Below are 57,671 nucleotides of genomic sequence, written 5' to 3'. Positions count from 1 at the left end.
CCGATGCCTGCAGCGCTGGCGTAAAGTTACCTGAAGGTATCGAGTGTTGTGGTTATGCTGGTGAGAAAGGTTTATATAAGCCTGAGATAAATGCCAGTGCACTGCGCAACATCAAAAAGCTGATCCCTGTTGATATCAAAGAGGGCTACTACGCCAACCGTATGTGCGAAGTCGGTCTGTCACATCACAGTGGCATCTCTTATCGTCATTTGGCATATTTGTTAGAAGAGTGCAGCCGTTAATAACAGCGACTCAAGATGATTTAGGTTTTAGATAACCCCACCCAAGCAAACTCCGCGATATGACTGGTTTCATATCGCGGTTTTTTATTATAAGGGCTCGCCTCCTATTTTCCGTTGCGCACAGGGCATCAATGACACTGTATCTCGCATCAATTAACAAGATAAATAGGTAATTTTAACAAGTAAAAAACTGGTGTTAATGAGTAACATGCGCCATAGTAGAGCAGTATTGCGAGAGAAAAGGATGTACAGCGAAGCTGAATAGCTTCCTCGTAAGTCTATCAATGATGGCGTCAACGGCTATCAATAAATCAACCGAGGCAGATAGAGGATATATCGCCAGATGGGAAAACTGCTACTTGTCATAGCGACGATGATGCTTTCAGGCCTTGCTCAGGCAAACAGTATCTATAAATGCATCAAAGACGATAAAATCGTGTTTAGCCAGACCGCTTGCCCGAAAGACTTTCGCCAGCATGAGATAAAATATCAGCTCGGGATCACCACTGAAACCGACAGTGACAAGCGTAAAGCGCCTGACGATCCGCTACAAGCCCTGCTTAACAAACGCACCATATCTAAAGAGAAGCTACTGCAACTAATTGGCAGTGAGATTTACCGTCTTAATCAAGAAAATAGCTACTATGATATCCTGCGCGCCAGTGAGCAACAAAAGCTCGATCGCAAACGCTATTGGCAAAAACAAGATGAGAATGATCCTGAGTTTGTGAAACAAGTGACTGAGATGAATCAATACTTTGATGAGCTTCAGCAGCTAAACCAGCACTCAATCGATCTGCTTAAGCAACACCAAAGTAAGATTGAAGCGGAGTCGGCAGATGAGTCCGAAACCTACAAGACGAAAAACCCGTAACTCGGTCTAGGCCAACCCCATGCGTAAACTCACCTACATCACCCTCTTTATTATCGGCCTGTTGCTCGGCACACTGCTGAGCTACCTAGTACTGCAAAAGATCATCGCCAGTCGCGGTGGGATGGATATGTCTGGGTTTGTGAACAATGCCAGCCAATTATTACAGCAAAAGGAAGTTATCGATCCGCTAATTTGCGCCAAACTGGCCATGGATATGGGTTATAAGATTGATAATATGAAGCTTAATTTTAATCTTAATCAGCAGCTCACACCGTTTGATAGTGGCGACCAAAGTGCCTTCTATCTGCTGGTTTACTTAAAGGGCTACGCTTTTGGCCTCAGCCATCACTACATAGACAAAAAAGAGCAATATCAAACAATCGAGTGTGATACACGCTTTCCGTGGCTTAAAAAACGCCCCCATAGCCAACAAGCCTCAATCAAATGATCGCGTGGCCGCTGCTGGTAAAACATCCCCATGATGACCACCTTTTGCTATTAGCCAACCTACAGCTGTGGCTGGCAGAGCTGGAAATTAATCCAAGTGACGAGATGATGATTATCGATAGCCAAGGGCTAAGCTACCACTGGCGCGCAACGGCAGATGGTGGCGAGTTTATGCTAGCGAATGAGCCCGTGTCATTAGCGCAGTTGCTGGACTGGGTACGTACCCACGCTAGCCTCAATGGTCACTGTTGCACCGCCAAAATGGGCGCCAACACCATAGAGCAGGTATTTGAAATGATGCGCTACTTAGAAGAAAACTAGTCCCTATTACCTTAGGCCATAGGGACTATTGATATAGGGACTAAAGTAATTAACTTCTTAACCCTATTCCACGGCTAATCAAATAATACGCTATCGCCCATAACGCGCTGCAAAAGCCTAGCATAATGGCAAACGACAAAGCGATGCTGATATCGGCATAACCTAAGAAGCCATAACGGAACACGTTAATCATATAAACCACAGGATTGAGCTGCGACACGCCTTGCCAAAACTCAGGCAATAAACTCAGCGAATAAAAAACCCCACCAAGATAGGTCAGCGGCGTCAACACGAAGGTCGGCACGATACTGATATCATCGTAGCTCTTAGCAAATACCGCATTAATCAATCCGCCAAGGGCAAACAAAATAGCGGTCAATAGCACAGTGATGGCCACTAATCCCGCATGATGCAAGCTAATATCGACAAAGAACATTGCCACTAAGGTAACGATAGTGCCGACACATAAACCGCGCGCCACACCGCCGCCCACATAGCCAGCTATCATCACATAGTGAGGCACAGGCGCAACAATCAACTCTTCGAGATTACGCTGAAATTTAGCGCTAAAAAAGGATGATGCCACATTAGAATAGGATGCAGTGATCACCGACATCATAATCAGGCCTGGCGCGATAAATTCCATGTAGGAAACTCCGCCCATTTCACCAATCCGTTTACCGACCAAGTTACCAAAAATCAGAAAATAGAGCGTCATCGAAATCGCTGGCGGCACTAGAGTCTGTACCCAGATGCGGGTAAAACGGGTGATCTCTTTTATCAAGATGCTCTTAAACGCTGTAAAGTAAACATGCTTCATATTGACACTGGCATTGCTCATCGTTGCGCTCCCTTACCTTGTTCCACCAACTCCACAAATAACTCCTCTAAACGGTTTGCCTTGTTGCGCATCGATAACACCTCAATCCCCTGTTTACTGAGTTGGGCAAACACACTATTAATACTCTGGCTTTTAGCCACATCCACTTCTAAGGTGTGAGCATCACTCAGGCGGCACTGAATATCGCTGAGCACTGGCACGGCGTCGAGATCACCACGTAGATCCAAAATAAAGGTTTCCATATTGAGTCGGCTCAATAAAGATTTCATGCTAGTACACTCCACCAACACCCCTTTGTCGATGATGCCGATATTGCGGCACAACATCTCAGCCTCTTCCAGATAGTGGGTGGTTAAGATAATCGTCACCCCTTGCTTGTTGAGCTCAGTCAAAAAGGTCCACATTGAACGCCTCAGTTCAATATCGACGCCAGCGGTTGGCTCATCGAGAATCAATAACTTTGGCTCATGCATCAAGGCTCGGGCGATCATCAAACGGCGTTTCATGCCACCAGATAGCGCACGAGCAGGGCTATCTCGCTTCTCCCACAGATCTAGCTGACTCAAGTACTTCTGCGCACGCTCAAGGGCCACATCACGGGATACGCCAAAATAGCCGGCCTGATTCACCACAATCTGTTGAACGGTTTCAAACTGATTAAAATTAAACTCTTGCGGCACTAGGCCAATAGACATTTTTGCCAGCTCTAAATGGGTATCGATGTCATGTTCAAATACTTTAACCCTGCCGGCACTCTTTTGTACCAAGGAGCAGATGACACCAATCGTGGTCGACTTTCCCGCGCCATTAGGTCCCAGTAACGCAAAGAAGTCCCCCGCCTCAACGTTAAGACTAATTCCTTTTACAGCCTCGACACCGCCTTTATACGTTTTCTTTAGTTGGTCAATTTCGAGCGCATAATTACTGTTCGCCATGCAATACATCCACTTTAATATCAAAAACAAACAAAAACTCCCGCACATGGCAGGAGTTTATAATCTTAACGGCATTCGCCATTAATCCAAGGGCACCACTTTGGCAATATAAGGCAAGTTACGATACTGCTCTGCGTAGTCGATCCCATAACCTACGATAAATTCATCAGGAATGGTGAAACCGATAAAATCAACCGGTACATCCACTTCACGACGCTCAGGCTTATCAAGCAGTGTACATAACGCTAGGCTCTTGGGTTCACGCAGTAGCAACATGTCGCGCACCTTATTTAAGGTATTTCCCGAATCGATAAGATCTTCAACGATTAACACATCGCGACCTTCGATATCAGACTGGACATCTTTTAGGATTTTCACATCCCGAGAGCTACTCATAGCATTGCCATAGCTAGATACCGACATAAAATCGATCTCTACATGGCCCTTAATACGACGACACAAATCGGCCATAAAGACCACTGAGCCTTTGAGTAAGCCAACCATTAACAGGCGCTCGCTATTGGCATAATGGGCGTTGATCTTCTCTGCAAGAATGTCTAGTTGTTGCTCAATCTCTTCAGCCGAGATCATCACTTCGATGGTGTGTTTCATACTATTCTCAAAATTGTCTTAATTGTCGCTATTGCTGGCACTGTGCTTATCATAGCCCCAACGCTTGGTTAACGCGTGGTCGACGCCCAGATGATCTAAAATCCGCGCGACCATGAAGTCTACCAGATCTTCAACCGATTTGGGATCATGATAAAACCCCGGTGCCGCAGGCATAATGGTCGCCCCCAGCTTAGACAGTGACAACATATGCTCTAAGTGTATGCTGCTAAAGGGTGTTTCTCGTGGTACCAGAATTAATTGGCCACGCTCTTTTATCACCACATCGGCAGCGCGCTCCAGTAAACTGTTACTCATCCCTGTGGCAACGGCCGCCAAGGTACCTGTACTGCATGGACAAATCACCATCTGCTTAGGCGCAGCAGAACCCGATGCTGGCGGTGAGAACCACTCCTCTTTACCCAGCACATATAACTCACCGCTGATATCACTGCCTTGCTGTGCAAACAGCTCCAGTAACTGCGCTTTCGCCTTGTCGCCATTAGCGCTCAGTTGTAGGCCATGCTCAGTGGCCAACACCACCCGCGCGGCGCTAGAGATCATCAAGAACACTTGATAATCGGCCACCAGCAAACACTCAAGTAGCTTCAGCCCGTAAGGTGCCCCAGAGGCCCCGGTCCACGCCAAGCTAATAGCCTTGGCCTTTCTTGGATAATTCATATAAATCTCTTTAATTAAAGCTAGAAAGTGGAAACGCCTTCAAGCCTTTGTAAAAGCTTGCCATGGATACCGCCAAAGCCACCGTTGCTCATGACAATAACAGTGTCACCTGGTTTAACTTCAGCAGCCACAGCGTCGACCACATCATCTATCTGGTATAGCACAGATATCGGCAGGCTAACCTTCGCCATCGCTGCCTCTACATCCCAGTCGATATTATCGGCTTGATATAAAAACGCTGCATCGGCTAGAGACATCGAAGCCGCTAAAGTCTCTTTATGTACGCCGCGTTTCATGGTGTTTGAACGTGGCTCAAGCACCACTAAAATACGCCCCTCGCCCACTTTAGCGCGGCAACCTTGCAAAGTAGTGGCAATCGCTGTTGGATGATGAGCAAAATCGTCATACACCTCGACGCCATTGACCGAACCAATCAACTCCATTCGACGCTTGGGCGGCGCAAACTTCACTAATGCCTCAATCGCTGCCTGAGGTTTCACCCCTACATGACGCGCCGCAGCAATCGCCATGGTGGCATTTTCCACATTGTGCTGGCCAATCAACTGCCAGTCTAAGATACCTTGTGATTCACCATCAAAAAACAACTCAAACCTGTGGCCATCGTTGCTCAGTACCTGGGTATACCAGCCCGCTTCAGCTTGATGAGTACTATAGGTTTCCTGCTCACTCCAACAGCCCATGCTTATGACATCTCGCACCGCTTGACTGCCTACAGGCCAAACAATCTTGCCTTGGCCCGGTACTGTGCGTATTACGTGGTTAAACTGACGCTGAATAGCTTTTAGGTCATCAAAGATATCGGCGTGATCAAACTCAAGATTGTTTATCACTAAGGTGCGTGGCTGGTAATGGACAAACTTAGAGCGCTTATCGAAAAATGCGCTGTCATATTCGTCGGCTTCTACCACAAAGAACGGCGAGCCTCCGAGCCGCGCCGACACTCCAAAGTTCTGCGGCACGCCACCAATCAAGAAGCCCGGCTCATAGCCGCAATCTTGTAGAATCCACGCTAACATACTCGAAGTCGACGTTTTCCCGTGAGTCCCCGATACCGCTAACACCCAGCGTTCTGGCAAAATATGTTCCGCCAAAAACTGCGGCCCTGAGGTATATTTAAGCCCACGGTTTAATACCGCCTCGACACAAGGGTTGCCGCGACTCATCGCATTGCCTATCACCACCAGATCAGGGGCATCATCTTCGTTCTGACCAAGCTGACTGGGGTCGAAGCCTTGAATAAGTTCAATACCTTGCTCTTCGAGCTGCGTGCTCATGGGCGGGTAGACATTGGCATCGCTGCCGGTAACCTTGTGACCATTGGCTCTGGCAAGCAGTGCAAGGCCACCCATAAAGGTGCCGCAGATGCCAAGAATATGTACATGCATGGGGTTGGCTCTAGATGAGGAATAATCTGTTGGTATTCTATCGATTTGAAATGCCATTGTCAGTTAACAATGGTTTAAATAACTATTTCGTGGCTATCGCCAGTTTGCTGCTGTATGACATAAGAGAATTTTCCACACTTGGTTTAAACAACCCTAGGTCACTCCTGGCAAACTACTCACTTGGTGTCATTTACCTTGGTCTATTTCTTACCTATAGTAATTAAGGTCCATCTAATCCAAGGCACTTTTTAGCCTGTTAACAATGAAACCAATCTCGTAAGGTAGGCAATTGTATTGATTTGTATTCTTATGTGGAGGCTGAGTGAAAATACTGTTTACCCTAACGCTTTTGTTTTTCATTAGCCTTTGCCCTTTTGCCACATCCGTCGCTGCTACTGTCGAGATGGCATTTGGTGAAAAGATAGCGCCATTTTGTTTTCCAGAAACTGATTCTGGCATTGAAGTTGATATCATCCGGGAGGCCTTAGCGTTTAAAGGACATGCGTTAGTGCCACTCTATTTCCCGTTCGCACGTATTCCGGTGGAGTTTAAGAATAAAACGGTCGATGCCGCGATGACAGATCTGGGGGAGGACTTGACGCCATTTGGCGGATTTTATGGTGATCCTGCAGTGATCTATCACAACGTATTTATCTCTTTGAAAGCGCGTGATATTCAGATCAATAAACCGGAAGACCTCAACGGCTTGAGCGTGATCTCATTTGTGGGCGCCGTGAAACGTTATCCCGAATGGTTAACCCCAGTGAAGCAGTCGGGGCGCTACTTTGAACAGAACAACCAGTTACTGCAGGTGCTGACCTTAAATAAAGGTCGCTATGATCTGGTGTTAAGTGACCGAAGTATTTTCAAATATTTCAGCCAATTACTGCAATCACGCAAAAATTTTGTCACTCAACCCATTCAAGAACATAAATTTACAGACGTTGATCCACTCGACTACCGCCCCATCTTCAATGATGCGGCCATCAGGGATGACTTCAATCAAGGCCTTGCTCTCCTCATCAGCTCTGGCCGCTATCAAGCCATCTATGACAAATACCTCAATAGCAACTCATCCACGGTAACACTCCCCTAACAAACCCGACATTATGTGTGATCCAATGCGCAGTTTTTTAAACTCGAACATGCTAAAAGAGGAAGTTACCTTTGACTAATTTTTAAACAGAAGATCTATAATTTATACCTGTAATAATAGCCAACTAAGGCGCAGTCATTGCACAAGGATATCGCTATGCTGAAAAAAGTGAGCCGCCTAGATTACTTTACACTACAAGTGTTTATCGGCTTGGTTGAGCTAAAAAATGGCAGCGCCGTAGCTGAGCGATTGCACACCACCCAATCTAAAGTCAGTCGTAGCCTAACCTGCCTACGTGAAGTATTAGAAGATGAGCTGTTTGTGCGTCAGCAATATGGCTTCGAACCCAATCAAATCGCCATTAAGATCACCCCTATGGTGCAAACCATTTTGCAGCAGTACGACAAAATAGTCGCCACCACCATAGACAAAGGCGTACAACCTTTTCAGTTAAGTGTGGCAACCTTTGAGCAGTGGTCACTAATGGTGATGAACTACGTACATACTAGCTGTCATTGTTTAGAAGGCGGCGTTAGTATCAATATTCAACCTTGGTCAGACAATATTAGTCAGCGCTTGTGTCAGGGGAAAATCGATTGCTGTGTCTCCACTGAACCTATTAATCATTCTATGGTTAATAACTACAAACTCGGCGACATTATTCACTTCTTTATTGTGGCCAAAAACGGGCACCCCATTTTGAATTCCAATCAACCTTTAATCGATCTGTTTGACTATCACGTTGCCCTAGTCAATGCTAATCTACATGATCAACCCCACCCGATAGAGCGCTATGCAAGAGAACATGAGCTCGATATCTGCATCGCACTTAAAAGTCCAAGCCTACGCATGTTAATTGACCATGTGAGTCATGGCGATGATGTTGCGCTACTCTCTTCGGCAATGTCTATGTATTACTTTGAAAGCCGTGACGATGTGTCATTTATCGACGTGTCATCACTATGGCGTGACACCAACGAACTTGTTTGCGACAGCTACTATTTAAATTGCCATAAGGGAATTAAAGATCAACTAGCCAACTGCTTAAAGACACTGCTCACAGAGAAACTCGATGAGATGCAGGCCCATTATGATGAAGCGGCGCGGCATCGTAATTTAACCCACCATCAGATAACTATGTGTAAGGACGCTAGTACACCCGAGCCTTCTTCACTAAAATGCTGCAATCCCTCACAATAGGCCTTCGCCATTCTCGGCATCCATAAGGGCGCTGTTAACTTAGTGCACATATTGGTTGATTATCCCTGTGACCAGCTCTTTGAGCCATTCAATATGTGGACTCGGATGATGCTTGGCGCTAATCAAATACAACTTCGGATATGGCTGTGCTTGGTACAGCAGCTCAGTGTCGATAGCAGACAGGCAGCACACGTGTAAACCGGGTAAAAGATGGCTCTGTTCATAAACCTTATTGTAGGGCAGTAGGCTCAGTGTCTGATTGTCTGACAAATAACGATAGAGATCATGAAAGCCCAGCGCGGTTTGGATGTTATCGCTAGGTGCCTGATGGCAAAAGATCTTTTGCTGCCGGCAAAAAGCCTGGAAAGGGTCTGGAGCGCTCTTATTTAGTAGGCTAAAAGCGCTTAAATAGGGGTAAGTAGCGATATTGGTTAAGCTGATCTCCTGCTGCAGGATAGGATGGTTTAGTCCGCACAACAGATAGAGATGTTCTAGCGTCTTAAGCGGTATCACTTCAAAACGCGGATCAGCTTGCAATGGGACTGCGTCAGACTCACAGAGAATCGCCACATCAATAAGGCCGTTTGCTGTATCTTGTAAAAGATCATCTGAGCCACTGCGGAGCTCGTAACTAATGGGCAGATGTGCCTCATTAATGGCCGCACTTAATTGCTGCGGCAAATGCGGGATCAACAGATCGCTGACGTAGATCACCATCGCCGATTCTAACGCCAATGGATTCAGCTGGTTTAATTGATACAGGTGTTCAGCGCACTGTACTAACTCCTTAACGATGGGGTAAAGCTGGCGGGTGAATTCATTAGGCTCAAGACCATGCTTTTTTCGAATAAACAGCGGATTATTAAAAATGGCCCGCGCATGCTGTAGGCAGCGACTCACCTTAGGAGCTGGAATATTCATGTCGCTAGCAACTGATGAAGCAGAATGTTTTTCATACAAATTAACCAATATATTAGCACTAAGCATATCCAAACTATCTAGAGTTATATTTTTCATTGTAAAATACCTCTACCGACATCAAATATACCATTTTGAATTATAGTTAACCCAGCCATAATTACCATATTATTATTTATTAAATGTATAGATATAAAAATCAGATCTCGATCATACTTTTAAATTTCAACATTTTACAACAAAGCGGTAAGAAACTAATTTAAAAAAAGTTTAAAATTAAAAACAAACAAATACCAGATATACACAAATCATAAACTGGATATCCAAATATCGATTTTCTACAATTCGAAATAGTTAAAATCAATTATCAGATCTGCCACTAAATTTTAATAAACTGATTTCGATAATTGTTGTAAATATTCCGCATAAAGTAATAATTAAATGGAGAGTTTATAAACAGAAGTACTTTTGGAGGTTTATCATGAACGCCACCGCTACAGTTATTTTAAGTTATGCATTTATGTATTTTGTTTTATTCATAATTGTTCCTCTCGTCATCGTGACCTTCGTAATGACGTGCATCAAGTTCTTCAGATCAAGCGAGGTTCAGATGGTCGATGCTGCTGTTAGTATCAAACCTCACCTGCTCGACAAAGAATCTATGCATTTTCTAAAAAGCTTAAAATCTATCGCGAGCAATCGCTACGATGTGCTGTACGGAGCGTCTTTGGTTAATGTGGTTGATATTGATGACTCAGTAAAAAACCATGAAGAGGTTCAAGATTTTATGGAGCATTGCCACCTAGACTATGTGGTCGTTGACAACGAGTCTTCTGCGGTCAAATTAGTGGTTAGCAACCCTGATACGAGCTCACCAGAACAGATGAAATTTGTCGAAAAATGTTTAGATTACATAGGTGTGCAATTCATTAAGCTAGATAAAGATAAGCATTGCGATGAAGCCTTGTTACGAACTGCACTCGCCGCCTAATGGCTAAACGCATTCGAACAACCCCAATCCAAGCACACTTTATCCAAGTGTTCACAGCCCAACCGAGCGTCAAATAGACAACTTGGCGCTCTCATTAAACACCGAAATCATGTTCACCTTAAGGTGTAAGGAGTCGGTATGTGTCAGATTAGCCGCAGCCTCTCAATTGTGCTTACTACCCTTATCACGGCATCAATCTTCTGCACCTTGCCGACCATCACCTTGGCCGCCCAGACCGTGAACGATACCCGTACGTGCCTTAAATGCCATAAGCGCAATGGCCAACTGCATGGGGTACACGCAAGTACTGCCTTAGCCATTGAGTGCCAAGATTGCCATGGTGACAAAGGCAGTCATCCGAAAAAAGGCTCAAGTATTAATCGCTTTGGCGCTAACAGTCCAATGTCTGTGACTCAGCAAGTGGCGGTCTGCCTAAGCTGCCATGATCCTCAAACGCTGGCCAACACCGAGTGGACACATAATGTGCATGCGACACGCGTAAGCTGCACCCTATGTCACCAGCTACATCCAGAATACGACCCAATGTTGTCATTAGACAGCAAACAGCATAGCCAGTTATGTGTCACCTGCCATCAGGTCAAACACTAGGAGGCTTGTGATGGAAACATCAAAACGACAATTTCTTAAAGGCTGCGGTGCGTTGATCGCAGGGATCTCTGTTTATACGGTGACTAAATCTCCCTTGGCTGAAAATGCCAATACAGATGCGTCACAAACAGAGGTTAAATATGCCATGGTACATGACGAAAATGCCTGTATCGGCTGTAACGCCTGCGTTGAAGCATGCCGTGAAACCAATCATGTGCCTGACGGTGTGACGCGAGTCAAAATTGAGCGCACAGGTCCATTTGGGAACTACCCTAACCAGAGCTATCGGTTTAATCGTGTGTCTTGCCAGCACTGTGAAGCCGCGCCATGCGTACGTGTTTGTCCAACAGGTGCGGCCTATATAGACAAAGACACTGGTATCGTTGCCGTCAATAGCGACCGCTGCGTAGGCTGCCAATACTGTATTGCTGCCTGCCCTTATCAGGTGCGGTTTATTAACCCCGAGACGCGCACTGCCGATAAGTGCGATTTTTGTCAGCAAACCCAGTTATCGAAAGGCTTGCAACCTGCTTGCGTCCTGGCGTGTCCAACTCAAGCGCTGACCTTTGGCAATTTAAAAGATCCTGACTCAGCGTTAGTTAAGTTACTTAAAACCAAGCCAACGTATCGCGCCAAAGTGGATCTTGGTACCCGGCCAAAGTTGTTCCATATTCAAACCATCGATGGGGAGGTAATGCTATGAGTGCTTTTCATTTTGAAGGCCTGGTATGGCATTGGCCGATCGCTATCTATCTGTTCTTGGCAGGGTTATCTGCCGGTGCGGTATTTTTTGCCATCATGCTTAAACATTTTAAGTTAGCCAGTGAAGCCTATCACTCCCCGTTTGTGCAGGCGGCGGCAATCATCGCGCCACTAGCAGTATTTGGCGGCCTAGGGATCTTGGTTATCGATCTGACCAAGCCATTGGACTTCTGGAAGATACTGGTGTTTTACAACACCACTTCAGTGATGTCGATGGGCGTATTGGTGCTAATGGCCTATCAAGTGGCACTGTTTGCTTGGATTGGCTGCATCTTCCATCAAGGCTTAACGCGTCTGCTAGACGGTCGTTTTGGCGCAATAGGTCGTTTAAGCACACGCTTTATCCAGATGCTAGTCAGACAGGAGGCGGCCATCACAGGTATCTTAGTGATCCTCTCTATCTCATTAGGCGCATACACAGGTTTTCTGTTATCAGCACTGATCGGTTTCCCACTGCTTAACAACCCAGTACTGCCGCTGTTATTTTTAATCTCCGGACTCTCCTCCGGTGCGGCAGCAACCTTGCTGGGTGGCGTGCTACTTCGAGGTAACCCTAATGGGATTGAAGTGCGCTTTATCCACGGTATTGAGATCCCTATGATCTTGGTGGAGATAGGCCTACTTTTCACCTTCTTTGCAGGGCTAATTTTATCAGGTGGCCAAAGCCAAGTCGCCGCACTCAATGCGCTGGGCTATGGGTTTTGGGGCTGGATATTTTGGGGCGGCGTTATCGGTATCGGCTTAACCTTGCCATTAGCCTTTAATTTGTGGATGAAAGTCTCCGCCGATCGCAAGTTTACCTACGTAGCGGTAACTGCCAGCTTTAGCCTTATTGGCGTATTCCTATTACGTAACTTTATCCTTTATACCGGGCAGATGACTGGCGTGTGATACTTACCATTCAACCACAGTGACCTCATCCAAGAGGTTACTGTGGCGGAGGCATTATTTACCAGAGATTAAATGCAGCGGCGCGTTATCGCTGAGGTAAGCCTCATCAACCTGCTGCAACTTATTGAAGGTGATAATGCCACGGATCCCATCGATATACGCTTGACCGCGCTCTGAATATTTGTCCAAGGTTCCCGCCAGCTCTAAACCAGTGATCGGTTTATTTTCAGCTCTGAGTTGCGCGCGCAACGTACGCAGCTTTTGGTAAGCATTATTGGTATTGAGATTACGTAAATAGCCTTCGACCGAAGCCAGCGGCGTATCAAAACGTGCTAAACCGTAATTGCCCAGCTCCTTACGCTGCTGTTTCGGGATCATGCCATTACCGCTAAAGTCCCATTGGCCAAAAAAGGCATTACCTTCAACCGTAAAGCGCGATGTAGCCCAACCACTCTCTTCCGCTGCCTGCGCAAGCACCAGTGATGGTGGCATAATATCCACCCCTTCAAGTAAGGTTTGCCGCTGTGCCTCACTCAGTGGTTTGTCATTGTCATTTGCGCTAAGCACTCGATATTTAACCGCCAAAGCACGTAGTTGGGTATCATCAATGGGTGCCGTTTCTATTATCTGACGTTCGAGTAAAATATTTTCATTAGCCACCAAAATTAAAGGTGCCATCAGGCGGAAAAACACCATTTTTTTTAACTGTACAGGTAACTGGCTAGAGGTCTGCTGCCAGCGCTCGCCCACCGACTCAAAGGTTAACCTAGGCACTTCTCGATTACCCGCTTGCCAACTTTCTGTGTTGTAGTTAAGTTGATCAAACAGCGCGCTGAGATCATCGAGTGAATTAATCACCACATCTTTTGCAGGCTTAGTTGGACGCTGCAATGATACCGCTTTAAAACTGGCCTGCGTTTGATTGGAATCAGGCTGAGTGGCGAGCTCATTGGCACTGATTGCGAAAAGAGGCATCTTGTCATCAGTTGGTGCAACATTTTGCCTCTCACCCTCGGTGTCACCAACTCGATAAGTACTCGCCAGAATAACGATACTTATGATGACAGCAGCAAGCATTAACAAACGAATCATCGTAGATAACCTCTTTTATGTGGCCTATTCTGGAACAGATTAACTTTCCACATAGCCTAGTCCTAAAGATAGATGTTGATATCACTTTAATCGATCATGGTGAAAGAGTCTTCGACATCGTGTCTTCAACCATCAAACTCTGTGATTAACCGTAGCGAAGAAGTGATAGCTGTGCCTCCCTTGTTATCTGGGTAAAATAAAAAGTAGCAGGAACACGAAATAATTAGCCAGCACAATAATAAACTTTTTCTAATACAAGTGATTAATGTAAATAACGATGACCATCAAGGTAACCACAAGGATAACGCGAAGTTAATTTATTTTACATTCATGGCTAAATTCATAATTTAGATGTGATAAAGCGCTCACTATTGATGCGAATGTTATTTTAGCGTTGAATAAAAATTGTGTATTTCATACAGTGGACTTTCGCCTTAAAAACAAATGTATCGATTTGTATCATACATATTAAACGTGAAATTCATTTAGATGAGTGTATGTTAAAAAAAAGTTCTGCCACGCTATCAAGCTTCATTTTATTTGTTGGTATCATACTACTGACACATATGAGTGCCTGCTTTTTAGTAAACAGCTCTGAAATAGGCCATCAATTTTCCCATGGTTCAACGCCTTCACAACAAACCACTGCCGCGAAAAAAAAAGAAACTGTAACACATTCATTGTACTGGGATTACATTGAACAATACGGTAAACAGCACCTAAATGTTATTCCCGCTGAAGTGGAAGATATCAACTTCAGTTCATTAACGTTAACTTCAACTCTATTTTTTCTATTATTCCTTTGTGCGGGCTTACCTTCATATAAATCGCAAAAGTATAAAACCCCGAAAAACATACTAGATTTCACATCACTTCTAATAAGTTGGATTAAACCTATCAAAGGCACTCCGTCTTAATTTATCTACCCCAGATTATTAACCGCGTTTGCCGTTAATAACTTTCAAACACGACTAAGCCAACCGAATATACCATTACTCAGGTCTATTGGTCAGTTTCTAAAAACTTATCTAAATTAGGTTATTTACATGACTTATAAAAACTCAAGCTGTCTGAGTGTCTACGGCTGCGTTGATAATAGTACACGCCGAAAAGTGATATCTACAGGCTTATTATTTGCGGCGTTGTTATCAAACTCAGCTGCGGCCGATAATGAAAATGTTGCTGCAGCAATCGACAACAATACCTCACATTGGTCTGGTTATATCAGTGCATCTGCGGCCAGTAATACCTTTGAACAGTCGGCCCCTAGCTCCTATCAAGCTCTGAGCGGCAATGGCCGTATTGCCTATCGTGATACTTGGGGGAGCCTTCGCCTGTCATCTGGAGGGGAGGTAGAAACACATCATAATGAATCTTACTTCTACGATACTTTTTTAGAATACCGCACGCCAACCGGCCAACTGGGGAGCGACTGGAGCTACATCGGCAGTGCTGGGGTATACCTCCCCACCAGCCACACCAGTCAAGAGAACAAACTTAGGGCCGCGCCGAGATTGGCCGGCTACCTGTTTTATCGTCCTAGTGAGGATTGGAACTTCTATGTTTCGCCACGCGTAAAGTACAACGCCTACCAATATGAATCAGGCCGTCATGGCGAGCATTTCGTAGAATATCGTATCGATCTTCTCGCCGATATGACCTGGCAGTTTATCGATAACTGGTACCTCGATATCAATGGCTCTTATGCCATGGCTAAAGCCTTTAACACCAACCGCTACGACAACCGCTTTACCCTTAGCGAAGAGATAGGCTGGGCGTTTGCTTCCAGTTGGGTTGCAGCAATTGGACACAATAACAGCGGCTATCTCTATGACCCTGATCGCGGTGCCTCTCATGGTTTTGAAGTCTATGACGAGCGCAGTTCGGTGTTTTATCTATCAATCACAAAATACTTATAAATTTAAGCAAAGAGGAGGTTTTTATGTATAAGAGCAGTGTCGCTATCGCCATTTTAAGCGCGATAGGATTAAGTGCCTGTGGCACAGACGAGCCGTATCAAGAAGTCAAAAAAGATGAGCGAATGATCGCCGTACAAGACTTTAAAGATGCCACCACCAATGTTGACGCGGGCACAGATAAGCTCACCTCAGCCTCCACCCTGTCAGAGCTAGCAACCCAGCAACCCGAACGCCTGTTTCTGTACACTCGTAGCCTAGGTGAAGCGCCGCGCTACTCAGCGCCTATTCATGGTTTTTCTCAAGGCGAGGAGAAGCTGGTTACACTTAGAATGACAGAAAATGGCATTCAGCTTAGACAGATAGACCGTGATAACATTGGTCTAGGCCATGACTCTCGTTACGACAACGAGTACAACAAGGCCCCCGTGCTCACCATTCCTGGTAACTACATTGACTTCCAATGCCAAGAGGACAATTGGGGCGACTGTACCAACAAAGAAGAGGAAGTAAACGATCGCAACATTACTTGGGATAAAAAGAAGTTCTTTATTCCTAAGTTTGAAGCGGCACAGATAGCCGAAGAAAACTATACCGATCTCGTGACCTTTAAACAGTGCACCACAGAAACCGAGTCTGCACACTTGGTACAAGATGGTGACTGGAAAGGCTACCAAATGGACTTAGCCAATGGCGTGCTTAACTTTGAGATTGAACACACCTATCAAGCTAACCCCGCCTGTTTCGGTAAGTTTTTCAAAGGTAACTTTGACAACCTCTCTTTCACCACCACCGAATATATCTCTGTTGTGGCACTCGACAAGTTGGCAAGCAGTGACTTTGAAGCCGTCCCCTATAGCGAAGATGAAAATGGCACTTTTGGCTTTTTCAGAACCCAACATCAATACCGAGATGGCAACCATGCTGCGGGCAAAGATGGATACGTACGTCAGTACCTCAACCATTTTAACCCTAAGAAGGAGTCAATCACCTATTACCTAAGCAACAACTTCTATGAGCCCAAGAATAAGCCATTCTTAACCGCGGCCACACAAAGTATCACCGCGATCAATGTTCAAAATAAAGTGTTCAAAACTGGCTTACCTGAGCTTAAGCTGGCACAAGCTGGCACGCACCGCCATGGTGATCTGCGTTACAGCAACATCACCCTGTTCGACGAACCGCTCGACAATGGCCTTGCCGGCTATGGCCCCTCTGCGGCCAACCCGTTCACCGGTGAGATAGTCAGTGGCCGTGTAGACCAATACAGTGCAAACCTTGAGCAAGGCTCAACACGTTACTATCGCCGCGTGCAGCTCGACTACAACCGTGGCATGTTAGATGCTCATTCAGTCAAAGCCCTCACTGGCGTTGATTACACGCCCTCTGAGGAAGCGGTTAATCGTGCCAATGCAGTGGCGGCCAACAAGTTGATTGCTGCACAAAATGGTGACAGTGACGATGCTATGGTTAATCAGCCAAGAAACCAAGCCTTGGCACAAACCGTCATCCCAGATCTGTCGACTACCGATGTCGATAATGCCCCTTTTGAGGAGTTAGTCGCGCAGCAGAGCAAAACCGAAGCATTTTGGGCTGAGCATAACCTAATGAGTGTCGATAAAGCCTTTGGTTTAACGGGCGGGGCATTACGCGAGTTACCTCGTGGTATTAAAGGCTACGAGATTGATTGGAAAGACAGTAATTTCTGGGTCGACGGCGTGGTGGGCGGTAAGCTTAAAGATATCGAAAGCATGCCAACAGGCTTCCAAACTAACCTAGTGACCAAACTTGCCGCACAAGCCTTTGCTGGCACCCTTACCCATGAGCTAGGTCATACATTAGGGCTAAGACACAACTTTGCGGGTAGCCGCGATCAGGCAAACTTCTTTAACGAACAAGAGATCACTAAGTTCAGCGAGGCCTTAACCGAAGCAGGCTACCCTAACCTATCGGTTAAAGCAGACTTCTCTAGCCAAATGGATTATAACGCCGACAGGTTTGCGACCACTTTCCAAAAGTATGATCTCGCCGCACTGCGTTTTGGTTACGGCCGTCAGGTTGAAACTCAAGATGGCAGCTTAGTGTCATTAAGCGCCGAAGACGCTAAACGTCGCCAAGAGCTTAGCGAAGGCAATATCACGGGTGACACCCAATATGGCGCCTTGCATAATATCGCCGCAGAAAACGATCTTCGTTACTTTGCATTCTGTACCGACGGCCATGTCACGCTTAACAGCAACTGTAACCGCTTCGATGCAGGCACCAATAACGATGATATCGTGCAATATTATATCGACAGCTACCATGACAGCTATGACACCATGAACGTGCGTCATAACCGTCAGACGTTATTCGAAGATAATATCCTGCCTTATACCATCAATCGTCTCCGTGGTTTCCACGACATCCGTCAATTTGTCGAAGATACCGCCACCGTTGAAGAGCTATTCTCATTCAGCCAAAATGAGTTAGCCGAGTTCTGCCCAGGCCATGAAAACTATTGGTTCTGCGCCTCACAGCGCGCAGTAGATAAGGCATCTGACACCTTCCTCACCGCAGCAGGTCTCAACGATGTCTACTTGCATGTCACCTACAGAATGAACAGCGATGACAGCCGTGCTTTAACTAAAGTTCACTCGTTAGAAGATATCCTCACACGGATTTATCGTCTCAATGCGGGCAAGCTAGATGAAGGTTTCGAGTTGGGTAAAATCATCACCGATTACCATCAAGACAGCGATAAACTCAAAGAGCTATTGCTGAAAGCCGATATTGTCGAAGCCTATCAAGATCTGGTCTATGCCGACGTCAGCGTTAACAATGGCCATCTGCTAAACGGTATTAAAGCTCCGGCGTCTAGCCCTAACCATCCATACGTCAATGAGCGCGATGTATTAGGTATGTGGCCAGATAAGCTGTTAGCGATGCGTCAGCTACTCACGCGTAAATCACCACGCAGCACAACGGGTCGCACTTACTATGCTCTGGCTGATGCGCCTGAGGTCAAAAAGCAGTTGCAAGGGATGTTATGTCAAATGACCATGGGGAATACAGTCAGTAAAATCAATGGCTACCTCACAAACCCTGTATTGAAGGATGAATGTCAGGCGGTCGATCCTAAGTACTATGTTAACGATGTAGACTACGCCGACCAACAGATCGAAGCGCTGCCAAGCTACGCGACATCCCTAGGACGTTACTTTGGCTTCCCTCAAGCCAGCTACGACATGAAAGGCAAGAGTAACCTGCTACAGATGATGCTAAAACAGGTGGTACTGGCCTCAGTGGATAGCGATTATCGCGGCGAAGAAAAAGCCAGAGTATGGCGTGAATATGTCGGGATCCACCTCTCAAGCGACGCCATTGATACGCAGCAAACCATCGCGCTACGCGGTAAAAACTACGCCGCAACAACTGAGAACGTCTTGGCCAACATGCTTATTGATCAGATCAAGGCACTAAACGCCTTGAAAGCGAGCTCGCCAGCGTTGATGGCACATGTCATGAACCGCGACGGTGAAACGTTCCAGCAATTGGTTGTCGATCCGATTATTGAGCGCGATGAGCGAGTATTAACTTACCTGCCCGTACTCTAGTTTCTCCCCTCTCTCTCACCTAGAAAGAAGCCGTTAATCGGCTTCTTTTTTTATACCCAATCACTGACAGTATCAATATACAAATTAAGCGGCAAAACCGACTCCCTGCAGTGACTAAAAATATATACACGCTTTTTGTTGATGATATTATCGCTATTTATTATCTGTAAAACACCATTGTTGCCAGTACGCCACGCATATCACCCTCTAACGGCTTGATACGCTTTTTCATTAGTGGTTAACTAAACCTTACCTAAAAAGCGCAAACAACAGGGATAGTGCTGTCGATGAATGACCCCATACAAGTTCCCCCTCCCATAGCTGGACTTGGCAGGTAATAAATCATGCCAACAGACCCAAGCGTTACCATCGCGCAATTACAAGCAGAACTTGCAGCGCTTAAACGCGAAAATGCTAAGCTGGAATTACTCAATGCCCGCGCCGAAGAGAAGCTGTTTGCCGCACTAGATGGCAATGGCTTATGCCTATGGGAGCAGCATATCCCCAGCGGTAACTTAACGATTTTTAACATGAAATGGGGTGAACTGTTAGGCTTTAGTCGTGAGGAGCTAGCCGCCCATGTGGACAGCTGGAAACAGAACCTGCACCCAGAAGACAAAGCTTGGGTGATTAAGGCGTTTGAAGACCATGTCGCTGGCCACAGTGACTACTATCAAGCTGTGCACCGAATGATCCATAAAGACGGCTCAGTCACTTGGGTATCAGACCGAGGCCGAATCGTCGAGCGCGACGCCAATGGCCAACCATTACGCATGATGGGAACTCATATCGATATCACCCAAGAAAAACGCTACGAGCTTGAGTTGTCACAACTGGCAATGACTGACCCGCTGACGAACTTAATGAACCGTCAAGCAATCAGCCAAGCCTTTGAAACGCACCAAGCCAGTAAGCACAACGGCGCGCTGTTTTTTATTGATCTCGATGGGTTTAAACAACTTAACGACCGCTACGGTCATAAGGTTGGCGATCTGTTACTCATTCACGTGGCCAACACCTTAAAACACTGTGCTGGCACAGATGCCGACATCGCCCGTTTAGGGGGCGATGAATTTGTCATTTTGCATCCTAGTCGCGACCAGGCACAGATTGAAGCAATTGCACAATCACTGCTTAGCACCTATCAAGACTCAATTGCCATTGATGGCAATAGGTTAAAGATAGGACTGAGTATCGGAATCTACTGCTTTGATGCTGCCCATAACTTCACCACCTGCTGTGAGCGGGCCGATATCGCCATGTATCAAGTTAAACGCAGCGGTAAACATGGCTACTGTTTTTGGCGGCCACAACAACTCTCTCAATGCAGCTAACTCAATCGCGCGAGTGCCAAAGCCACCAAACACAATCATATCCACAACCCAGCGCGGCTCACCCGTACTCTCCTTGTGTCGGTTCTGCCATCTTAACTCTGCACTGACGATTCACCGTGACAATCCACCGCAACAAGACTGCACTATCTCAATGCAAGCCGCTTCATTTTGGTGAACATTAGCACTATTTCCGTTCCCAAAACATCAAGCGTTAAAATTAAAATTGTTATTTTTCAGAAAGATAGAAACGCAGAAAATGTGGCATGAAACTTACATACCTACAAGTAAGTAATAACACTGTTAAGCATTGTGATTAAAGGAGTTCACCATGAAAAACTTAAGCCAACTCGGTTATCGGCTCTCTCAGCAATGGCGATTCTTCATGCAGCTCGGCATCAGCCAGTGGGATGTCGAATAGCACTGCAATACAGGGTTAGCTGAGCATTATTTTTGCCAGCCAGTATGAATCGAAATCGGGATGAGTCCATCATTAAGGAGTAGAAGATGAGTAGAGTGACTAAAAGCATGACCCCAAAATTAGCGCAGCGCATTGTTGAAGAGGTTAAGCGCAACGACGCGCTGCTCTCGGAAGTCGCGAAGAAGTTTGGCGTATCGACCAAAACCGTCTACCAACTGGTTAGGCAGAGCGAGCAGCAAGGCAGCCGAGCCAGTACACTTCGTACCGAAATTGACAAGTTAACGATGCAGCTCAACTACCTCATGCGTGAACTAAAGCTGATCCAAGACTAGCGCCGCTACCAATCAATAACAGGCGAGCAGAAGGATCTCACTCGTCAAAAAATAAGTGGTCGCAGGAAGCAGTGATTGGTGGCGAGAGGGCAACATCAATAATAGCCTAAGCCGAATGGCAGTCATCATTCACATCAACCATTTAAAAGTGGGGATCTGTCAGGTGGTCCCCACAGCACTCCCCAAAGGTGCTTTGCCGAGTGTTGTGCAGGATGCAGAACACTCGGCCTTTCTTTTCCCACTAGTGCTCTAAATCAAGCATCGATTCCAATGCCCATACGGGCTGCAAGCGCTACCGCAGCACTCACATAAAAAATATTGCCACAATTAACCCCTTTTAAAATATGGCCCGTTTATACCTGTAACCATAGCGACACTTTACCGACAAAATTTTGGAGCTCTTCATGAAAAAAACCATTCTCGCCGCACTCTTAGCTAGCAGTTTTTTCGCAACCACCTTGCCATTCGCTAGCCAAAATGTTCAGGCCACCGAACTCAGCTTTGCCCATATCGAAACCATCGGCACTAGCCAAGTGGTGATCAGCGCAGATATGGCTGAACTGATTGTTGAGGTTAACACCCAAGCGGATACGCCAGCCAATGCCAAGTCCGCATCAGATCAGGCAGTCGCAGGTTTTATTGCACGACTAAAGCAGGCGGGGATAAACCGAGATAACATTCAAAGTGCCAACTTGTCACTGCATCCTCGCCATCAATACGATCCTGAAACCCGAACCAATAATGAGGTGGGGTACAACGCCAGTCGCAAGGTGGTTGTAACACTTGACGATCTCAACATCCTTAACGAAGTGCTTGATACGGCATTGGAACAGGGAATTAATCGCATCATAGATATCTCATACAAATCCAGCAAAGAAGCAGAGTTGATTGAACAAGCAAGAGCCTTGGCCATTAAGGACGCCCAACAAAAAGCCAAATCACTAGCCAAAGGCTTTGGAGAGAAAATCGATGGTGTATGGGAAATACGCTATTTTGACCAGCACAATGTGCAGCCTGTGATGTACAAGCGCAACGCCGCAGCGCAAGGAGATGTAGGTGAGAGCTATCAGCAGGCACAAACCACAATAAGCGACCGCGTTGAAGTGGTATTCCGTTTGAAGTAGCGAATCCACTGCAGAGCAATCACTGTGATATCATGACTAACACTTATGGTATCACTATGAAGCAGAGCTCATTGCCAAGTCAAACTCTTGTTAAACTCCTACTAATCCTTGGTCTACTGCAGAGCTTGCTCGCCTGCAGTCAAGCTCCGACTCAACAACCATTGAGCACACAGCGTTTAGTTGCCGAGTCCATTATTGATGGCCAACTCGCAAGCGATGCCACGTTAGCCGTAACACTTGGCCGTAGTCGCACCCTCTCATTGTGGGCCTTGCCAAGTCATCAATTACTTCACCAGTGGGATGAACAAGACTTTGAAGACCCCGTTTACCTCACTGCGCTGTCAGGTGATCATAGATGGCTGCTGACCGCAGGCAAACGGCAGTTAACGCTAATTAACGTTAGTAGCGGTGAACAAATACTGTCGTGGCGCGCTCAGGGCTTTGATGCCAGCGCAACCATCTCACGCATAGCGTTAAATCACACAGGCAACGCCATCTTGATTGGCATGAATGAAGGCTCTGTTATCGTCGTCAATCGCAGCAGCCAGAAACTCTCCATGTTTAAACTGCACAACGCCGAAGTGAACCACATTGAATTTACCACTCAGTCGGATAAGGCATTGTCGGCAGGTAACGATGGTCACGCAGTGCTTTGGCAGACCTTAGATGGGCAAGTCATTCGAGACTTTTCCTTGCCACAGCGGATCACCAGTATCAGTTTCGATGCGGCAAACCACCGTCTATTTATTGCCGATGCACTGGATAATAATCAAGTTATCGACCCCCAAACGCAACAGCAGGTATCCCGCCTTAATTACCTAGAACGTTATCGCTATTTTCGCCAAGCACTGTTTGTTGACCAAGGCCAAGGGTTAATAACCGCCACCTCAAAGCAAGCGGTTACGCGTTGGGATGTCAACACTGGTGAGGCCTTGAAGCACTGGAATATCACTGCGTATAACTTAGGCTCAACAGTGATGGCGATGACTCAGGTCTCTTCAGATGAACTAATCACACTCAGCTCAGATGGGACAGTAGAACATTGGGCGCTTTGAGGGCACAAATACAATAGCGAGTAAAAAGCGGGCTCATAGCCCGCTAGTCTTTCAGTTTAACTGTCGATATTAAGCTTAAGCTTTTTCGCTAGTGGCTCAATCGCAGCACCTTGCAATACCACCGAAAACAGCACAATAAAGAACACCATATGCACCAGTTCAATGGCTCCATCAACGCCTGCAGCAGCGGGGATCAGTGAGAACACAATCGGCGTTGCGCCCTTTAAGCCAATGGATGAGATAAATAGACGCTTTTTCCAGCTTGCCTGCGTAAACGGTAGATAACATAGCTGCACCGCCAGCGGCCTAGCCACCAACATCAATAATGCCGCTGGCACAATCGACAGAGCAAAAACGGAAAATAGCGTCTGAGGAAAGATCTGCAGACCTAAAATAATAAACATCAGCGACTGCGCTAACCAAGACAAACTATTGAAGAAATGTTTGGTGACCTCGCCACCGCGTTTCATACCATTCCCCATAATCACGCCAGCAACATAGGACGCAATAAGGATATTGCCGCCAGCCAGTTCGGCGCCGTAAGCCGCAATAATGGCGCAAGCCAAAACAAACACAGGGATCAGGCCATACTCTTCTAAATGGATAGAATTGAGCGCCCACACAGCTATTTTGGCCACAACAAATGCCACAGCAATGCCGAGTACAATTTGTAGAATTAAGGTTTGTCCAATATCCCAGGTTGATATCGCTTGCTCAGGGGCAAGGGCAATCCCCGTTAAAATCATCACCATCACCAAGGCAACAGGGTCATTAGTCGCCGACTCAAACTCTAATACTGTATCGGTTTTCTCTTTGAGCTTTAGCTTCTTAGACTCTAAAATCGAAAACACCGCTGCAGCATCGGTCGATGACACCACCGCGGCAAAAAGTAAGCAGATGATTAGGCTCCAGTCTGTCAGTGGGTACAAGAGTAAGCCTAAAATCACTGTGGTAAAAAAAACCCCAAAAGTGGCGAGTACCCCCCCCTCTTTATAGGCCAGCTTAATACTCTCAGTTGATGTATTAATCCCCCCGACAAAAACAATCATGTTCAGCGCAATGACCCCAACAGTCGAGGTGATAGTGAGGTTGTCATACACAAAATCAAATTCGCCATTGCCTAAGCTCAGGCCGACTCCCATAAAGATAAGCAGGGATGGAAGCCCTAATGTCTTAGAAGGGTGATGAAGCAAGATCCCCACCGCAATAAGCACTGCAACACCGAGTAAAATAATTTCGTATGACATAGAGCTCCCTTGTGAACATTTATGAGCGACGTTAAATAACGGCACAGCCTTTGCTGTGATGATTATAGCAGAAACAAGCTAACGCTTAATCAAGATAAACTCATGATTAAATTACTTTATCTTTCCAATAAAAAAGCTCAACAGATGTTGAGCTTTACCAAAAAAATATCAATCAAACACTAACGTTTTCTCAGGTATGGCAACAGCAGTAACACGACCCCCACCAGCAAAAACGGAACACTTAACATCTGTCCTGCGCTCATGGTCCAATCTTGGGCGTAGGCAGCTTGCTTAACTTTCACCATCTCAATGGCAAACCGTGAGCTAAACACCAACACCAGGAACAACCCAAATATCGCACCGTATTTCTGCTTCATCTGAGTCGTTTTATAAACCAACCACAACAGGATAAAGATCAGCAGGTACGCAATGGCCTCGTACAACTGCGCAGGATGGCGTGGCAACATGTCGACGCGCTCAAAAACAATCGCCCAAGGTTTGTCGCTCGGTAGACCGAGGATCTCTGAATTGGCAAAATTTGCCATACGCACAAAAAAGCCAAATATGGCTGTCGCAATAGCGAGTCTATCGAGCAAAAATAGGAAAGGTAATTTCACCTTACGCTGATAGTAATAGAGCGCTAAAATCGCGCCGAGTCCGCCACCATGACTAGCGAGCCCCCCTTCCCATATGGCCAATATTTTCATTGGGTGAGAGAAGTAATAACTGGGGTCGTAAAACAGCACGTGCGCCAGACGCGCGCCTACAATAATCCCGACGACACAATAGATAAGTAGATTATCTAACGACTCAACATCTAAGCCCTCTTTGACATAGATACGCTTCATCACCTGAAAACCGCTGGCAATCGCCACCGCAAACAGTACCCCGTACCAATGCACGGTTAACCCCATGAATGAGATCATCACAGGATCAATATTCCAAACTATATGGTTCAAACGCTTTGCTCCAAACTGCACTGGCCAAGTGACCAACTAATAAAACAACGACTGCTGACAGGCAGTTTTACGCGCTTCGTCGATGTTATTCAAGGCCAGACGATGCATTTATGGCACAGAAGAGAATAAAAAAGGGCCTAACAGCTAAAACTGTTAGACCCTTGTTTTAGTTAGCATGTCACTTTGCTACTGCAGCAAATAACTGATTGAACTTCCCTAGTCCTTCCTGAATGATGTCGTCGCTAATGGTCAGCGCAGGTAGGAAGCGGATCACGTTGCCATAGAAACCGCAGGCTAACAAAACTAATCCATGCTTAGCCGCATTAGCGATAATCGCTTGGGTTAGCGCCGTATTGGGCTGCTCGCAATCGCCATCAATCACTAACTCTATGGCAATCATTGCGCCCTGATTACGCACCTCACCAATGAGCTGTGGGTAGCGCTGCTGCAATGCACTTAAATGTTCATTAAAGATCGCACCAATCTGTGCTGCACGCTCAACTAAGTTTTCCTCTTCCATCACCTCGAGTACCGCTAATGCGGCAACACAGCCCACAGGAGATCCACCATAAGTCCCACCTAATCCACCTGGGAGCGGCGCATCCATGATTTCACTCTTACCCACCACAGCTGCAATTGGGAAGCCACCAGCAATGCCTTTGGCCATAGTGATCAAATCGGGTTCAACTCCTGCATGTTCAAAACTAAACATTTTACCTGTACGGCCAAACCCAGTTTGGATCTCATCGGCAATCAGCACGATACCATGCTCATCACAGATACGACGTAGCGCCTGTAAAAACTCAGCAGGAGCAGCGTAAAAACCTCCTTCGCCTTGCACTGGCTCTACAATAATCGCTGCGACATCACACGGGGCGATATCGACTTTAAACAGATTTTCAACCGCTTTTAAGGCATCTTTTACACTTACATCATGCAGGGCCATTGGATAAGGTGCGTGGAAAATATCTCCCGCAAACGGGCCAAACTGATGCTTATACGGGCTTATTTTTCCCGTCAGTGCCATCGTTAGATTTGTGCGACCATGGAAGCCACCGTTAAACGCGATCACCCCACGACGTCCAGTATGCGCGCGAGCAATCTTGACACAGTTCTCTACCGCTTCGGCACCTGTGGTGACAAAAATTGCCTTTTTGTCACTATCACCCGGAGCCACTTGAGTCAGCTTTTCTGCCAGCTCAACGGCCGATTCATAAGGGTTAACCATGACACAGGTATGGCTAAAGTTATCCAGTTGCGCCTTGACCGCGGCGACAATTTTGGGATGGCTATGACCTGTGTTACACACGGCAATCCCGGTACCAAAATCGATAAAACGGTTTCCTTCAACGTCCCATAGCTCAGCATTTTTCGCCCGCTCAACATAAACGGGATAGGCGTTGCCTTGGCCCCTTGCTATGGCGTTCACTTTACGAGCCTGTAAATTCGCGTTGTTCATCTACTTATCCTTTACTCAACTAAAGTCGGTGTTATTTATCTAACCCACCAAGACACAAATACTTAATCTCTAAGTAGTCATCTAGCCCATACTTAGAACCTTCGCGGCCATTACCCGACTGCTTCACCCCGCCAAAAGGTGCCGCCGCATTAGAGATGATCCCCTCATTGACCCCGACCATGCCAAACTCAAGCCCCTCTCCGACGCGGAAGATACGACCAATATCACGGGCATAGAAATAGGCTGCCAGCCCATATTCAGTATCATTGGCCATGGCAATCACCTCATCTTCACTGTCAAACGTGATGATAGGTGTGACTGGTCCAAAAATCTCATTGCGCGCCAGAGGCATCTCATTCGTCACGCCAGTCACAATCACCGGAGCAAGGAAACTTTCACCCAACGCACTGCGCTGGCCGCCACTGATGATTGTTCCACCGCTAGAGACTGTGTCATCAACCAACTTAAGTACATTGTCGACAGCAGTTTTAGAGATCATTGGACCAACGGTCACCCCATCGCCTAGACCATCACCCACATTCAGGTTTGCTACCGCAGCAGCAAACTTTTGAGTAAATGCCTCTGCCACATTACGCTGTACAAAGATACGGTTGGTGCACACACAAGTTTGGCCCGCATTGCGATACTTAGAGATAAGCGCGCCCTGAACCGCCGCATCGATATCTGCATCGTCAAACACAATAAACGGCGCATTACCACCGAGCTCCATGGAGACCTTTTTCACGCTCGTCGCACACTGAGCCAATAAAATCTTGCCCACCGCTGTTGAGCCCGTAAAAGTAAACTTGGCTACATCTGGATGTTGAGTCAGCACCTTACCCATACCAACTGCATCTTCACCCACCACAATGTTAAATACCCCAGCCGGAATGCCCGCGCGCTCGGCAAGTTCTGCCATCGCCAAGGCTGAAAGTGGCGTGAGAGGGGATGGCCTCGCAACAAAGGTACAACCAGCGGCAAGGGCCGCCGCCGCTTTACGGGCAATCATCGCGTTAGGGAAGTTCCAAGGCGTAATTGACGCCACTACGCCCACAGGTTGTTTAATCACCAAAATACGCTTGTCATTGGCTGGGGCTGGGATGGTGTCACCGTAAACACGCTTGCCCTCTTCGGCAAACCAATCGATAAAGGCTGCACCATAGGCAATTTCGCCCTTAGCCTCAGCAAGCGGCTTACCTTGCTCTAAAGTGAGTAGTCGGCCTAAGTCGTCTTGGTGTTCCATCATCAAATTGAACCATTTACGCATCAAGGCAGCGCGCTCATTGGCCGATTTTTTTGACCAAGCAGGGAGCGCTTTTTTGGCCGCGACTACCGCAGCTTGAGTCTCCTCTATTCCCGCATCGGCAACTTCTGCCACCACTTGTTGATTGGCCGGGTTGATGACGGCAAATCGGTTATCGCTTTGAAACCAGTTACCATCAATGTATGAGGCGAGTTTAATTAACTGGCTGTCTTTTATTCCCTGCATAAATACTCCAATCGAAAGGGTTGACGTTAACGGGCATATTTCTCTATTGAATAGCAAAACTATCTCAGGTTAAATACAAAATAATCAACAATAAGTTTTATAGCGGTAAAACTAATGAGTAAACAGTCCATTATTCCTAAAGCCGTAACCGAATATGACCTGCGATTATTACGCATATTTCGCACCGTTGTTGAAAACGGTGGCTTCGCGGCAGCTGAAAATGAGCTAGGTGTGACACGCTCTACCATCAGTGTGCATATGTCCAACCTTGAGAGCCGCATGAAACTGAAGTTATGCAGTCGAGGACGTGGCGGTTTTGCCCTCACCGAAGCAGGACAAGCCGTGTATCATGCCTGTATCGAACTGTTCGACTCACTCAATGATTTCTCTATGTTTGTTAACAACCTAGGTGAAGAGTTAATTGGAGAACTGGTGATACTTTGTGCCGATCAACTTGACCACACCATGCAGCAAAAGCTCGCGCAAGTGATCACTTACATTCATCAACGCCAACCGCAATTGCACCTGATTTTAGATGGCGAAGCACTGCACCATATTGAGAAGTCGCTACTACAAGATAAAGCCCACGTTGGCCTATTGCCTAGCTACCAACAAGTCGAAGGTCTGAGCTATCAAACCATCTTCAGTGAGCCGATTTATCTCTGTTGCAGCCACCTGCATCCCTATTTTTTACTAGAAGATAAGGAGATCAGTGCTGAGATGCTGGCTAAGACCCCCTCTATTCATCCGGGCGTGGATATCGACCCCGACGGCCGAGAACAACTTAAGCGCCTAAATCTATCCGCAAAGGCATATCAGTTTGATACACGTAAAACCTTAATCTTATCGGGGTGCTACTTAGGTTATCTGCCGCTCAGCTATATCCAGCAAGAGCTTGAAGCTAAAGAGATGAAAATTATTCATGGCGAGGAAGCCAGCTACCAATTTAATCTCTCTATGGTGGTAAAGCAGTCCGCTCGCGAAAGTGCGAAAGTGGAGCTACTCATGGCAGCATTTAATGAGGTATTCTCGCTGTCGCAGGAATAGCCTTGGCGCAAGATGAGAAAATAACAACACGAAAAACACGGAGCGCCGATGGAGCCCAATAGCATTAATCAAACCTACGGGTTAATTAATGCTATTGATGAAAAGTCACAAGCCCTCTAGCATTTCCACTTTAAAATCACGCTCATCGACGTTAAGACCACGAACTTGAATTTGCTGCTTAATGGCTAAAAAGTCGCTGTCGACCTGATTCAACGTTAGAGTGTTGTCATCCAAGAGATAGACGAATTTCAGACTTGCATAGTAAAAGCTTAGGGTGATCAGGGCATCGACATCATCTTTTTCGGCCTGCTGTTTAATCGATTTTAGTTTGCGGTAAATCCGGTTTTGCAATGCTTTAAGCCGAGAAACATAAAACACCTCTTTAAAATAAATATGCTCTCGTTGCGAGTATAAGGTGCCAGCACAAATAATGACCGCAACAAGGACACCTAAAACATTAAGGTGCAGATTACCGGTCGACTCGCCACTGGCCACCTGTGTCTGGCCAAAAAACTGAATCAGTAATTGCCCCAGTAACACAGATAGTATGGCAAGGCTGGCAACAAAAACCGTGATCACACGGTTGAGGTGTTTACGGTAGACGGTTTTATCAATATCAATCAGTTGCATTAGGGTTCTTGGTTGATTGCAATTTCTACCACAAGGTTAACATGGGGCGCTCTCTATTGGCAGACTCACCAGGTGTTCGCCACAAAAGATTTGATCTCCTCAATCGATCTTGGCAAGTTAAGTGATGCCAATCAGTAGCCGTTTAGGTGACCTAACACGCAATTTAACGTCACGGATACATATAGAAGTAAAAACATCTAGACGTCTAAATTGACAGACGTCTTCCAATCTCATATCCTCTCACCTATTGAGATAACCAATGCTGCCCATTGATGGCGGCAGGTTCCAGCTAGGAGGGCATGGGAACCTAAGGTTCGTATCTCGTTATATTGAGATGCTCCGCTATAGAGCCGTTTATGAGAAAAGAGAGACCAAATTGACTACTTCTACACATGCCCAAACCTCAACCGCAAAGCCCAGCGCATCGTTTATTGCACTCTTACCACTGTTTTTATTCCTAGCCTTGTTTATTGGTGCGGGGGTTTATTTCCAAAGCCAAGGGGTAGACTTTGCGTTTTACCAGCTGCCGAGTGTGATTGCGATTCTGCCAGCCATTATTTTCGCGCTGATCATCTCTAAGCAGAAGCTTAATCAAAGCATTGAAACCTTTATTGCTGGTATTGGCCACGCCAATATTATTGCTATGTGCCTCATTTATTTACTGGCAGGCGCCTTCGCTGCAGTCGCCAAAGCCACTGGCGGCGTAGATGCAACAGTTGCCCTTGGCCTATCACTTGTTCCATCAAGCCTACTGTTACCGGGCTTCTTTGTCATAGCGGCATTCATAGCAACCGCCATGGGAACCTCAATGGGCACCATCGCTGCCGTTGCACCGATTGCGCTTGGTGTTGCAAATGAAGCACAAATCGACCTTGCTATTATGGCTGGTGCGGTGATCTCTGGTGCACTGTTTGGTGATAACCTCTCTATCATCTCCGACACCACGATAGCTTCAACCCGCACCCAAGGTTGTGAGATGAAAGATAAGTTCAAAGAAAACCTTATCTTCGCGATTCCCGCCTCCATCATCACCTTAGTTATTTTCACCTTGGTAGGCCAAGGTCAAGCTGATGTAGCCGCACAAGATATTGACTTTGTTAAAGTTATACCTTATCTCACCATCTTAATCTTAGCGGTATCAGGCCTTAACGTATTCGTGGTGTTAACCATAGGTATTTTACTGGCTGGGATCACTGGCTTGCTCACTATGGATTATGGTGTAATTCAATTTGGTCAAGATATCTATGCTGGCTTTAGTAACATGCAAGAGATCTTCATTCTCTCCATGTTAGTCGGTGGATTAGCGGCATTAATGCAACAACAAGGCGGCTTAGCCTTTGTCAGCAAACAGATTGAAAAATTGATTGTTCGTTTTTCAAAAGCCAAAGGCGAGGCATCAACCCGCGCATCAGAATTGGGGATGGCAGGTATTGTTGCCGCCACTAACACCTGCGTCGCTAACAACACGGTATCGATTGTCGTAACGGGCGATATCGCAAAAGAGCTGGCACAGAAACACAATGTAACGCCTAAGCGTGCCGCGAGTATTTTAGACATTTTCTCTTGCATTGTGCAGGGGTTAATTCCCTATGGTGCCCAAGCACTGTTGATTGCTTCAACCTTTAGCATTAGCCCATTAGAAGCGGTCACACACGCATGGTATTGCATGGTATTGGCTGTGGTAGCCATTGCAATTGTCGTACTGCGTAAGCGTCATTAATGGCAGCCCGGCAGAAATAATATGTTACATTTGGATAAAAACTAGCTACCACAAAGCCGCCATTTTCACTTAAACTGTAGCCATAGGGAAATGACCAAAAGGCGCTAAATGAGGCGCTCACAACCTATGTTGTGAATTACACCTCATAAGAGATCGTGCCAACCATCAAAGGAGTGCAGCTAACTGTGCTCCTTTTTTATGTTGATAAAAATAAGAAAATGGCAACCTATGACCCCACAACAACATATCAATTATGATCTACACCGCATGGTGGTTTTCACTATTTTGGCCGGCGCATTAGCCTCTGCGTTAGGCATCTCAATTTCACTCTTCGCCAAGTTTCAAGAGATAGGATTAGCGACCTTTAGTCAGCGCCCCGACTTTCTGGGCAACTATGTTAACTCGCCACTCGCCTACATCTTTAATATGGGCCTAATTATGGCTGGAAGCTGTATTCTGCTCGCCATGTATGGACTGATGCAGCTTAAATTGGGCCTTTTTGGTAACTACATCTCAATAGCGGGTATTTGGGTTGGGGTGTCAATCATCCTTATCGGTATCTACCCTATCAATTATCTGTTTGAGCACAGGCTCTATTCGACCAGTTTTTTAGTGGGCACTATCGCGCTCTACTTTTTGACCATGTGCGCACGCGTCAACCATAAAGTGGCCTTTCCCACCCCCTTGTTTATTGTCAGCGCGCTGGGGTTCATTTGCGCTTGCACATTGGCCACTCTGCTCAATTGGAGCACCTTAGATTTTGACCCATGCCAACATCCAGCCGATATGCCCTGCATGGTTGCGATTGTAATGTGGTGCCAAACCAACTTAGTGATGGTCTGGTGTATCATGCTGGCGCTCACGGTGAACAAGCTTGCAAGGCAAAGTTATAAAGATTCGCGGTCAAAAAGCCTGTCTGTGACCTATTGATTGATCATAGTATGCGCCTAGCCCAATATATCGCTCTCACAGGGCACTGCTCTCGACGCGCCGCCACACGGTTAATTCGTGACGGCCGCGTGACAATTGCTGGGCGTATCGCTAACCATATTGACCAGATAAACCTTTCTTTGACAACACAAGAGCTTCAGCCGTGCGCCGCGCTGAACATCATGGTGGATGGCTTGCCGCTTGGACCAATTGAAACTAAGCAGTATTGGATGCTACACAAAAAAGTGGGTACCGATTGCCGCCTGTTGGCACATGATCCGACGAGTCTTATCCACCTATTGCCTAAACAACCTCGACTCTATCCTGTTGGCCGCTTAGATAAAGACTCACGAGGATTACTGCTGCTCACCAATGACGGGGCGCTAACCCAAAGCCTAATGCACCCTGACTTTCACCACCGAAAATACTATCAGGTACAGGTGGCACGCGCCTTTGACGATACCTTTTTACAGCAAATGGCTGCGGGCGTTAGCTATAAGGATGTCACCACACTGCCCTGTAAGATTACGCGCCTAAGCACTGACCGGTTTGAAATTGTGTTAACCCAAGGGCTTAATCGGCAGATACGGCGCATGAGTCAAGCACTTGGGTTTAAAGTTATCGATCTCAAACGCATTGCTATCGAATCCTTGCAACTGGGCAACCTTACAGAGGGAGAGTTACGCCCCCTAACGTATGCGGAAGAGTCATCGCTCAAAGGTTTGATCAAGCATCAAACATAGGGTAAACATCTGTATTCTCTTGAGTAGCGGCAGGCTTCATTATATTTTAGCCGTATTTTTGAAGGTATACCGTCATGGCAATCTATCACCCGTGATGAGCGAATGTGCAGAGACTGCTTCGGGACGCTTTGCCATCCTTGGCCGCTTAACGAAAACAGCTGACCTACATGGATGATCTACATGGGTGATCTACATGGATATAGGGAATGCTACAAAATGTCGGGAACATTTTTGGCCATGTTTTCGATACCCTCAGCTGCATCTACACTAGGTTATTAACTCTCTTCGATTTGACTTCATTTGGGACTAATAACGCATTAAAAGCTAACCTAGTTTTGCCCCAAAGTGGGTTGGCCTTGGAGTGAAGGTTTGGCATTTTTTCATTTAGCTTAAGTAGCGTTTGGCCGCATCTTATTTGTTAAGGGTATTTGAAGGTCGTACCTTCATAGCAATCAATCACCTGCGGTGACCTTATGTGCAAACACTTCTGCGACACGCCGCTAGCACATCCTTGTGGGCTCTACGCCAGCATCCCTGCTGGCAAAGGCCGCAGCCGCGTTTACACTTGGTTTCTAACGTTTCTTCGATTAAGCTGCATTTGGTGTGAGTGGCGAGTAAAAAGTTAACGTGCTTTTGCCCAAAGAGGGTTGGCCTTGGAATGAAGGTCTGGCATTTTTTCATTTAGCTTAAGTAGCGTTTGGCTGCATCTTATTTGTTAAGTGTGTTTGAAGGTCATACCTTCGTTGTTACTTAACGCCTGTCCGGCGAGGAATGTGCAAGCGCTCTTTTGGCACGGTGAGTGAAGCATCGCTTCATGCTAACGAACGAGAGGCAGGGGTGCCGAACTGGCTTTTAGATAGGGATATTGTTGTGAGCACATCCTTTTGGGCTCTGCGAAATCATCTGACTTACATGGAAGTAGGGAATGCCGAAAAATGTCGGGAACATTTTTGGCCATGATTTCGAAGGCCAAAACCGCGCTTACACTGGGTTATTAACTCTCTTCGATTTAACCGTATTTGGTGTGACTTGAGAATTAAAATCTAAGAAGCTTTTGCCCCAAAGTGGATTGGCCTTGGAATGAACGTCTGGCATTTCTATAGTTTGTTTGATTAACATTTGACGATATGTTCATTTATTAAATACGTTGAAGGTCGCTCCTTTATCGCCATCTAACGCCTGTCCGGCGAGGGATGTGCAGATACTTCTGCTCCACGCCGGACAGGCGATTAGTTAAAGTGAAGATACAAATTTCAAAGACACTCTACCAACACTAATTCAGCCAAATGTTAAACCACAAAAAGGCCAGCCCCTTCATTCCAAGGCCAGCTTATTTTTGTCCAGAAACGATTTAACTTGTGATTACCGTAGCAGCAAGGTCAAATCGAAGAGATAGAAAACTCGGTGCGAACACAGTTGTGACCTTCTGAGGCATGGCCGTTCTCTGACATCCATGTCATCGCGGCATTTGTGAATCCATTCACGTAGATGTCACGGTAGAGCTCACATAGAAGTGCTCGAACAACGTCCATGTCTAAAAGCCAGTTCGGCGTCCATGCCTCTCGTTTGTAAGCACTAAGCTAACTACAACCAATTTAAAGGCATGAAAAAAGGGCTTAGATTTTCATCTAAGCCCTTTCAATAACGGGTGCCTGTTACTTGGTAAAAGTAACTAAAGCGCCTCCACTAATCGTTAAAATTAGTGAACAATTTCCATCTCTTCTAGCAAGTTATCTGCATTATCTAGGTACTTCATCACCCAAAGCATATAACGGCTATCAACTTGGATAGAGCGGTTGGTGTCAGTATCGTAACCCCAATCACCAATAATACTCTCATACACACCGTCAAACAGTAGACCCACTAATTCGGCACGGCCGTTTAGTGTTGGGGAGCCTGAGTTACCACCGGTAGTGTCTAAAGTTGATAGGAAGTTAACTGGCACTGAGTCGATAGACTTCATATAGAAGTCGCCATACTGCTTCTGCTTAATCAGTTCTAGCTGCTTAGCTGGAGCATCGAATGGATCGGCGCCAGTATCTTTAGCCAAAATCCCCTCAAGACGAGTGAATGGCACAGCGTGTAAGCCATCTTGTGGTGAGTAACCTTTCACATGACCCACGGTCACACGTAAGCTTGAGTTAGCGTCGGCATAGACAGGCTTACCTAGCTCTTTGTTGTAAGCAATAATGGCATCCATATATTGAGGACGGACCTTCATTAACTTACCCGCTAGCTCTTTCTCTTTCTTCTCTTGGGCCATATCGGTGTCATACATGGCTACCGCAAACTTAATAAACGGATCGTTAGAGGCTTTAAAGTCGCTCACTGATTTGTCCATCCAAGCGAGACGGAACTCTTTATTACCAAGTTCTGTTTTAGCGTACATTTTGTCTAGCGTTTTACTCAGCTTAGCTGCATCAAACTTTTTACCCAGACCAAATGCTTTATCGAGTGCTGGAATACGCTCACTGGCCGGTAACGCCGCATAACGCGTCAACAAATCAAGCACAACCGCTTTGTCTACGCTTGGCGCATAACGTCTGTCGATACGCTCCATGCCTGACTTAAAGCGTGTCATGTCACGTGTTTGGTAGCCAGGCTCACGTGCCATATCATCAAGCTGCTTTTCATTGGCTAAGCGATACAATTTACGCGCTGTTGGCAGCATGGTGGTGTAGCCTAAGTAACCTAAGATGATGTCACGCTCTTGGTTGTCTTGGCTCTCTTTGATCAGCTTATCAAGCTCAGCCATGGTCTCGCCATATTTAGCCTGACGCTTGCTATCTTTGTTGATCCAAGCCGTTAGCTCTGCTTCACGTCCTTTACGGTCGTCAAGCATGGTCGACTTGCCATAAAACTCAATCATCGAGGTGAAGTTTTTGGCGTAGTTAGCCAAGCCAGCAATGAGGCTCTCGTACTTAATACGCTCATCACTGCCCTCAGGGGCGGTTTCTTTAATGATCTCAATAAAGCGTTCGCGCAGCATTTTTCCTTCTGGGTACGCCCACTCAAACTGGTTTTCGACTTCATTGGCGGTGCGGTAACGGTTAGTGCGACCTGGATAACCCGCCACCATAACAAAATCACCATCACTCACGCCTTTAGCCGAGACTTTAAGAAAGCTCTTTGGCTCGTAAGGCACATTGTCTTGGCTGAAGTCAGCAGGCTTGCCCGCTTTTGATACATAGCCACGGTAGAAGGAGAAATCACCAGTGTGGCGTGGCCACATCCAGTTATCGATATCGCCGCCATACTTACCCACGCTTGCTGCTGGGTTATACACCAAGCGTACATCGCGGATCTCAAGTTGTTTAACTAAGTAATATTCTAAGCCACCATGGAAGCTATATACCTGACAGCGATAGCCATCCTCAGCTTCACACTCTGCAACCAAGGCTTTCTCTTTGGCTTCGATGCCTTGATAAAACGCGTTGCCAACCTTATCGGCCAACCCTTGCTTAACCTTGTCAGTTACGTTGGTGACGGCTTCGGTAACATAGATGCGTGAACCCGGCGTAGCTGGCAACTCTTCTGCATAAGTTTTAGCTAAAAAGCCATCTTGCAGTAAATTTTTCTCTGGTGTTGAGTTGTACTGAATTGAGCCGTAAGCACAGTGATGGTTAGTCACAGCAAGCCCTTTGGGTGACACAAATGATGCAGTACAGCCACCTAGGCTGATAACGGCATTCATTGGGAATTCGGTTAATTTTGAGATAGATTTTACATCAATCTCCAACCCTTTGGCTTTCAGCTCATCTGCCATTGCAGGTAGCTGATATGGCTGCCACATCCCCTCGTCAGCCTGCGCCGTGAACGAGGCCGCTAGTGCTGCTGTTAATATCAGTTTCTTCATTTTGTTAAGTCCATTTTGTTATCGTTATCTCATCGAATCCCCACCCGATCCTTATCTATTTGATGTGATGGAGATTAATATGATGGTGCTAGCGCCCTTAAATTTAAGGCATAAAAAAGTCGGGCTAGAGCCCGACTTTATCATAAAACCTACCAACTCACACACAGGCAAACATTGCTAGTTAACCGCTTGAGTTGTAACGAACTGTGTACCTTTAATCATCACAGTTCGATTGCACTGTTAGTGACAGGATCACAGCGCGACCCACAGCTGCGCAGCAATAATCACCGCACCTACCGCTGCCGACGCCAATAGTGCAGGCGTGCCGCCCATGACTTGGTAACCGCCAAGGTTTTGTTTACGTTGACTAAGCGCCATCGCAATCGGTAAGAAAATAATCATCACGACTAAAGGAATCGCCGCAAAACCTAACACCTGAATAAAGCCATCAGGATAATAAAGCGCACATAACAGTGGCGGTATAAAGGTGATCAACCAGGTTTTGATTCGCCCAGCAATATCATCACGTGCGCGGGTCAATTCGGCAATATAGTCAAACAAACTCATGGTCACACCAAGGAATGAAGTGATTAATGCTAAGTTGGCAAACAGGTCAATGCACTGTTGCAAAACAGCCGATTGTGCGATGCCTTGTAACGCTGACACAAGCTTAGGTAGTGAGCCGTCAAACCCATATACCGTCGCGCCGCCCACTGTCCCTAGGGTCACCATTAACCAAAGGATGTAGCACACTAATGGAATGGTAGAACCTATGATTAACACTTTACGCAGCGACATGGCATCGCCATCTAAATAGCGCACAATCGTCGCAATACACACATGAAAACCAAACGAGGTAAATACAACTGGGATAGCGGCTAACCATAGGTTACCCAATTCACCTTTAGACACTAACTCGGTCGCCGACTCTCTGAGCATGTAGCTTGGGCTAACTTCGGGTAATAAAAACAACACCACAATAATGAACAGAGCCACCATAGCAGTAAACAATACCCGTGAAACCTTATCAATCCAGGCCACACCAATGGCGATAAACCCACCAAATACAAGGGTAAACAGTAACACCGCGAACTCATGGTTCATGGTAATACCCAGCGGCTCAAAACGTGACTCTAATAACGAAGAGCCGCCCATCAAGTACACCATGGTTAAGGCAAACAGTAAGCTTAAAAACGAGCCGCCTTGAATTAACTGGCCAACTTTACCTAAGGTTTTTCCCGTGATGGCATGCACATTGAGACCAACGCCGGTGCGTAAATTAATCTCTAGCATGAGTAGAGAGGTATAAATAGAGATACCCCAAATGGCGATCAAAAGCAGTAACGCCGGAATGGTGCCTAACGAGGCTGTAGCAAGTGGAAGCGCCAACATGCCGCCACCAATTGCGGTGCCCGCAACAATGGCAATAGAGCCGAGCATTTTTAAGTTCACAAAATTGTCCTGTCTTTAATTGTTATCTATTTTGGAAGGTCAGATTTAGAACGACTGCAAAGGAGGGATTTAGCAATAAAACATACACTAAGCTTTAGCCTCCTAACCGAACTATGCATCTCTGCCTTAGTGCGCGTTGGTGGGCCTCAACAGCTTAGCTAACCTTATCTACCAATGATCTTTAGCTAAGCCCCTGAGGCTGCCTAAATCGGTAGTAATATCGATAGGTTTGTTTCATCACAACCTTACTCTATAAATTTGACTGCTAGCGACCATATCAGAGGCAAACGCAGTGCACAAGGCGTCTATCGTAATCAAAGTCAAGATTGTACATTCAAGTAACAATGTGGAAATAACCCGACTACAGCTTGATTACTGTGCCATTTTTATTACTCAATTAGTGATCTAGGATATTGCCTTGCCATGGCTTATCAGTATAATTTGCGCACTGCTTTAGGGGAGTAGCTAACGCGTCTCTATTTGGGACTCGGGTGAGTATCAACATACTTGGCCATACGCCATGGTGCTCACAGCAATCAGCGGGATTTAATGCCCACACATTGCCAGGCAAGACCTAAGCACGGTTACCGCTCAAATTAGGGGGCGGCGGACTGTGCTTGGATTTTTTGCCCCCTAAGGAAACATCATGGAAGCTTTACTCGCATCAACCTTCACCGTCGCTATTGCCGAAATCGGCGACAAGACGCAACTCTTAGCGCTTATTCTTGCTGCACGTTTTAAAAATAAAACCGCCATTATTTTTGGTATCTTGCTATCCACATTAACCAATCACTTTGCCGCGGCCTGGTTTGGGCAGTGGGCCATAAACTTCATTAATCCAAGCGTCGCAACCTATCTGGTTGCCCTCTCCTTTTTTGCCATTGCATTATGGGTATTAGTACCAGATAAGGTCGACAGCGAAGAGAGCCGTTTCTATAAAATGGGCCCTTTTATCGCGACCTTCATTCTGTTCTTTTTAGCAGAGATGGGCGACAAAACCCAAGTGGCAACTGTGGTGCTGTCGGCTAAATATGATGCACTAGGATTGGTCGTGATAGGTACCACATTAGGCATGATGATCGCCAATGTCCCTGTGGTGATAGCGGGTCACTTTAGTGCCGATAAATTACCGATGAAATGGATCCATCGCGGTTGTGCCGTCTTGTTTGCGCTGTTAGGGGTGGTGACGCTATTGTTCTAAGGGCGACGAGCGAGAAAAATACCAAGCAAAAAAAACCAATGGCTTAGCCATTGGTTTTTCATTAACTTACCGCTTATAACCCGAGAGCTTGTTTAACTCGCTGACCATAGTCACTGTCGGCATTGGTAAAGTGTGCCACCATACGTTGCTGAACATCCAGACTTGCCTGACTCAATGAGCCCGAAATGGTCGCAATTAAGCGGGCTTTCTCCGCTTCAGAGAAGATGCGATACAGATTTCCCGCCTGGGTAAAATCATCCTGTTCATAACGGCTGTAACGTGCTGCCTCGCCCTCAATTCGTAGTGGTGGCTCAACAAACTGAGTCGGTTCCACTAGCGCTGCTGCCGTACTATTTGGACCGTAGTTTGCGCTAGCGTCGGCGCCGGTCTGACTGCCACTGAATGGACACTGAGTACCAGCCATTGCACCGCCACGTTGATGGTGGTTAGCTTGCGTAGCATGCGGGCAGTTAACAGGTAACTGGTTATAGTTAGCGCCAATACGATAGCGTTGAGCATCGGCATAGGCAAATAATCGCGCTTGCAACATCTTATCGGGTGATGCGCCCACACCAGGGACTAAGTTACTCGGCGCTAGCGCCACTTGCTCCACTTCGGCAAAATAGTTTTGCGGCAGACGATTAAGCTCTAACTCACCCACTTCAATTAAGGGGTAATCGCTGTGCGGCCATACCTTAGTCAAGTCAAACGGGTTGATATGATAATGGTTAGCGTCGGCTTCTGGCATAATCTGCACGTTGACCGTCCAGCGTGGGAAATTACCGTCATTAATCGCAGCGACCATGTCGCGTTGTGACGAGTCCGGATCAATCCCTTTCAAAATATCAGCTTGCTCACCCGTTAAGTTCACCACGCCTTGCTGTGATTTAAAGTGGAACTTGACCCAGAAACGCTCACCCTTTGCATTCCAGAAAGAGAAAGTATGCGAGCCATAACCATGCATTTGGCGGTAGTTGGCAGGAATACCACGATCTGACATTAATATGGTTACCTGATGCATGGCTTCCGGGTTTAACGACCAAAAGTCCCACATTGCCTGTGGATCTTTTAAGTTAGTTTGCGGGTTGCGCTTTTGCGTATGGATGAAGTCGGGAAACTTAATACCATCACGCAAAAAGAAAGTTGGCGTGTTATTACCCACAATATCGTGATTACCGCGCGCCGTGTAAAAGCGTAACCCAAAACCACGCGGGTCGCGCTCGGCATCGGCAGAGCCCATTTCACCACCTACGGTTGAGAAGCGAATGAAAGTTTCTGTCTGTTTACCTACGCCATTAAAATGATCGGCGATGGTGTAATCGCTTAAATCTTTGGTTAGGGTAAAAGTGCCGTAAACCCCGGTACCTTTAGCGTGAACAATACGCTCAGGAATACGCTCACGGTTAAAATGCGCTAGCTTCTCAATTAAGTGCCAATCTTGAAGTAGCAGCGGGCCGCGCTCTCCAGCAGACAATGAGTTTTGGTCGTCGGCGATAGGTGCGCCACTTTGGCTTGTTAGTGTTTGCTGTTGGGTCATATTCGTCATTCTGTTGCTCTCCAAAAAATGTGTGAGCGCTTATTGCGCGTCGGTAAGCCATTGTTCAATCACGTCATAAATGGTTGCCATAGGAAAACTCCTCTCTCTCTTCCTTTGCAATCGGTATGGGTCAAGAATAAAGCGACGAGAGAAACAAATAAAACGATTAAAACCGATAACCTTAAATGATTTTACAAATACTGGAGGGCGAAACGGCAAAGAGCGTGCAAACGAGCGCAGCGTGCTGAAGGGCAAAGGCTAACAGCTGAGACAAAAAAACCAGCTTACGCTGGTTTTATCAATCATTAGTATTGAGCTAGCGTCACTCGCTAGTGCTTGAGTCGCTGGGCTCTCGATATAGCTTAACGAGATAATAGATATCAATTAGCACAATGAAAAAGTTCACTAGTGCTACAGGGATTGCGTCGATAGCCATGCCGTAAGCGACAAACAGTGCTGCACCGATTAAGTTCCACCAACGCAGCTTCTTAATATTCGACATCATCAGCGAAATGGCGACGACCACTGACGCTAAATATCCCACCCATTCCCAAATCGTTGCGTTATCCATTCGCTCTCCACTGAGTAAAAGTTTGTATGCCCTTATTATGGACAAAAACGGGAATAAGCGACAGCATTTAGCCAGTTTTTATCGTTATACTAACGCTTTACCACGGCTGCGGTCATTCTGGAGATACAACAAAGTTCGCCTGCACTGTTGTGCACCAAGATTTCCCAAACCGAACTGCGCTTACCTAAATGCACAGGCTTGGCGGTTGCCGTTAATACTCCATTACGTGATGCTTTAAGGTGGTTGGCATTGATCTCTTGGCCAACACAATAGTAGTTGTCAAAATCAACCACAAAGTTAGCAGCATAACTCGCCACGGTTTCAGCCAAGGCAACATTAGCCCCACCATGCACAATCCCCAATGGATTATGGATAGCGGGCGACGCAGGCATGGTCGCCTTCATATAGTCATCGCCAATTTCAGATATCTTTATGCCCATGGTCTGCATCAATGTACCTTTACCATGCATGCCACTATCCATTTTTTCGCAAATTTCCAACGTGACGGGTCGAAACCAAATGCTCATTTGATATTCCATTTCCACAAATTTTAGAGGAGGTTAGTCTACTGCTTCAAGCGTAAAACACAAATAGGTTAAGGTGTCAGTATCGGCAGCAGGCCAAATGGTATAACGAAGGGAGTGGCCTTCGAGCAGCCTTAATTTTTTGTTTATGACCTAAGTGTCACTTGCGCGAATCACTCGGCCACACTTTGATGGCTACTCGAAGACCTAGGGTAACAGGTTTATTTAAGATGACTCACCGCTTCGAGAGTTAATTTAATCATCTCATTCAGCGTGTGCTGGCGCTCTTCGGCGCTAAGGTGCAATCCTTGACGTAAGTGATCTGTCACCGTCATCATGGCTAATGCATTAATGCCATATTCGGCCGCGACCCCATAAAGTCCAGCCGCTTCCATTTCGACACCAAGAATGCCGTATTTTTCCATATCGTCGTAACGCGTCTCATCACTGCAATAGAAAAGATCTGAAGAGTAAAGATTACCGACGTGATAATTTGCCCCCTGCTTATCCGCAGCATCGGCGGCCAAACGTAGCAAATTAAAATCGGCGATCATGGCAAAGTCCGTATTAGCAAACCGGCTACGATTAACGGCTGAGTCGGTGCTCGCCCCCATAGCCATCACCACATCCATCAACTTGATTTTGTTGCTGACAGCACCGCAAGAACCGATACGAATGATGTTCTTAACGCCATATTCAGTCGCTAACTCTTTAGCATAAATAGAGATAGAAGGTATCCCCATGCCAGAGCCCATCACCGAAATCGCTCTGCCTTGATATTCGCCGGTATAGCCGAGCATATTACGCACGTCAGTCACCAAACGCGCATTGTGTAAAAAATTATCGGCGATGTACTTGGCCCGCAGAGGATCACCTGGCATAAGCAAGGTTTCAGCAAAATCGCCAACGGCAGCATTAATATGTGGGGTCATGTTTTACTCCAGTAAAAATGCCTGCACAGAATGCGCAGGCCGTTATCATATCAGGCGACTAACCCGCTAAACTAAACAGTAATCCGGCAATCGTGCCACTCATTAAGTTAGCTAACGCAGCAGCAATAAGCGCCTTCATGCCAATCGCACTAAGGTCCTGACGTCTCTCAGGGCAAAGTGCCGCCAAGCCGCCAATCACCATAGCCAGTGAGCCAATATTGGCAAAACCACAGAGCGCGAAACTAATAATAATCTGGGTTTTCTCTGATAAGTTATCTGCGACCTTGAGGAAATCTACATAGGCGACAAATTCGTTAATCACCATCTTCTGACCTATGAACGATGCCGCTTGTGTCGCTTCACTCCAAGGCACCCCCATTAACCATGCTAGAGGCGCAAGAAGATAGCCCAATATTGCTTGCATGGTCAGTTCGCTGTAGCCAAACCATCCGCCGATACCACCAATCAAACCGTTAACGAGCGCAATCAACCCCACGAAAGCTAACAAGAGTGCAGCAACATTCAGCACTTGTTGCATCCCCATCGCAGCGCCACCTGCGGCGGCGTCGAGTACATTGGTCGGCTTGTCTTCTTGCTCATCCATCACCCGCTTGATGTCATTACGCGGCGTATCCGTTTCTGGCCACATCAGCTTGGCAAAGAGCAAACCTGCTGGTGCCGTCATAAAGGCGGCGGTCAGCACATACTTAACATCGACGCCCATCTGGATATAGCCAATCATGGTGCCACCCGCCACCGATGCCAAGCCCCCCGTCATCACGGCAAACAGCTCAGATCGGGTCATGTGCTTCACAAATGGACGTACCATAGAGGGCGCTTCGATAGGCCCAACAAAGATGTTAGCGGTGGCGGAGAGTGATTCGGCACGACTGGTGCCAAGTAACTTAGAGAGCGCGCCACCAATTAGGCCAATCACCAGCTGCATAATGCCTAAGTAATAGAGCACTGCAATCAATGAACTGATGAACACGACCACACAGAGCACATTGATAACGAAGATAAAACCCACGCCAAACTTGGCTAAATCACCAAACAAAAAACCTAAGCCTTCATTGCCGTAACTAATCACATGCATCACACCATTAGAGGCGCTGTCTAACATGCTTTGCCCCATCGGCAGGTACATAACAAACGCACCAAAGGCCACTTGAAAAGCCAGAGCGCCTAACACAGTACGCGGATTGATCGCCTTGCGGTGTTCAGATAGCAATATCGCGATAGTCACTAAGGTAAACATACCCAGCAAACTGATGAAAACTTCCATACATTTATGACCACAAAAATCATGAGATGCGGGCAGTCTATCTCGCTATATCGGCGACACAAGCGATCTGTATCACTTAAAAAAAGATTATTATTTAGATGGGATTTTTTTGAGCAAAACAGCGGTTTCACACAAAAAAATGCAATAAAGCCATAAAGTTACCACCACCAAAACACCACAGCCGACATACAAATAGCACAGGAGTTTCAACAATCTGTAATATTCGATCGATTGGATTACATTTAGCAGGTGACGAATTATCAAACTAAACCGAGTAAACTCGGATCAATAACATTCAGTATGGTAATTTAATTACATTATTTTAATTAAACGAGGAGCGGCCAGTGCCATCATATTGCTTTTCTGACTATTCTTCAGGCAAAGATGCAACCACTGGCTCGAGATAATATCAGGATAGGCTTTACTGCTTAGTAAAAAGAGCCAAAACCAATGCGCCATTTGATTGCCCAATAGCGACTATCACTCAAACTAATGAGCCTCAACCACTTATAACTTTAGATTGTACAACTAGGCTGGGGATTTTTCGGCGCGTACATTGTAAAAAAGAGCCCAACCTAAAAGGTGGGCTCTTGTTCAAACACTAAGGTCACTGTGGGTTAATGCATAAGACTAACTGCCGCAGCCATCAGAGCTTCTAGAATTAATATACCGAACATCTTTCGCTCTGTCATAGTCAACAGGGTCAAGGGTGCCATGCTGTTTGATAAACTGATAAAGCATATCAGCATCAATAAAGCCGGTGTCTCTCGCCCTTTCCTTCAACTTAGGATATTTGTTACCGCCCGCAGCGTTATAGCTTGGGAGGGTAAATCGATAGTTATCCGTTAACTTGAAAGGTTTGTCGCCAACCGTTCTGATATCGACCTCTTTAGCTTTACAGTCGACTGTCATCTTGATGCCGCTAAAGTGGGCAAAACCACCAGAGCCTCGAGTCTTAAGCGCAACCTTAGACAGATACTTCTTCAGTTCAGCCCCATCCATTTCAGTCACTGTCACACTATTAGAGAAAGGCTGCACCTTAAGCACATCTCGGTAACGAATAGGCCCTTTCTTTATGGTGGCACGAATACCGCCAGAGTTCATGATACCGAAATCGGCAGGCACTGGGAGCTGAGTCTGGGCGTGAGCTATCATTATCCCTAACGGCGCTGCTTGGTAACGAACAACTTTACGTTTACCAATGAAATCCGCCTTGGCCACACCAATTTCTTCTCTTAACTTCAGTTGCCCTTTCGCTTGATAAGGGCGAAGCAGTTCAAGAGTTTCTTTATCCTTAGGGGTCAGCATATGAGGTGGATAGTAGGAACCGAATTTGGTTTCGGTATTCACTGGTACCAGCTCGTAATTAGCCAGGTGTAACTTACCGCCATAGTATTCAAAATCGGCGCGACCAACAAACTTACCCCACTCGTAGGCTTGCATGATCCAAGTGCCATTTTGGCGATCGGGTTTACACGGCTCATCTCGACCATAATCTTCTACGTACTCACCTGTCTCCCCTTCCATACAAACGGGCAGCTGTGAATGTCCGCCAATGATGGCTTGAATCTGGCCAGGCTTTAGGCTTTTAGCCAGTGCAACATCACCAGGGGCGTTACTGCCATGTACACCGTTTTCATAGTGCCCCATATGGGTGAGACCAAAAACAAGATCCGGTTGATGCTTCTCTTCAAGCTCTGCCAAAATACCTTGCACCTCATCTTGAGGAGAGGTGAATTTAAACGCTTCAACAAACTCTGGATTACCAATTTCAGCGGTATGTTCGGTAGTCAGCCCAACGACGGCCAACTTCAACCCTTGAACCTCAAATAGCTTATAAGGCTCAAAGTAGCGCTGCCACTCACCATCGACTTGGCGATAGATATTGGCCGATAACCAAGGAAATTTAGACCAGCCTCGTTGTTTATCCATCACAGTCGATGGATTATCAAACTCATGGTTACCTACGGCCATGGCATCATAACCAAGATGGTTCATGCCGATAAAATCTGGCTCGGCGTCTTGAAGATCAGACTCTGGCACACCAGTATTAATATCGCCACCTGATAGCAGCAGCGTCTCCCCACCTTGTTCAGTAACCTCTTTGCGGATTTGGTCAAGTATGGTTTTACGTGCAGCCATACCATACTCACCTCTAGAACCATGCCAAAAACGGCCGTGGTGATCATTGGTATGCAGCAAGGTAAAACGCTTACAGTCATCACCAGCGGCTTGGCAGGCAATTGATGCTGTCGTTTTAGGCGCCTTTTCCACCTTTTCCTTACCACATCCGCTCAATGCTAACGTTAGCGCGATAGCTGAGCCGGTAAGAAGTAGGCAAGAAGGACGGAGTGAAGTATTCATAATAATCCTTCAATAATATTCAGATAAACGTTGTCACTCGCCCTAAGGGGTTTGCGTCGCAGTGCACAAGTAGAGATATAGACAACGTCTGTACAGTTAAAAAAAGCAGCACCCAGAGCGATCCCGGTGCTGCTTTTTTAGGCTTAACTGATGATTAGCCTTGGCGGCGACGCAACCACATTAGCGGTAGCAACAGTGTGATAAAACCACCCAAACTACCGGCGCCATCTGGCTTAGTCCAACCAGGTTCTTCGGTGTTTGTCACCTCAATGCTAACAGACTTAGCGAAGCTTTCTTCGCCAACCGTTGCCATAAGCTCGAACACAAGCACTTGGTCAATATTGACGCTAGGTGCAGTCACATCAAGTGTCAGACCTGCAGCGGTATACACAGCCGTGGTACCAGATACCTGTTTCCAGCTGTAGGTAGTCCCTTCTGGTGCATCAGTAACCGTCGCAGTAATTGAAGCCTTTTCACCTTCAGTTACTTTAGTTGTACCCGCAAACTCTACGTTCAGCGCCAAAGGCACGTTGATCACACTTACGCTAACCGCTTTAGTTGTTTCCAACGTACCGTCGCTGATGGTCAAGGTGAAGTTCAACGTCTCGTCGGCTTTAACCATTGGTGCGGTCAGAGACAAAGTTGCCATGTCGCCAACTAGCGTTTTCTCTTCACCAACAATCTGTTCCCACTTATAAGTCAGCGTAACACCTTCACCTGCTTTGATTGCTGAAGCGTCTAGGGTGTATGCAGCACCTTCAGTAACACTTTCAGGAGCAAGGATATCACCTTCAACTTCTAAAGCAGGGTTTGGATTGTCTCCACAGACTGCACCATAAACTTCTTTCACTAACTCAGGACGGTCAATGAAGGGGTTACGGTTACCCTGGTATTTGTATACCTGGTTGTTTCGGTTCTGCTCGTAGGCATCAACAGCATCTAACTGGTTCCATGCATACAGCGTACAAAGCGTACCAATAAGCGGAGCGCTATCCTCGTCAGTCGTCGTTAGACGATCAACGGCAACCAGATCAGGCATATTCGTTGTAGCAGTATCAGTACCCTGATAGCGAGTATCCATGTACATGATCATACGTGCAACGTCGCCTTTCACCTCATCACGAGGCTCCCAGCAGTCCGTAGTTTTGTTCAGGTAGTTACCTGTACCAACACCGTTGAACATTACCTCTTCACCGGTATCTTTACACGCACCAAAGTCATTATTGCTTCGTGCTGTGTTGATACCTGGATCTGAAGGACGTAAGTGATGCGCATCGGTATAGCCCCACTGAGACTCGCTTGGGAAGCCATGGCTCTTGGCCCAAACGTGCTCACGGTTCCACTTACCAACACCGCTACCGCTAGTCTGGTTGTCGTACTTAGAAATAGAAGCGCCGGTGTAGATCTCAATAACCTTCTTATCGTCACTAGGATCTTGGTCAGCGTATGTCAGAGTACTCCAAACTTGCTTGTAAGTTAGTTGCTTATGATCTTTAGCAATGATAACTGACAGTGCATTTTTAAGCTCTTCAGCATTGGCAAACTCGCCACTCAATACATCTGAGTAATAGATTTCACCATTGAACGTAGCAGGATCGGCAACCGGAGTCAGCGTCTCACAACCCGTACAAGGGCCAGTTTCTGGCTTTGGTGGCTCTGGTGGGGTTACTGAACCGTCACAGGCACTCTCGCCAGCACAATTAAGGCCATCAGAAGTGTCTTTAGGCAGAACAAGCCATTGGTCTTTAGACGTTCCAGGGTAAGTATCCGAAGTATCAGTATCACCAACTTTGACAGAATCTTTGCGGCGTAAGGTTGCATCTACCGTGGAAAAGTCACCATCTTTCCAGTTTACCCTTTCTCCAACCTTACCAATGCTGTCAATAACTGCACCATCTTTGGTGAGCACCATAGCATCATCGCCGTTAAACCAAGTGACTTTTGACTCTGTTCCGACTTTAAACTCATCGGCTGCACCGGAATTATGGAAAACTATGCTCTTGCCTGGCTCTAGTGTTCCAGACAAAATTTCGGCATCACCAGCGTCTACGGCACCGTTAGAATGCTTAGCTAGCTGATATACATTAGCGTCAAGATCGATGGCACTGCCACCGACGTTGGAGATCTCGATGGCTTTGTTGTTGGCGCTGCCTTCAATGTACTCAGTAATAAGCAGTACACCAGGCTCAGCAACGAAACTACAGGCATTCTCACCAATACAGCCAAATCCGTCGACAGTATCCTTGGGGTGAGAAGTCCAATCGCTCTCGTCGAAAGTATCTTTAGCGACCATGGAGCTAGTAGTATCGCTACGTCGCAGCGTGACATCTTTACCCCAATCTTTGGGGGTAGGTACCGCGCCAACAATATCAACGACCGTGTCGCCATTGAGCAGTGCAACAGCATCTGTTCCATTCTGCTGAAGGCCACCAATCATCTCAGTTACGCTAGCGTCGAGGTTCAACACAGCGTCGGTATGCCTAACAACTAAGATGCCTTTTGCTGGTATTTCTTGATCTGTAAATGCGACCATATCTGTCGTAGTGGTTGCACCATCTTTGTAACGAACGAGCTTGTAACCACTTAAAGATTGTGCAGAGTCACCGGAGTTATAAAGCTCGATAGCTTTATTAAACCCGCCACCCTCCATGTACTCAGTGATCAGTAAATCAGCGCTCGCCGCAGTAGAAAAAGCGCCCAAAACCATGGCAGTCGCGGTAGCAACTGCACTCATTTTAATTCTCATAATCGTATCTCTTTTGATTCTTTGATGGGAAGCGCGCCGCCCGAAAGCTGCGCGCTTCATTATCGAGATCAGCCTTATTTGCGAAGGCGACGGCGCATAGCTGCCAATCCGAACAGGGATAGCAAGCTGATGAAGCCAGTGCTACCCGCACCACCATCACCGCCAGTGTGATCGATTTCTTCTTCTACAATGTCAGCAATCAAGGTGTCGCGATTAGATACCTTGGCACGGAAAGTTTGCTTAGACCCTTCCACAAGTTTTCCATCACGCATTAGGCTTACGCTAACGTTGTAGATAGCTGATGGCGCACCAAATACCTCGAAATTCACCAAAGCAGTCTCGTCATTAGAAATAACCACATTAGGCAGTACCATTTGGGTCAGATCTAAGCGCAGTTCATCATCCTCTGGGCTCATACTAACAGTCGCAACATCGCCAACTTGAGGTGAAATATCAGCAGGGATCTGGTAAGGAACCTTGATCAGCTTTCTCAGTTTTGGCAGATTTAGAGGCACGTTAGCATCCGCATCACCTGGCTTATAGCTAAGGGTAATCAGTGCAGGATCGTGATCCGACGCGCGATAGATGTCTGGCTTGTAGAACTTGTGCGTACCAGTACCGTCGATTGACCCTTTAAAGCGGTTTTGGTAGTCATACAGGCCAGTCTCGGCTGCATTAACATGCCAGTCAGTGGCATCAATCACGCGATCTTTTAGAGAAGGTGAGATCAAAATGTGATCGAGTGAACCGATTTCGTCACTGAAAGAGTAACTCCAAGGCGTCTTACCTTTCTCTTTGAACTTTTCACCAACGATGTCGATGTAGCCATAAGTCTTGGTGATGGTGGCTGCAGAGCCATCTTCATTAAACTGAGGCTTAGGTCCAAGGAAAGTGTGGCTAGCGGTAACGATCGTCTTGTTACGTGGGTTCTCAGTAAGAACCAGTACAGGATCTTCTTTACCATAGGCGTTCAAATCACCGAGGATGATCTTATCCCCAGGAATGTCTTCCATCTCTTCGCCTAAGTGCACGGCACCCGCTACGCGGAACTCAGCACAAGAACCTTGGTAGTCTAGATCAGGAGCGGTACGGTTGTTCCAAGTCGTGGTATTACCAAACTCAACACCTTGCCATTCTTCCCAACAAGTAGAGCCTTTTGACTTAAGGTGGTTAACAGATAGCGTCAAGCGCTTACCTGTTTGGTTCACGATAAAGGTAACCACCAAGGCATCACGATGGTAGTTCTGACCGTTCTCTAAGATCTCTTGGTTTTGATCTTTGATCACCTCACCTAAGTCGTTGACGATAGTAGGTGCTTTCTGCTGAGGCATTGGGATAACGCGAGTACGCTCAATGCTCATCTTACTTGGACGATAGATAATACCAGTAGCAATAGCATCAGAACCAATAGCGTCTAGGTTATCCAGCATTTGGTTGCCGTTGTTGTCGAAACCAACAAACACATAACGGTTTTCTGTAGAGTTAGGGCCATTGTAATCTTGGGCACGCTCATCTACATATTGGATATTGACCTGGTTAACAATCTCAGCAATAGCACTGTCATCACCAAAACCGTTGTTTTCAATCTCCATCAGGGCCATCACATCGGCATCCTGAGCACGAATAATTTCTACCAGCTTAGTTCTCTGGTTGATGTATTCATCGTAAGTATCTGCACCTCGGCTCTGACCATAGTTATTATTGTCGCCACCGAAAGGAGAGTTAAAGAAGTTAAACAAGTTCTGACTGGCAACACGGATGGCAAAATCATCTTCGGCCACAGTGTCCTTCAGATCAGGTTCATCAGTACGCGGTAAGTTGTGAATGAAGTTATCACTCGTCAACTGGTTGGTTATCGTCAGGCTGTAGTCTTGATCAAACTTATCAGTCCCTGGGATCAACTCAGTTTCGTATTGACTGATCACACCTTGCGCATTAACGAGACTATCGTCGATACGGATATAGTTAGTGTGTGGGTCACTGTTAAAGCCAGCGTAGTAAGGTAACTCTGTACCGTTTGATTTAGGCGAGCTTTCAATGACTAAACGATAGTCATTGTTTTGCTCATAAGCTGCTTTAGCTTCTGGGCTTCCTGCAACATGCAAATGGTTAGGCTGTAAGTTAGGACGCTTATAAGCCGCTACCATGTTGTTACGGTTATGGCCTTTGCTACTTAAAAGGTAGTTATAGCTAAAGCTGCGAGTAATACGCATATCTTGGTCGCCATCAGTCTGAGGATCCAGATCGGTAGGCAAATTAACCAACATACCCTCATAACGCTCAAGGGTCTTATCGAACGAGCCGTTATCAGCGCTAATCACTTCAATATCTGTAGGCTGGGTTAGGATATCAGTATCAGTAACGTTCCAGCTAAATGCCGTATCAGCAGACAGTTGAGTCTGACCTTCAAACTCAGCAACTTTACTACCGATACAAACTGTTTGGCCCACTTTTAGATCGCCCGCGGCGCTAGAGCTAACAAAGATACCATCGGAAGTTTCTGGGTTGTTATCAGAAACAAGATTGCGAAGATAGAAGCCTTCGTTAGGGATAGAGACCTTAACAGAGATAACCCCTTCTACGGCCACTTTTTCAGCTGATTCGGTTTCACCAGCGGCAATCAAAGGCGAAGTAAAGCCTGTACCCTGCACTTCGCTAGGAGACAAGATCTCACTCTTATCTGTTGGGCAGGTGAAGATGTCCATGATATCGGCAGCATCAGCAGCAGGTAGGTCTGATTTACCTAAATCATCAAATCTCATTGGTAAGATGTTCTGCCACTTAGTCGCATCGAACGTACCAGATTGAGCAGGATTGTTGCCATCTGCCGCTTTTTTACGACGTAAAGTGGTATTTGGTGCCCACTTGCTAGTCTCATTCACGGCGCCAACACGATCGATAACAGTATCACCATTTTTCAGGAAGAAACCGTCATCACTGGTCATAAATAGGTTGTTGTATTTATTACTGCTGTCATAGGTAGAGACAACAACTGTGCCACCTTGAGTCACAATAGCGTTACGAAACTCTTCGCTAGATCGACTATTAACAACCACCATCGTTGCACCAGGAGCAAGCGTATGGCCAGTCAATAACGGCTTAGCATCAGCGTTTAGCAACTCATTATCATACTTACCGCCTGAGCGTTGGAAAGCGGTAATTTCATCGGTGAAGGTGAAGGCATCAGAGCCTGTGTTTGTGATCTCAACCGCGCCAACATTGGCATCGGTACTCTGGGTCATTTCGGTGATCAGCAGGTCTTCAACGCCAGCGAAGGCGCCCATGCTGATGGTGCTGGCAATAGCCAGCGATAGGAAACTTTTTTTCATAGTAAACTCTATAAAATTGAATTCAATTCGGACTAGAAGTAGATACGCGCGTATGCATAGCCAGCTTCAGGAGCTTCGCCAACTCGGCCTTCTACAGACAGCACGATGTCGCGAGCAGGACGGTAGTTGAAACCTAAACTGGCCCACTGACGCTCTTTTCCATACTCAGCAGGTAGCTTAGAGTAGTCATAGTTCGGACCGATCAAATCCCAACCTTCGTACTCTTCATGGTTTACAGAGCTGATGATTTCCCAGTGTTCATTTAGGTCGTACTTGGCACTGACTGTTAGCCCTTGGTTACGGAAAGTCTGGTAATCTAGGTGTACATCACCGCTCTTACGTGTAGACAAGTCTTCATCTTCTACAAAGCCATTCACACCGATAGATAATTCAGGCATCAGTTTCAGACGTGCGCCAAAACCTATCTGCTTCTGCTCACCATATTTACTGATGCCGTTAGAGCCGCCACGAGTTTCTAGTCCTACGACTACAGACAGCAGATCAGACATCCACCCCATGTATCCGTTAATGATGTCACCTTGTAGCGCACCACTCTTGTGTTCACCGTCGTATGAGTAAGAAGCACCAAAAATTAGGTTTTCAAACTCAGCTTGGTATTTAACCGTATTCTCTTGGTCACCCGCTTCACCAGTCTCAACAGATTTGTTGAAGGTGAAATCACCGAAGTGGTCGTAATCATCGAATGCAGTGTCAGTCAAGCCGAGCTCAACCCACTGCTGATCAGTTAAGACATAGCCTACGTATAATTTGTCGATGGCCAATTCGAACTCACCATCACCACCCAGCCAGTTACGGCGCTGGTAATCTAATTCAAGACGATAGGTAAACTGTTGACGTTGACCCGTTACGCCCATGGTGGCGAAGCTATCATCGACATAGCCTTTGGTATCATAGAACTCATCGTGGTTGTAATCTGGATGAGTATCAAAATGCCCACCTACGCCCACTTCGCCATATAAGCGAACGTGGTCGCCTTGACTGTCACCATCTAGTATTACAGCGTTCACTGAACCCGCACTAAGCATAGTGACGATAGCGATCGCAATTGTTGATTTGTTTAACATTGCTGTTACTTCCGATTAGTAATTTGTCAGCCTATATTTGAAGGCCAAACTCAAAATTAAAAATGTTTATTCGTAATATCTAAAATTGCTGGCTAGTCAGATTGGCGGTGAGTTCGATGAGGAAATCGCCGATACCTTTATTACATATTTCATATATCAACCCCATTTTTATAATAATGTCGCTAATTTCTATTAACGTGCGCTGCGATTGTTGCAGAGTTTCATAACAAAAAAAAGAAGGGTTAATCACATTTGGAGTGTATAAGCATTTGTTAAACATAGAAAATTAGAGCTAGATTAATCACTCTAGAGAACAGGGTAAAAAGAAGGGGGTTTTAGGGGCCAAAAAATCAGACACTTAAGCAAGAACAAGGTGTGGCATTTTTTGCATACAGTGGTGTGGGAATTTGGAGGTTTTTTTTTATGAAAAACTAAATTTTGATCACTAACCTGCTACGACAAACTAACAGGAGTCAGCAAAACCAATTTTAAAGCTTTACAACTGCTTTTTTAAAGATAATAAACGGCCTAGAATGCCAAAGAGGCGATGCAAGTCTTGATGGTGCCCCTTTCTAAGCGCACCATGCTAAAAACAACAAACTGAGAAGTCATTCTGATAGGATGTGCCCAGCGCTTTTCTCAATCTCCTCGACACGTACCTTGATGATTGAGTCTATCCAACTGGGCTATATTATGGGGGCCTTTTCAAGGCTAAATTTCTATGAGCAGATCTCAAAATGACACGCATTGGCTTGAGACCAGCGTAATAGTTCGACACGATTTCGAGATTGAGTCTTTCTAAAAATAGAGGAGATATGCGCTTTAACAGTATGCTCACTAATGCATAGTTTATCGGCAATCTCTTTATTTCTTGCACCGCTGGACACCAGTTGGATGACAGTGCGCTCACGCCCTGTCAGCATCTGTAGCATAGTCACCGTATCTTGAGTCAATTCGACACCACTATCTTGGCGATTAACCAAACGCCTAAATACTTTAGAAATTAGCGGTCTATCAAACCATAGCTCGTCATTGACCATTTTACGCAGACCGGTCAGCAACAGATCCATACGCTGATCGGCAAACAGTAACCCACGAACGCCAAGCAATAGCGCCGACTCAGGATCTAAGCTACCACGCTCTATTTGGTATAACGCGATTGGTACATGTGGCAGTAACCTCGCGACGATTAGGGGGACGCCTTTACTATCGAGCGCCGCACCTTTCTGAGCAATTAAATAGAAGCAATTATGATCCCGTTCAGGCTCCAGATCTGCCACTTGTTTTACTACACGCGTCTTGAGCCCAATTGATTCTGCAAGTACTGCTAGGTGACAAGAGGTACTATCTTGATGTAAAAAAACTAACTCATCGATTCTGCTCATTTACTTCTCTCCCTGAAAAGTATCGAATCTAATAAACAACATAATTGAATATCTATCCCTATCAATTTGAACCTACGCTCCTTTTGACAGTCACTCAGTCAAAAAGACCACAAAACTGGCAAAAAATCCTACCCTATATTAGCGAAGCCACTCCATATCTGTTATCACTAATAGTTATAAGGAGTATAGCGTTTGGAACATAATTCAGCTATGCACAACGCCAATTAGGTTTGTAAATATCATGTCGATTAGCGTTTTAAATTCACCAGTAAACGATTATGCCAGCGACTGAGCAACAATATACTTGCTATTGCGCCAACTAAAGCCATTCCCATATCCGATTGGGTATCCCATACGTAACCTTGTGTCCCTAAAAATGCTTCGGCATCTTCACCTGTCATCAATGCAACCCACCACTCGATCAATTCATAAAATGCGGACAGTGCTAAAGCGAAACAACACACCAAGAAGTGGCACCATGCGCCAGGCTTTACCACTGCTAAGCGTAGAAACACCTCACGAGCTAACAGTGCAGGAATAAACCCTTGCGCAAAATGCCCCACCTTGTCGTAATTATTACGCTCGCTGCCCATCCAGTCAGCAATCCAATCGAACAGCGGCACCTCTGCATACGTGTAGTGGCCCCCGACCATTAATATCACGGCATGGATCAGAATAAGCACGTAAGCCAACGATGTTAACGGAAAGCGTTTTCGCGTAAAAAATAATATCGGCAGCGCAATCAAAGCAGGAACGACTTCAAGAAACCAAGTAAAGGAATCCTTAGGTTCTATGCCTGACCAAATAAGCACGGCAAAAAAAATTGTGAGCCAAATAGTGCTTTTATTCAAAATAGGAACTCCTTAGACGATATTGTTTTAATATCAGAATAATAACTTTAGCCATCTAGCCCTCCACACTGGCTAAAAAAGGTGCTATTTTGTGGAGGCGATGGCAGTCAACAAACAAAATAACAACCACATAATAGCAACAACCGACGAAGAGGGTACCCAAATCATGGCGAAACACTCGCTGGACAAGGATAAGATCAAGATCCTGCTGTTGGAAGGCGTCCACCAATCTGCGGTAGATGTATTCAAACGAGCAGGTTACAGCAATATTGAGTACCACAAAGCGTCCCTAGGCGAAGAGCAATTGATGGCTTCGATTAAAGATGCACATTTCGTGGGCATTCGATCGCGTACGCAACTCACGGAAGCCGTGCTTAATCATGCTGAAAAACTGGTTAGCATAGGTTGCTTCTGTATTGGTACTAATCAGGTCGATCTCAGCGCCGCTGAGAAATTGGGGATTCCCGTCTTTAACGCGCCGTTCTCAAACACTCGCAGTGTAGCAGAACTCGTATTAGGCGAAATAATCATGTTGTTACGTGGTATTCCGCAGCGTAACGCCTTAGCTCACCGTGGTGGTTGGTTAAAAAGCGCCGCTGGTAGCTATGAAGCCCGAGGTAAAACTTTAGGGGTGATCGG

Annotated in this window: 48 protein-coding genes (2 of these 48 running past the window's edge); 23 read left to right on the top strand and 25 right to left on the bottom strand. The window is 46.2% G+C overall.

All coding sequences use genetic code 11. The features are described 5' to 3' along the window. The 4 genes from BEL05_RS09415 to BEL05_RS09400 form a co-directional block, all read left to right on the top strand. Positions 1-242, top strand: partial view of an FAD-binding and (Fe-S)-binding domain-containing protein gene (locus BEL05_RS09415; RefSeq protein WP_069671014.1) — the final stretch only. It extends 2,563 nt beyond the left edge of the window; only the last 242 of its 2,805 coding nucleotides appear in the window; its start codon lies beyond the left edge, outside the window; its stop codon occupies positions 240-242. A gap of 343 nt (positions 243-585) precedes the next feature. Beyond that, the gene (locus tag BEL05_RS09410; protein ID WP_069671013.1) at positions 586-1,116 is read left to right on the top strand and encodes a hypothetical protein; all 531 of its coding nucleotides are present in this window, start codon (positions 586-588) and stop codon (positions 1,114-1,116) included. A gap of 19 nt (positions 1,117-1,135) precedes the next feature. Then, positions 1,136-1,564 (top strand): hypothetical protein, encoded by a 429-nt coding sequence (locus BEL05_RS09405; RefSeq protein WP_069671012.1) that lies wholly within the window; start codon positions 1,136-1,138, stop codon positions 1,562-1,564. Continuing rightward, positions 1,561-1,884, top strand: a complete 324-nt coding sequence (locus BEL05_RS09400; protein ID WP_051413075.1) for a DUF4144 family protein — start codon at positions 1,561-1,563, stop codon at positions 1,882-1,884. Before BEL05_RS09405 ends, BEL05_RS09400 begins: the two co-directional genes overlap by 4 nt. Before the next feature lie 49 nt (positions 1,885-1,933). Here BEL05_RS09400 and BEL05_RS09395 read toward each other — a convergent pair whose 3' ends face one another. The 5 genes from BEL05_RS09395 to mpl form a co-directional block, all read right to left on the bottom strand. Then, positions 1,934-2,704: an ABC transporter permease gene (locus BEL05_RS09395; protein ID WP_028763757.1), complete on the bottom strand. Its 771-nt coding sequence runs from the start codon at positions 2,702-2,704 to the stop codon at positions 1,934-1,936. Between the two features lie 17 nt (positions 2,705-2,721). Then, positions 2,722-3,660, bottom strand: coding sequence for an ABC transporter ATP-binding protein (locus BEL05_RS09390; RefSeq protein WP_069671011.1), 939 nt, complete (start codon positions 3,658-3,660; stop codon positions 2,722-2,724). Between the two features lie 81 nt (positions 3,661-3,741). Then, the gene (gene hpt / locus BEL05_RS09385; RefSeq protein WP_028763755.1) at positions 3,742-4,272 is read right to left on the bottom strand and encodes a hypoxanthine phosphoribosyltransferase; all 531 of its coding nucleotides are present in this window, start codon (positions 4,270-4,272) and stop codon (positions 3,742-3,744) included. An 18-nt stretch (positions 4,273-4,290) separates the two neighbouring features. Then, on the bottom strand, positions 4,291-4,950 hold the full coding sequence (locus BEL05_RS09380; protein ID WP_028763754.1) for a flavin prenyltransferase UbiX: 660 nt from the start codon (positions 4,948-4,950) through the stop codon (positions 4,291-4,293). Positions 4,951-4,970: 20 nt separating this feature from the next. After that, positions 4,971-6,356: a UDP-N-acetylmuramate:L-alanyl-gamma-D-glutamyl-meso-diaminopimelate ligase gene (gene mpl, locus BEL05_RS09375; protein ID WP_028763753.1), complete on the bottom strand. Its 1,386-nt coding sequence runs from the start codon at positions 6,354-6,356 to the stop codon at positions 4,971-4,973. A gap of 322 nt (positions 6,357-6,678) precedes the next feature. Here mpl and BEL05_RS09370 point away from each other — a divergent pair, with 322 nt between their 5' ends. Together BEL05_RS09370 and BEL05_RS09365 are read left to right on the top strand one after the other, a co-directional pair. Beyond that, positions 6,679-7,452, top strand: a complete 774-nt coding sequence (locus tag BEL05_RS09370; protein ID WP_245686970.1) for a substrate-binding periplasmic protein — start codon at positions 6,679-6,681, stop codon at positions 7,450-7,452. Between the two features lie 156 nt (positions 7,453-7,608). Beyond that, positions 7,609-8,652 (top strand): LysR family transcriptional regulator, encoded by a 1,044-nt coding sequence (locus tag BEL05_RS09365; RefSeq protein WP_069671010.1) that lies wholly within the window; start codon positions 7,609-7,611, stop codon positions 8,650-8,652. Positions 8,653-8,691: 39 nt separating this feature from the next. Here the strand turns inward: BEL05_RS09365 and BEL05_RS09360 are convergent, their stop codons facing one another. Further along, positions 8,692-9,669, bottom strand: coding sequence for a LysR family transcriptional regulator (locus BEL05_RS09360; protein ID WP_069671009.1), 978 nt, complete (start codon positions 9,667-9,669; stop codon positions 8,692-8,694). A 511-nt stretch (positions 9,670-10,180) separates the two neighbouring features. Here BEL05_RS09360 and BEL05_RS09355 point away from each other — a divergent pair. The 4 genes from BEL05_RS09355 to nrfD all read left to right on the top strand — a co-directional run bounded on the left by BEL05_RS09355 (position 10,181) and on the right by nrfD (position 12,823). After that, the gene (locus BEL05_RS09355; protein WP_245686969.1) at positions 10,181-10,561 is read left to right on the top strand and encodes a DUF2726 domain-containing protein; all 381 of its coding nucleotides are present in this window, start codon (positions 10,181-10,183) and stop codon (positions 10,559-10,561) included. Between the two features lie 138 nt (positions 10,562-10,699). Then, positions 10,700-11,170, top strand: a complete 471-nt coding sequence (locus tag BEL05_RS09350; RefSeq protein WP_069671008.1) for a cytochrome c3 family protein — start codon at positions 10,700-10,702, stop codon at positions 11,168-11,170. 10 nt (positions 11,171-11,180) lie between these two features. After that, positions 11,181-11,873: a 4Fe-4S dicluster domain-containing protein gene (locus BEL05_RS09345; protein ID WP_028763747.1), complete on the top strand. Its 693-nt coding sequence runs from the start codon at positions 11,181-11,183 to the stop codon at positions 11,871-11,873. Further along, positions 11,870-12,823, top strand: a complete 954-nt coding sequence (gene nrfD / locus BEL05_RS09340) for a cytochrome c nitrite reductase subunit NrfD (RefSeq protein WP_028763746.1) — start codon at positions 11,870-11,872, stop codon at positions 12,821-12,823. The genes BEL05_RS09345 and nrfD overlap by 4 nt, the downstream gene beginning before the upstream one ends. A 54-nt stretch (positions 12,824-12,877) precedes the next feature. Here nrfD and BEL05_RS09335 read toward each other — a convergent pair whose 3' ends face one another. Further along, a complete protein-coding gene (locus BEL05_RS09335) occupies positions 12,878-13,915 on the bottom strand; it encodes a glucosaminidase domain-containing protein (protein WP_069671007.1) in 1,038 nt (345 codons plus the stop codon). Positions 13,916-14,412: 497 nt separating this feature from the next. Here BEL05_RS09335 and BEL05_RS09330 point away from each other — a divergent pair, with 497 nt between their 5' ends. From BEL05_RS09330 to BEL05_RS09300, 7 genes are all read left to right on the top strand, one after another. Beyond that, positions 14,413-14,832, top strand: a complete 420-nt coding sequence (locus BEL05_RS09330; RefSeq protein WP_069671006.1) for a hypothetical protein — start codon at positions 14,413-14,415, stop codon at positions 14,830-14,832. 129 nt (positions 14,833-14,961) lie between these two features. Continuing rightward, positions 14,962-15,834, top strand: a complete 873-nt coding sequence (locus BEL05_RS09325; protein ID WP_069671005.1) for a hypothetical protein — start codon at positions 14,962-14,964, stop codon at positions 15,832-15,834. A gap of 23 nt (positions 15,835-15,857) precedes the next feature. Continuing rightward, the gene (locus BEL05_RS09320) at positions 15,858-19,427 is read left to right on the top strand and encodes a zinc-dependent metalloprotease (RefSeq protein WP_069671004.1); all 3,570 of its coding nucleotides are present in this window, start codon (positions 15,858-15,860) and stop codon (positions 19,425-19,427) included. Between the two features lie 344 nt (positions 19,428-19,771). Then, positions 19,772-20,761 carry a sensor domain-containing diguanylate cyclase gene (locus tag BEL05_RS09315; protein WP_069671003.1) on the top strand — a complete coding sequence of 330 codons (990 nt, stop codon included), beginning with the start codon at positions 19,772-19,774 and terminating at the stop codon, positions 20,759-20,761. 504 nt (positions 20,762-21,265) lie between these two features. Next, entirely contained in the window at positions 21,266-21,511 is a 246-nt protein-coding gene (locus tag BEL05_RS09310) for a transposase (protein ID WP_083250332.1), read from the top strand. A 404-nt stretch (positions 21,512-21,915) separates the two neighbouring features. Further along, positions 21,916-22,635 (top strand): oxidative stress defense protein, encoded by a 720-nt coding sequence (locus BEL05_RS09305; protein ID WP_069671002.1) that lies wholly within the window; start codon positions 21,916-21,918, stop codon positions 22,633-22,635. 56 nt (positions 22,636-22,691) lie between these two features. Continuing rightward, entirely contained in the window at positions 22,692-23,690 is a 999-nt protein-coding gene (locus tag BEL05_RS09300; RefSeq protein WP_069671001.1) for a WD40 repeat domain-containing protein, read from the top strand. Between the two features lie 56 nt (positions 23,691-23,746). Here the strand turns inward: BEL05_RS09300 and BEL05_RS09295 are convergent, their stop codons facing one another. The 4 genes from BEL05_RS09295 to BEL05_RS09280 form a co-directional block, all read right to left on the bottom strand. Beyond that, positions 23,747-24,937 (bottom strand): potassium/proton antiporter, encoded by a 1,191-nt coding sequence (locus BEL05_RS09295; protein ID WP_069671000.1) that lies wholly within the window; start codon positions 24,935-24,937, stop codon positions 23,747-23,749. 179 nt (positions 24,938-25,116) lie between these two features. Continuing rightward, entirely contained in the window at positions 25,117-25,896 is a 780-nt protein-coding gene (gene lgt, locus BEL05_RS09290; protein ID WP_069670999.1) for a prolipoprotein diacylglyceryl transferase, read from the bottom strand. A gap of 178 nt (positions 25,897-26,074) precedes the next feature. Beyond that, positions 26,075-27,355, bottom strand: a complete 1,281-nt coding sequence (gene gabT / locus BEL05_RS09285) for a 4-aminobutyrate--2-oxoglutarate transaminase (RefSeq protein WP_069670998.1) — start codon at positions 27,353-27,355, stop codon at positions 26,075-26,077. Between the two features lie 31 nt (positions 27,356-27,386). Beyond that, positions 27,387-28,844: an NAD-dependent succinate-semialdehyde dehydrogenase gene (locus BEL05_RS09280; RefSeq protein ID WP_069670997.1), complete on the bottom strand. Its 1,458-nt coding sequence runs from the start codon at positions 28,842-28,844 to the stop codon at positions 27,387-27,389. Between the two features lie 114 nt (positions 28,845-28,958). Between BEL05_RS09280 and BEL05_RS09275 the strand changes: the two genes are divergently transcribed. Then, positions 28,959-29,891: a LysR family transcriptional regulator gene (locus BEL05_RS09275; RefSeq protein ID WP_028763735.1), complete on the top strand. Its 933-nt coding sequence runs from the start codon at positions 28,959-28,961 to the stop codon at positions 29,889-29,891. A 105-nt stretch (positions 29,892-29,996) separates the two neighbouring features. Here the strand turns inward: BEL05_RS09275 and BEL05_RS09270 are convergent, their stop codons facing one another. Then, positions 29,997-30,521 carry a DUF3087 family protein gene (locus tag BEL05_RS09270; protein WP_069670996.1) on the bottom strand — a complete coding sequence of 175 codons (525 nt, stop codon included), beginning with the start codon at positions 30,519-30,521 and terminating at the stop codon, positions 29,997-29,999. A 334-nt stretch (positions 30,522-30,855) separates the two neighbouring features. Between BEL05_RS09270 and BEL05_RS09265 the strand changes: the two genes are divergently transcribed. The 3 genes from BEL05_RS09265 (at position 30,856) to BEL05_RS09255 (ending at position 33,914) form a co-directional block, all read left to right on the top strand. After that, a complete protein-coding gene (locus BEL05_RS09265; RefSeq protein ID WP_051413072.1) occupies positions 30,856-32,241 on the top strand; it encodes a Na+/H+ antiporter NhaC family protein in 1,386 nt (461 codons plus the stop codon). Between the two features lie 228 nt (positions 32,242-32,469). Further along, positions 32,470-33,171, top strand: a complete 702-nt coding sequence (locus tag BEL05_RS09260) for a DUF998 domain-containing protein (protein ID WP_069671038.1) — start codon at positions 32,470-32,472, stop codon at positions 33,169-33,171. An 11-nt stretch (positions 33,172-33,182) separates the two neighbouring features. Continuing rightward, positions 33,183-33,914, top strand: coding sequence for an RNA pseudouridine synthase (locus tag BEL05_RS09255; protein ID WP_069670995.1), 732 nt, complete (start codon positions 33,183-33,185; stop codon positions 33,912-33,914). A 1,699-nt stretch (positions 33,915-35,613) separates the two neighbouring features. Here BEL05_RS09255 and BEL05_RS09250 read toward each other — a convergent pair. Both BEL05_RS09250 and BEL05_RS09245 read right to left on the bottom strand, forming a co-directional pair. Next, a complete protein-coding gene (locus tag BEL05_RS09250) occupies positions 35,614-37,770 on the bottom strand; it encodes a S46 family peptidase (RefSeq protein ID WP_069670994.1) in 2,157 nt (718 codons plus the stop codon). Between the two features lie 252 nt (positions 37,771-38,022). Then, positions 38,023-39,222 (bottom strand): aromatic amino acid transport family protein, encoded by a 1,200-nt coding sequence (locus tag BEL05_RS09245; protein WP_069670993.1) that lies wholly within the window; start codon positions 39,220-39,222, stop codon positions 38,023-38,025. Positions 39,223-39,868: 646 nt separating this feature from the next. Here BEL05_RS09245 and BEL05_RS09240 point away from each other — a divergent pair. Next, positions 39,869-40,423 carry a TMEM165/GDT1 family protein gene (locus BEL05_RS09240; RefSeq protein ID WP_069670992.1) on the top strand — a complete coding sequence of 185 codons (555 nt, stop codon included), beginning with the start codon at positions 39,869-39,871 and terminating at the stop codon, positions 40,421-40,423. A gap of 73 nt (positions 40,424-40,496) precedes the next feature. Here the strand turns inward: BEL05_RS09240 and katB are convergent, their stop codons facing one another. From katB to BEL05_RS09185, 11 genes are all read right to left on the bottom strand, one after another. Continuing rightward, positions 40,497-41,960, bottom strand: a complete 1,464-nt coding sequence (gene katB, locus BEL05_RS09235; RefSeq protein WP_069671037.1) for a catalase KatB — start codon at positions 41,958-41,960, stop codon at positions 40,497-40,499. 322 nt (positions 41,961-42,282) lie between these two features. Continuing rightward, positions 42,283-42,531, bottom strand: coding sequence for a YgjV family protein (locus tag BEL05_RS09230; protein WP_028763725.1), 249 nt, complete (start codon positions 42,529-42,531; stop codon positions 42,283-42,285). Positions 42,532-42,620: 89 nt separating this feature from the next. After that, entirely contained in the window at positions 42,621-43,058 is a 438-nt protein-coding gene (locus BEL05_RS09225; RefSeq protein ID WP_028763724.1) for a PaaI family thioesterase, read from the bottom strand. A gap of 218 nt (positions 43,059-43,276) precedes the next feature. Continuing rightward, on the bottom strand, positions 43,277-43,987 hold the full coding sequence (gene deoD, locus BEL05_RS09220; protein WP_069670991.1) for a purine-nucleoside phosphorylase: 711 nt from the start codon (positions 43,985-43,987) through the stop codon (positions 43,277-43,279). A gap of 58 nt (positions 43,988-44,045) precedes the next feature. Continuing rightward, positions 44,046-45,272, bottom strand: a complete 1,227-nt coding sequence (locus tag BEL05_RS09215) for a NupC/NupG family nucleoside CNT transporter (protein ID WP_069670990.1) — start codon at positions 45,270-45,272, stop codon at positions 44,046-44,048. 630 nt (positions 45,273-45,902) lie between these two features. Next, positions 45,903-47,636 carry a bifunctional UDP-sugar hydrolase/5'-nucleotidase UshA gene (gene ushA, locus BEL05_RS09210; RefSeq protein WP_069670989.1) on the bottom strand — a complete coding sequence of 578 codons (1,734 nt, stop codon included), beginning with the start codon at positions 47,634-47,636 and terminating at the stop codon, positions 45,903-45,905. 154 nt (positions 47,637-47,790) lie between these two features. Then, positions 47,791-50,382 carry an endonuclease gene (locus BEL05_RS09205; protein WP_069670988.1) on the bottom strand — a complete coding sequence of 864 codons (2,592 nt, stop codon included), beginning with the start codon at positions 50,380-50,382 and terminating at the stop codon, positions 47,791-47,793. Between the two features lie 74 nt (positions 50,383-50,456). Next, positions 50,457-53,711 carry an ExeM/NucH family extracellular endonuclease gene (locus BEL05_RS09200; RefSeq protein ID WP_069670987.1) on the bottom strand — a complete coding sequence of 1,085 codons (3,255 nt, stop codon included), beginning with the start codon at positions 53,709-53,711 and terminating at the stop codon, positions 50,457-50,459. A 32-nt stretch (positions 53,712-53,743) separates the two neighbouring features. Then, entirely contained in the window at positions 53,744-54,796 is a 1,053-nt protein-coding gene (locus tag BEL05_RS09195) for a hypothetical protein (protein WP_028763717.1), read from the bottom strand. A gap of 719 nt (positions 54,797-55,515) precedes the next feature. Next, entirely contained in the window at positions 55,516-56,181 is a 666-nt protein-coding gene (locus BEL05_RS09190) for a response regulator transcription factor (protein WP_069670986.1), read from the bottom strand. 248 nt (positions 56,182-56,429) lie between these two features. After that, positions 56,430-57,032 carry a DUF2238 domain-containing protein gene (locus tag BEL05_RS09185; protein ID WP_069670985.1) on the bottom strand — a complete coding sequence of 201 codons (603 nt, stop codon included), beginning with the start codon at positions 57,030-57,032 and terminating at the stop codon, positions 56,430-56,432. A gap of 166 nt (positions 57,033-57,198) precedes the next feature. On the opposite strand from BEL05_RS09185, the gene serA reads away from it, so the two are divergent. After that, positions 57,199-57,671 carry the beginning of a phosphoglycerate dehydrogenase gene (serA, locus tag BEL05_RS09180; RefSeq protein ID WP_028763714.1) on the top strand. Its footprint extends 757 nt past the window's final position, so the window shows 473 of its 1,230 coding nt (coding positions 1-473); its start codon is at positions 57,199-57,201; its stop codon lies off the right edge, out of view.

Source organism: Shewanella colwelliana, assembly GCF_001735525.1.
Lineage (GTDB): Bacteria > Pseudomonadota > Gammaproteobacteria > Enterobacterales > Shewanellaceae > Shewanella > Shewanella colwelliana.
This window is presented reverse-complemented; position numbering and strand designations above follow the sequence as displayed.

Excerpts from the sequence above, each read along its gene's own strand:
- BEL05_RS09275 (WP_028763735.1), top strand. The coding sequence starts at position 28,959 with ATGAGTAAACAGTCCATTATTCCTAAAGCCGTAACCGAATATGACCTG.
- BEL05_RS09405 (WP_069671012.1), top strand. The coding sequence starts at position 1,136 with ATGCGTAAACTCACCTACATCACCCTCTTTATTATCGGCCTGTTGCTC.
- BEL05_RS09240 (WP_069670992.1), top strand. The coding sequence starts at position 39,869 with ATGGAAGCTTTACTCGCATCAACCTTCACCGTCGCTATTGCCGAAATC.
- BEL05_RS09230 (WP_028763725.1), bottom strand. The coding sequence starts at position 42,531 with ATGGATAACGCAACGATTTGGGAATGGGTGGGATATTTAGCGTCAGTG.
- BEL05_RS09355 (WP_245686969.1), top strand. The coding sequence starts at position 10,181 with ATGGTCGATGCTGCTGTTAGTATCAAACCTCACCTGCTCGACAAAGAA.
- BEL05_RS09350 (WP_069671008.1), top strand. The coding sequence starts at position 10,700 with ATGTGTCAGATTAGCCGCAGCCTCTCAATTGTGCTTACTACCCTTATC.
- BEL05_RS09260 (WP_069671038.1), top strand. The coding sequence starts at position 32,470 with ATGACCCCACAACAACATATCAATTATGATCTACACCGCATGGTGGTT.
- BEL05_RS09225 (WP_028763724.1), bottom strand. The coding sequence starts at position 43,058 with ATGAGCATTTGGTTTCGACCCGTCACGTTGGAAATTTGCGAAAAAATG.
- BEL05_RS09200 (WP_069670987.1), bottom strand. The coding sequence starts at position 53,711 with ATGAAAAAAAGTTTCCTATCGCTGGCTATTGCCAGCACCATCAGCATG.
- BEL05_RS09265 (WP_051413072.1), top strand. The coding sequence starts at position 30,856 with ATGCTCCGCTATAGAGCCGTTTATGAGAAAAGAGAGACCAAATTGACT.
- BEL05_RS09330 (WP_069671006.1), top strand. The coding sequence starts at position 14,413 with ATGTTAAAAAAAAGTTCTGCCACGCTATCAAGCTTCATTTTATTTGTT.
- nrfD (WP_028763746.1), top strand. The coding sequence starts at position 11,870 with ATGAGTGCTTTTCATTTTGAAGGCCTGGTATGGCATTGGCCGATCGCT.
- BEL05_RS09400 (WP_051413075.1), top strand. The coding sequence starts at position 1,561 with ATGATCGCGTGGCCGCTGCTGGTAAAACATCCCCATGATGACCACCTT.
- katB (WP_069671037.1), bottom strand. The coding sequence starts at position 41,960 with ATGACCCAACAGCAAACACTAACAAGCCAAAGTGGCGCACCTATCGCC.
- BEL05_RS09195 (WP_028763717.1), bottom strand. The coding sequence starts at position 54,796 with ATGTTAAACAAATCAACAATTGCGATCGCTATCGTCACTATGCTTAGT.
- BEL05_RS09380 (WP_028763754.1), bottom strand. The coding sequence starts at position 4,950 with ATGAATTATCCAAGAAAGGCCAAGGCTATTAGCTTGGCGTGGACCGGG.
- BEL05_RS09270 (WP_069670996.1), bottom strand. The coding sequence starts at position 30,521 with ATGCAACTGATTGATATTGATAAAACCGTCTACCGTAAACACCTCAAC.
- ushA (WP_069670989.1), bottom strand. The coding sequence starts at position 47,636 with ATGAATACTTCACTCCGTCCTTCTTGCCTACTTCTTACCGGCTCAGCT.
- mpl (WP_028763753.1), bottom strand. The coding sequence starts at position 6,356 with ATGCATGTACATATTCTTGGCATCTGCGGCACCTTTATGGGTGGCCTT.
- deoD (WP_069670991.1), bottom strand. The coding sequence starts at position 43,987 with ATGACCCCACATATTAATGCTGCCGTTGGCGATTTTGCTGAAACCTTG.
- BEL05_RS09410 (WP_069671013.1), top strand. The coding sequence starts at position 586 with ATGGGAAAACTGCTACTTGTCATAGCGACGATGATGCTTTCAGGCCTT.
- BEL05_RS09345 (WP_028763747.1), top strand. The coding sequence starts at position 11,181 with ATGGAAACATCAAAACGACAATTTCTTAAAGGCTGCGGTGCGTTGATC.
- BEL05_RS09190 (WP_069670986.1), bottom strand. The coding sequence starts at position 56,181 with ATGAGCAGAATCGATGAGTTAGTTTTTTTACATCAAGATAGTACCTCT.
- BEL05_RS09255 (WP_069670995.1), top strand. The coding sequence starts at position 33,183 with ATGCGCCTAGCCCAATATATCGCTCTCACAGGGCACTGCTCTCGACGC.
- BEL05_RS09320 (WP_069671004.1), top strand. The coding sequence starts at position 15,858 with ATGTATAAGAGCAGTGTCGCTATCGCCATTTTAAGCGCGATAGGATTA.
- BEL05_RS09395 (WP_028763757.1), bottom strand. The coding sequence starts at position 2,704 with ATGAAGCATGTTTACTTTACAGCGTTTAAGAGCATCTTGATAAAAGAG.
- BEL05_RS09335 (WP_069671007.1), bottom strand. The coding sequence starts at position 13,915 with ATGATTCGTTTGTTAATGCTTGCTGCTGTCATCATAAGTATCGTTATT.
- BEL05_RS09300 (WP_069671001.1), top strand. The coding sequence starts at position 22,692 with ATGAAGCAGAGCTCATTGCCAAGTCAAACTCTTGTTAAACTCCTACTA.
- BEL05_RS09295 (WP_069671000.1), bottom strand. The coding sequence starts at position 24,937 with ATGTCATACGAAATTATTTTACTCGGTGTTGCAGTGCTTATTGCGGTG.
- BEL05_RS09360 (WP_069671009.1), bottom strand. The coding sequence starts at position 9,669 with ATGAAAAATATAACTCTAGATAGTTTGGATATGCTTAGTGCTAATATA.
- hpt (WP_028763755.1), bottom strand. The coding sequence starts at position 4,272 with ATGAAACACACCATCGAAGTGATGATCTCGGCTGAAGAGATTGAGCAA.
- BEL05_RS09315 (WP_069671003.1), top strand. The coding sequence starts at position 19,772 with ATGCCAACAGACCCAAGCGTTACCATCGCGCAATTACAAGCAGAACTT.
- BEL05_RS09305 (WP_069671002.1), top strand. The coding sequence starts at position 21,916 with ATGAAAAAAACCATTCTCGCCGCACTCTTAGCTAGCAGTTTTTTCGCA.
- BEL05_RS09365 (WP_069671010.1), top strand. The coding sequence starts at position 7,609 with ATGCTGAAAAAAGTGAGCCGCCTAGATTACTTTACACTACAAGTGTTT.
- BEL05_RS09250 (WP_069670994.1), bottom strand. The coding sequence starts at position 37,770 with ATGAAGAAACTGATATTAACAGCAGCACTAGCGGCCTCGTTCACGGCG.
- BEL05_RS09215 (WP_069670990.1), bottom strand. The coding sequence starts at position 45,272 with ATGGAAGTTTTCATCAGTTTGCTGGGTATGTTTACCTTAGTGACTATC.
- BEL05_RS09310 (WP_083250332.1), top strand. The coding sequence starts at position 21,266 with ATGAGTAGAGTGACTAAAAGCATGACCCCAAAATTAGCGCAGCGCATT.
- BEL05_RS09390 (WP_069671011.1), bottom strand. The coding sequence starts at position 3,660 with ATGGCGAACAGTAATTATGCGCTCGAAATTGACCAACTAAAGAAAACG.
- gabT (WP_069670998.1), bottom strand. The coding sequence starts at position 27,355 with ATGAACAACGCGAATTTACAGGCTCGTAAAGTGAACGCCATAGCAAGG.
- BEL05_RS09205 (WP_069670988.1), bottom strand. The coding sequence starts at position 50,382 with ATGAGAATTAAAATGAGTGCAGTTGCTACCGCGACTGCCATGGTTTTG.
- BEL05_RS09325 (WP_069671005.1), top strand. The coding sequence starts at position 14,962 with ATGACTTATAAAAACTCAAGCTGTCTGAGTGTCTACGGCTGCGTTGAT.
- BEL05_RS09280 (WP_069670997.1), bottom strand. The coding sequence starts at position 28,844 with ATGCAGGGAATAAAAGACAGCCAGTTAATTAAACTCGCCTCATACATT.